This is a genomic window from bacterium (assembly GCA_024226335.1).
GTDB lineage: Bacteria > Myxococcota_A > UBA9160 > SZUA-336 > SZUA-336 > JAAELY01.
In genome coordinates this window covers 1-41,290 of the sequence record JAAELY010000030.1, presented here as the reverse complement: position 1 = coordinate 41,290, position 41,290 = coordinate 1, and the positions used below count along the sequence as shown (strand labels likewise).

The window sequence follows — 41,290 nt, the reverse complement described above, 5'->3', positions numbered from 1 at the left end:
TGCGAAGCGCGATGCATCCGCCTGCGCTGCGTCGCGCGACCCTCTGCAGATCTACGGATCTGCGATCGGATCACGCTTCTTGCTCAGGCGGCGACTCCCGCTTCTCGCTCGAATCCTCCCTGTGCAGAGATTCCCTAGCAGACTTCGGAAACCCATTCCCGGGTCTGGTAGCCTCCGACGTGCATTTCAATCCGCCTGCCGAGCGGGGAGCGAATTTCACCGTCAGAGTTCGAAGGGAGATAGAGTGACTGAAACGACCGAGACTTTCGTCCTTGCCGCAATCGTCGCCGCACCGATCTACTTCGACAAGCAGGCTTCCACGGAGAAGGCCTGCGGGCTGATCTCGGACGCCGGACGCGCCGGAGCGACGCTCGCTTCTTTTGGGGAGACCTGGCTCAGTGGTTACCCCTGGTGGATCCGCACCGAAGGCTTCGCGAACTCACTCCAGATGAAGGCTCGTGCCGAGTACATCTTCAATGCGATCGAGGTTCCCGGTCCCGAGACCGATCAGTTGTGCGAGGCGGCCAGGGAAGCGGGTATCGACGTGACGATTGGCGTCGTCGAACTCGATCCGATTTCCCGAGCTTCGGTCTATTGCACGCTTTTGTTCATCGGCCGGGAAGGAGTTCTTCTCGGGCGCCACCGCAAGCTGAAGCCGACGGACTTTGAGCGGCGAGTTTGGAGCGAAGGCGACGGGTCCAGTCTGTCGGTCTACCAGAGGTCGTACGCGCGGATCAGCGGATTGAACTGCTGGGAACACCGAATGATGCTTCCGGGCTACGCACTCATCGCGCAGGGGACCCAGGTGCACGTCGCCGTCTGGCCGAGTGGGAGCGATGACGTACTTGCGAGAGCTTTTGCGGCTCAGGGTTCGTGCTACGTGATCTCGGTTGGGGGTCTACTCCGCGAGCAGGACATTCCCGATCGCTATCGCGAGATTTTTCCCAAACCGGACGAAGACGCCGGATGCAGCATCATTGCTCCCGGGGGAAACATCATCGCGAGTTCGACCAAGACGGAAGAAACGATCGTGACTGCTGAAGCGAAGATTTCCTGGGTTCTCGGCGCGAAGTCACTCTGTGATATTGGCGGTCACTATTCGCGCCCTGACGTGCTGAAACTCAATATCAACACCGAACCGTCTCGCCGAATCATCAAGGATGCACAATGAGTCGCTACCGGAATGGCCTGCCTCAACTGGGCGACGATCTCTTTCTGGCCGATGGAGGTCTGGAAACTACACTGATCTTCCACGACGGTCTGGAACTCCCGCACTTCGCAGCATTCGATCTCTTGAAGACTCGAGAGGGGAAGGCGACTCTCCGCAAGTACTTCTGCACCTACGCAGAACTGGCCAAGCGTTTCGGCACGGGCCTGATCCTCGAAAGCCCGACCTGGCGGTCTAATCCGGACTGGGCAAGCCTGCTCGGCTACTCGGTGGGCGAATTGGATGAAGCGATCCGCGCTGCGGTCGAGTTGCTCGAAGGAGTTCGCGACGAGTACGCGACCGATCAGACTCCAGCCGTCATCAGCGGTTGCATCGGTCCGCGCGGAGATGGATACGTGGCCGATCGGGCCATGTCCGCCAAAGATGCGCAGGTCTACCACGCTGAACAGATTGCGAGCTTCGCTCGCACGGAAGCGGACATGGTTTGCGCCGTTACCATGAACTACACAGAAGAGGCCGTGGGTATCGCCAACGCAGCTCGTCAGAGTGGAATGCCCGTCGCAGTTTCCTTTACGGTCGAGACCGATGGCAATCTTCCAACGGGCCAATCTCTCGGCTCCGCGATCGAACAGGTCGATGCGGACTGCTCGGGCTATCCGGCCTACTACATGATCAACTGTGCGCATCCCAGCCATTTCGAGAAATCGCTTGGCGGCGGAGAGGACTGGCTCGACCGTATCCGCGGCTTGAGGGCCAATGCCTCGCGCATGAGTCACGCCGAACTCGACGAAGCACCCGAACTCGATGCGGGCAATCCCGTCGAATTCGGTCGCGAGCACGCAGAACTCAAGAACCGACTGCGAAACCTGAGTGTGTTGGGGGGCTGTTGTGGGACCGATCACCGACACGTCGAGCAGATTGCTACGGCGTGCCTGCCGATCTTCCGCACCGCGACCTGACTATCGGGATCTGTCATCAGTTCGGGGATTTCGACCGCAAGGAGAACTCAATGGAGATGAAGGATGCAAACAGTCTTCTCGAACCGGGATACCTCGATCTCGAGACCGGCTACCGGCGTCTGTCCGACGGACAGCTCCACGTCGCAGCATGGACGACGATGCCGGGATGTACGGGCAAGATGTTCGAATGGTGGTTTGGCTACCTGGAAACGACCGAGCAGTACAAGCGGTGGCATCCCAAGGATCATGTCTGGTGTGAATGGGACGGAGAGCGCGGAACGGGACGCTATGTCGGGGGCACGCATCGCGTCCACGAGTACGTCGGTGGCGAACTCCAGAAGCTGAGGATCCATTTCCGCGATCCGGCCGAGTATCTGGACACTTCGCGTTTTGCAAAGGCGGGAGTTTCAGCGGCCGTATGTGCGCGGGTCGGGCTTCTCGACGGCGACGTCTGGGCCGGGCATCTGATCCACCTGAGCCGCGATACGGACTACGGATGCGAGCTGCGCAGCCGCTTCTGGCTGGGCGATTTCGATCCGCCGGCGCTCGCGCCCGATTCCGATGCCCGCATCCAGATTTTTCCCGATCGAAGCGGAGAGGGTCTCATCAAGCACTGCCACGAGGAGATGACCTACCTGTCTGGATTCCTGCCCGATCTCTATGCGAAAGAGGCGTAGGAGGCGACTCGAGTCGCTCGATTTCAGTCGAGCAGACGGGCCTTCAGTTCGCGCTTCAGGAATTTCCCATTCGGGTTGCGCGGCAAGTCCTCGTCCATGAACCAGATGCGCTCGGGGATCTTGAATCCCGCGATGCGTTCACGCGCGAAATCCTGCAAGGTCTCGGCCTCGAGGTTCTCGCCCGGCTTGCAGACCACCGCCACGCCGACGATCTCGCCGAACTTCTGATCGGGTACGGCGAACACCGCACATTCCTTTACGGCGGGGTGAGCGAACAGAGCGGCCTCTACCTCGACGCAGTAGATGTTTTCCCCGCCACGTAACACCATGTCCTTGGCGCGGTCGACGATCGAGATGAAGCCCTCCTCGTCGAGGGTTGCGAGATCGCCGGTGCGAAACCAGCCCTGTGGAAAGGATTCGGCCGTCGCGTCGGGCTTGTTCAGATATCCGCGCACATTGTTTGGCGCGCGCACCACGAGTTCTCCGACTTCCCCACTGGGTAGCGTGTCGAAGTTCTCGTTCACGATCTTTGCCTCGATGACCGGTAGGGCCGGCCCCACAGTCTTGGGTTTGTCGATGAAGAAGTCGCCCGAGTTCACTGAAATCACGCCGCAGGTCTCGGTCAGTCCATAGCCCGTGCCCGGCCGTCCCTTCTCCAAACCCTTTTCGATCTTCTCGACCAGGTCGGGTTGAACTGCGGCACCACCGCCGCCCAGAGATGCCAGGCTTGAAGTATCGTGGGCGTCGAAGTCCGGATGCTCTACCAGTTCGCGCGACATCATCGGCACGCCGGTAAACGCGTCGACGCTCTCGCGCTCGATGATATGCAGCGCCTCTTTGGCATTCCACTTGTACATCAGAATCAGCCGACCGCCGCTGGCCGTCACCGGATGGACGCAGCAATTGCAGCCGGTGACGTGAAATAGCGGGACCGCGAGCAAGGTCGTGGCCTGCTTGTCCTCTTGCGGGGATGGATCATTCGCGCGCTTGGGATTCGGCTGTGCAACCGTCTGTAGTGTGTTCCAGAAGGCCATGTTCAGAAGATTGCTGACCACGCCGCGATGGGTCATGGCGGCCCCCTTAGGGAAGCCGGTCGTGCCCGAGGTGTAGAAGATACAGACATCGTCCTCGGGTTGGATTTCCGCATTTGCGATGCCATTTGCATCGCTCGATATGGCTTCTTGCCACGGAATGACTCCGTCGGGAAGTGGTTTCGTGGCGCGCACGCAGACGATATCGAGCGCTGAATTGGCGCGCACCGCGTCGAGGTGGGGCTGAATCGTTTCGAGGCGCTGCTCATCGCAAATCAGGAATTTCGGAGTCGAATCGGTCAGGCCGTATTCCATCTCGGGTCCCGTCCACCAGGCGTTCATGCCGACGACGGCCGCGCCCAGCTTGACGATGCTCCAATACGACAGGATCCACTCGGGATAATTGCGAATGGCGATGGCGACGCGGTCGCCGTGGCCGACGCCTTTGGAGGCCAGAAATGCGGACAAGGAATCGACGATCTCGTGGGCTTCACCGTAGGTGACACGCTCATCGCCGAAGACGATGTAGTCGCGATCCGCATGGGCTTTCGAGCCTTCCCAAACGGCCAGTAACGATGCAGGCGCCGCATCGTAGGTGCGTGTCGGAATGCCGCGAATATCCTGTACCGACCACGCAAAGGGCGCGCCGGGGGCGGTCAAGGTTTCCCAAGTCTTCTTCAGTGCGGGACCCATCGAATCTCCTCGAAAACAGAGTAGGGCGGCATTATGGCTCAACTGTGTGTCACTTCGGGATCGGCGTTTCCGGCCCCGACGGGATATGCTCGCACGGACAGGCCACGCGAGGAGCGCGGCCGGGGAGTCGAGATGGATCGTTTGCGCGTTGGGACGCTCGCGGACTCCGAGATGTTGAACGCATCGCACGAGCGACGACGCGCCCTCCTGTCTCAGACCGCGGAGTCCGGCCTCGATCACGTATTCGTCGCTGATCACATCAGCTTCCACACCGGGTTCGGCATGGACGGACTGATTCAGGCGGCGACGATCGCGGCGATCGAACCCAGGCTCTCCGTGCATCTGGGCGTGTACCTCCTGGCTTTGCGCCACCCGGTACCCGTAGCCCGCCAGATCGCCACGCTATGCGAATCGGCGCCGGGTCGACTTCTGTTCGGCGTGGGGATCGGCGGCGAAGATCGACACGAGATCGAGATCACCGGTGTAGACCCGCGAACGCGAGGTCGGCGTACGGATGAATGCCTGATCGCTTTGAGAGGATTGCTCTCAGGCGGAGCAATCTCGCATCGCTGCGAGTTCTTCGAGTTCGAAGACGCACTGATCCTGCCAGCACCGGATCCAGCGGTTCCTATCGTGATCGGTGGGCGCTCGAGTGCGGCGTTGAAAAGAGCGGGCCGATACGGCGACGGCTGGCTGGCGGCCTGGTGTTCGGCGCGTCGTTTTCGCGAGGCCGTCACCGAGGTCGACGCCGAGGCCGAACGCGTGGGACGGACGCGCACCACGTGGCAGCACGGATTGCAGGTCTGGACCGGTATCGATGAGGATCGCGGGCGCGCACGAGAGCGGCTGGCCGGAGAGATGCAACGCATGTACCAGATCCCGTTCGAACCTTTCGCGAAATACAGTCCCTGCGGTACACCGAGTGAGATCGCTGACTTCCTGGCTCCCTACGTAGAGGCCGGGTGTAGCGACTTCAATGTGTTGCCCATCGCCGAGTCCAGTGAGGTCGGTATCGAGGCGATTGCCGAGGTGCGCAGGCTCTTGCTCGAAGTGGCCAAGCGTTGATGGATCGGGACCCGCCCTCGGCTCTTCTGCCTATCCTCCCAGCGCCTGGTACACCGAAAGCGCGACGATGCCGCCTCGGCGATCACCAAGTAGATCGGCTTCCATCCGGTTCATGACGTACGCGATGGACACGCGGGCATCCAGGTCGACGATCGCCAGCGACCCACCCCAACCGCCCCAGAAGAAGGAACGCTCATTCGGACTGATGGGCATGATCGGACTGTTCAGCCCGAAGCCCATGCCAAAGCGAATCGGTACCTGAAGCACTTTGTCGGGACCGTTGGTCTGTTCTTCGAGGGCTCGCGCAACTCCGGCTTCCGACAGGATCTTCACGCCGTCCACGCTACCGCCACACGCCAGTGCCGAGTGAACCCGCGCTACCGAGCGGGCATTGCCGATGCCGCCCGCAGCTGGAATTTCGGCGCGTCGCCACTCACTCGTGCGAGGCTCTTCACCGGTGATGTTGCAGCTAGTCATGGTGCGCGTACCGATCGAGTTTGGATCAGTGTTCGCGGCAGACGCCAGGGAATTCGCAGGCGGGACCAGTTCGCCGACGCGCGAATCGTGCTTCGGGTCGAGTCCGATGTGGAAATCGGCACCCAGCGGTTCGGCGATCTCTTCGCGGAAGAAGGTGCCGATGCTCTTGCCCGACACGCGACGCACGATCTCGCCCTGAAGATATCCCTGCGTCACCGCGTGATAGCCCGAAGCCGTTCCCGGTTCCCACCACGGAGTCTGGGCCGCGAGCCTCGTGCAGATTTCGTCCCAGTCGTAGAGTTCGCTCGCATCCTTGACCGCCGGGTCGAAACCCGAAACGCCCGCGCTATGACTCATGACGTGCTTGACCCGTACGCCTTCTTTCCCATTGGCGGCAAACTCGGGCCAGTAATCGGCGACCGGTGCATCGAGATCGATCTGTCCGCGATCGGCCAAGACCAGCACGCAAGTGGATGCCATGGTCTTGGTGGTGGAATACACGTTGACGATCGTGTCTTCTTGCCAGGGGGAGCCATCGGGTGCTGCGTCACCGGCCCAGAGGTCTACGACCGGTTCGCCGTCCTTCGTTACCGCGACACTTGCGCCCAGTTCGAGGCCATTGTCGAAATTCGCGCTGAAAGCTTCGCGCACCGGTTCGAAGTCCGATCTGCAAAATCCCTTTACATCCATGGAGATCACCCCAATTTCAGTTTCGTTTTCGGTTGGCCCGATTATGCCCGAAGTTCTGCGACGGGTGTATCAGACCGAGAAACGGTAACGGACCGGTATATGCTTCAACCCAACGACGAAGCTGGAGCGAATCCACTCGGGCTCGCCGATCAATTCCACCGATTCGATCCGACGCGAGAATTCTCTGAGCAGCGCTCCCTGTGAGCGTCTCGCGAGATGTGCACCGAGGCAAAAGTGTTCGCCGATGCCGAATCCCAGATGCGGGTTCGGATCGCGATCCACGCGGAACTCGAAGGGTGCCTCGAACATACTCTCGTCCCGATTCGCCGATGCATACTGCAGGAGGAGTTCGTCCCCCTCGCGGATCTTCTGGCCGCGTAGTGCGGTGTCCCGCGCGGCGGTGCGTTTCATGTAGTTGACTGGTGTGCTCCAGCGAACGACTTCCTCGACCGCAGAACCGACCAGAGAGGGATTGTTTTTCAACAACTGGAGTTGGTCGGGGTTTTCGAGCAACGCGAGAAGACCACCGGCGAGTGAATTCTTGGTCGTGTCGTGTCCGGCTGTGAACGCGATCAAGAAGTAGCCGAAGGTTTCCATCAGACCCATCGGTTCCGAATTCACTTTCCCGTTGGCAAGCACGCTCGCGAGGTCGTCACTCGGATTCGCTTTCCGATCTTCGATGACGCTTGCGAACATCTGATACAGCTCGAGACCGACCTCTTTGACCGCTTCGTCGCGGTCCATCCCCTTGCGCTGCAATTCCTCGTCGTCTGGGGCGAAGAGCTGATTCGTCAGTCGCAGGATCGCGGGTTCTTGGTCCTGGGACAATCCGAGAATCATCGACAGGATGCGCAGCGGATGCGCTGCGGCCACGTCGGTGGCGAAATCGCATTCACCTTCGCCCGTCTCACCCGCAAGCCTGTCGATGAGCGCCCTTGCACTCTCCTCGATGGCCGGTTCCAGTCGTTTGAGCGATCGTGGCGTGAACCACGGACTGGCGACCTTGCGGTATTCGCGATGCTCCGGAGGATCCATCTCGATGATCGTGCGCATGGCACCGAGGCCTTCGGAGTTATTGCGTACCTGATCGCGGGGCAACATCACGATTCCCGGTTCGCTCTTGAAGAGATCCGGTTTTCCGGAAATTTCCCGGATGTCATCGTGGAGCGTCACGGCCCAGAACGGCTCGTAGTCCGCAGACTCGCAACGCGCCAGCGGTGCTTCGCGCCGCAGTCGCGTCCACACATCGTGAGGCGGTCCCTGCTTCGCGTAGGCAGCGGGATGAATGAGTTCGTAGCCGTCCTCGATCGCGCTCGTGTCGGTCATGCTCTCCTCCATCCTCCCCAAAGCAGCAAACCAATCCCTCGGGAAGCTCCGGTGTCTTTCTCGCTCGGACCATTCTGCCAGAGAGCGGCCCTCGGGAGGGTTCGATCGGCCGCTGGCCAAGACCGCTCGATCTATGAGAAGTTGCCTCGAACCGAGGAGGAGACCCGAAATGGCCAACGACGCTCAGACCCCGTTTCAGATCCAGATACCGGATGTGGAGATTGATGACCTGAAGCGACGTCTGCGAGCGACGCGCTTTCCGGACTCCGAAACTGTCGATGACTGGTCGCAGGGCATTCCGCTCGGATACGTCCGGGAAGTCTGTGAGTACTGGGCCGAGAAGTACGACTGGCGTGCCAGAGAATCTCACCTGAACGAATTCCCGCAGTTCAAGACCGAGATCGACACTTGCGAGATCCACTATATCCACGTTCGTTCGAAGCACGAAAACGCTCTGCCCCTGGTGATCACACACGGCTGGCCGGGGTCGATCGTCGAGTTTCAGAAGGTGATTGCACCCCTGACCGACCCGACCGCGCACGGAGGTTCTGCTGCCGATGCCCTTCACGTCGTTTGTCCGTCGATTCCGGGTTATGGGTTCTCGGGGAGGCCGACGGGTACCGGATGGGGAGTCGAGCGAATCGCAGATGCCTGGGGAAAGCTCATGTTGCGGCTCGGGTATCCGCGTTATGTCGCACAAGGTGGAGACTGGGGTGCGATGATCACCACCTGCATCGGCATGCGCGATCCTGATCACTGCGCCGGAATTCACTTGAACATGCCGATCGTACCGCCAGACCCCGAAACCATGACCGAACTGAGTGAAAGCGAAAAATCGGCACTCGCCGGAATGAAACACTATCAGGATCTGGATTCGGGCTATTCGAAACAGCAGAGTACGCGCCCCCAGACGCTCAGCTACGGACTTGCGGATTCCCCTTCCGGCCAGGCTGCCTGGATCATCGAAAAGTACTGGTCATGGATGGATTGCGATGGACATCCCGAAAACGTACTGACCCGCGATGAGCTACTCGATAATGTGATGATGTACTGGTTGACCAATGCCGGCGGTTCTTCGGCGCGCCTCTACTGGGAGAGCTTCAATACGCCGCCGATTGGCAAGGTCGCCGTGCCTGTCGGCTGCAGCATCTTTCCAAAGGAAATCTTCCGCACTTCCGAGCGCTGGGCTACGAAACATTTCGGCAAGCTCCTGCACTGGAACGAACTCGACAAGGGGGGGCACTTCGCAGCCTTCGAGCAGCCTGCGACCTACGTCGACGAAGTGAGGACATGCTTTCGCAGCCTCCGCTAGACGGCCAGCACGGGTCGTTTTGCCGGCTCTGATTTCGCTTCGAGATCGGCTTCCCATCCTTTAGAATGGCCGCGGAGCGTCGTGGCGTGCAACTGTCCGGCAGTTGTTTCGCCTCAGGGTGCGCGTCTCCGAAGGAACGGGTCGATGTTTGTCGCGCAAAAGGGAATCCCGAGAGCTACTCGGATGGGAAGGGCTTGCGTACTGGTTGCGTTGCTGGTTCCGATGCTCGCCCAACCACTTCGGGCTTCGGGCGCGGTATTCAACGTCGACAGCACCACGGATGCCGTCGATCTCGTGCACGGCGATGGTTTCTGTGCGACTGCCGCCGCCGAATGCACTCTGCGCGCGGCAACCCAGGAGGCGAACGCGCTCGCGGGTAGCGACACGATCGAGATTCCTTCAGGGACTTTTGTTCTTTCGCTTCATGGTGTCGGAGAGAACCTGGGAGCCACAGGTGATCTGGATCTGACCGAAGATGTGACGATCAATGGCGCGGGAGTGGGCCTGACGATCCTGGACGGAAATGCGGATGATCGCGTCCTCGAAGCGCACACTGGAGTCAACGCAGAAATCCTGGGGCTGACGCTGCGAAACGGCCGCTTGAGCAAGCTCGGATCGCTGGGTGGCGGAGGTCTGCGAAATCGCGGAACGCTGACGATTCGCGAATGCCTCCTCAGTGCGAACCACACCGGTGGCCTTCCGGGGGCGGGTATCTACAACGATGGAAACCTGTTCCTGATCGACAGCGCGGTGGACGCGAATATCGGTGAGCAGATATTCGGCGACTTCGGGGCGCCGGGAGGTGGTCTCGCGAATCTCGGCACCGCCAGCCTGACGGGGTCGACGATCAGCAACAACATCGTCGAATCCAGGTTTGGGGGTGCGGGGATCGACAATACGTCGACCGGATTGCTCACCGCGACGGACTGTACGATTAGCGGGAACGATGCACAGGAGTCGACCATCTCATTGACCGGGGGTGACGGTGGTGGGATCCGAAACACTGGAGGCATCGCAACGCTCACTCACGTTACATTGAGTGACAACTCTGGCGACGGTTCTGCTACGACGATTGCCAACACCGGAACCTTGAATATCAAGAACTCGGTTATCGCAAACGGCACAGGCTCGGCGTCAGCGCTGTGTAACGCAGCGCTGGATACGCAAGGCTTCAATCTCGCAGACGATACGAGTTGCGGACTGACGGCCAGCGGAGATCGCGTCGCTGCAGTGGCTGGTCTGGATCTGCTTTCAAACAACGGGGGTCCGACCGATACGCATGCGCTCCTGGCTTCGAGTCCAGCAATCGACGGGGCGGATCCGAATTCCTGCGCGGCCGCGGATCAGCGCGGATCTGCGCGCCCTGTCGATGGAAACTCCAGCGGCTTGGCTGTCTGCGACATCGGAGCCTATGAAGGCGTCGGCGACTTTGATGGAGATGGCGCGGATGATCCCAACGACAACTGCCGCTTCCGATCGAACGCGCCGTTTGCGGACAGTGGTGGTGTCGGTTCGCCAAGCCTTCCCGATGGAATCGGTGACGCTTGCCAGTGCGGCGATCTGACTGACGAAGGAATCGTGGCGACGACCGATGTCGCTTCACTCCGAGCCCATCTCGCAGATCCGGTCGGCACACCGCTGTCTCCCGCGGCCGAAGAGAAGTGCTCGGTGATCGCGCAGGCCAGCCCGTGCAATATTCTCGACGTCGCGGTCCTTATCCGCGCATTGCTCGGTTCCGGCCCCCCTCTGGCGCCGGTCTGTAGTGCTGCAACCTATACGAGCTTGGCGGCGCATTGGACCCTGGACGAAACAAGCGGACCGCTTGCCGACTCCGGTCCGTGGTTCAATACCGGAACGAATACCGGCGCAGTTTACGGAAGCGGCTCCAATGGGAAGATCGCTGGAGCGATGGACTTCTCAGGCAGCGCCCGCGTCGATGTGGCCGACTCGACTTCTCTTCGCCCTACCGGGGTTTCGGTCTCTGCGTGGGTTCGTGCCGATACGCTCGGCGCTGCTCGCGGTCTGATCGCGAAGGAGCAGACGGGCGGAGCCTCGTACCTGCTCGAGCTTCTTTCAGGCGGTCAGTTGCGCTTCCAGGTCAACACGGTCGGTGGTGGGGTGCTCGCGGTCAGTACGACGGGACTCATGAGCGTCGCCACCTGGACGCATGCCGTCGGAACCTACGACGAAACGACCGCGACCGCACGCATCTTCATCGACGGAGTGGATGCCGCTGCACCGGTGAGCGTGATGGCTCCCGATGTCGTCGACCATCAGAATCCAGAGGACTTCCGGATCGGCGCACGCTTCAACACTCCAAAAGATGCAATGGATGGTCTTCTGGACGATATTGCGGTCTTCAAGATCGCACTGAGTGCGGGCGAGGTCGCGGAGTTGTTCGCGAACGGACCTCCGACGCCTTAGCGTTCGCACTCTCGTGCGAACGCTAAGGCGAACGGATTCGAAAACTCGGGTCTACTTCTTGGCTTCGCGGCTGGCGCGGTACTTCTCGACCAGGTCCTTCTGGACTTCGGCCGGGACTGGCGCGTAGCGCGAGAACTCGAGTGTGAACTCGGCCTTGCCCTGACTCGCGGAACGCAGATCCGTCGCGTAGCCGAATGTCTCGGCCAGTGGGATCTCAGCGTCGACAGTGCAGAAACCGTCTTCCTCGACCGTTCCGGCAACCTGACCGCGGCGCTGCATGATCGTCTTGATGTAGGCGCCCTGGAACTCCACCGGGCCCTCGATCGACAGCGTCATGATCGGCTCGAGCACCGTCGGCTTGGCCTTCGGGTAGGTCTCGCGGAATGCGCCACGCGCCGCCAACTGGAAGGCGACGTCCGAAGAGTCGACCGTATGCGCCTGGCCGTCGTTGATCAGGGCGCGCACGCCGTTGACCGGCGCACCGATCAGTGTGCCCTTCTTGACGGCCGCCTTGAAGCCCTTCTCGCACGAGCTGATGAACTCGGTCGGAATGGAGCCACCCTTGATCTTGTCGATGAACTCGAACTCGGTGCCGTCTTCAATCGGCTCCAGATAGCCTGCAACACGGGCGTACTGGCCAGATCCACCGCTCTGCTTCTTGTGGATGAAGTTGAACTCCGCCTTCCGCGCAATGCACTCGCGATAGGCGACGCGCGGCTGACCGGTCTCGACCTCGCACCCGTACTCGCGCTTCATGCGTTCGATGTAGACCTCGAGGTGAAGTTCTCCCATCCCCTGGACGACTGTCTCGGCGCTTTCTTCATCGACAAAAGTGGTGAAAGTCGGATCCTCGCGCACGAAACGTCCGAGGGCCTTCCCCATATTGTCCTGGGCCTTCTGGTCGATAGGCTTGATCGAGAGAGAGATCACCGGATCCGGAACGTGCATAGAGGTTACGGCCACACGTTCACCGCTGGTGAAGGTATCTCCCGACGCGCAGTCGATGCCGAATAGCGCGACGATGTCGCCAGCCATCGCGACTTCGATGTCCTCGGTCTTGTCCGAGTGCATGCGAATCAATCGTCCGACGCGCGTTCTCTTTCCCGTGCGGGTGTTGGTGATCATCTCGCCCTTGCGCAACGTGCCTCGGTAGATCCGCACATAGGTCAGCTGACCGTAGCGTCCGTCGTCGAGCTTGAATGCAAGCGCAACCAACGGCTGTTCCGGATCGGTCTCGACCACGAATTCCTTTTCATCGTCGTCGAGGTCCAGACCGCGATTCTCGATATCGAGCGGGGAGGGCAGGTAGCGCGAGGTGGCATCCAGCAGCAACTGCACACCCTTGTTCTTATAGGCCGACCCCAGAAACACGGGAGTCAGATCCAGCGAGAGCACGCCCGCGCGGATCGCATTGTGAATCATTTCCTCGTTGAGGTTGTCTTCGAGGATGCCTTCCATGAGTTCCTCGGAGAACATCGAGACCGCGTCCAGCATCGTCTCGCGAGCGGCTTCAGCTTCGGCCAGCATGCTCTCGGGGATTGGCTCAGAAACCACCTCATCGCCGAGATCACCACGGAAGTAGACGGCCTTCATCGTGACCAGGTCGATCACGCCCTCGTGATCTGCTTCGAGACCGAGCGGCAACTGCATGAGCACTGCGTTGTGCTTGAGCTTGTCGCGCAACTGGGAGGTCACGCGTTCCGGATTGGCTCCCGCTCGATCGAGCTTGTTGATGAACGCGATGCGCGGAACGTCGTAGCGACGCATCTGCCGATCGACGGTCATCGACTGGGACTGCACGCCGGATACGCCGCACAGGACCAGGATCGCGCCATCCAGCACTCGCAGAGCTCGCTCGACTTCGATCGTGAAGTCCACGTGGCCCGGCGTGTCGATGATGTTGATGCGGTAGTCTCCCCACTGAGCGTAGGTGGCCGCGGACTGGATCGTGATGCCACGCTCCTTCTCGAGATCCATCGAGTCCATCGTCGCGCCCACATCGTCCTTGCCGCGCACCTCGTGCACGGTGTGAATCCGGCCGGTGTAGTACAGGATTCTCTCGGTCAGGGTGGTCTTGCCCGAGTCAATATGGGCACTGATCCCGATGTTGCGGACTTGGCTCAGTTCGGTGGACATCTTCGTTTCCTTTTCGAGAACTCGTTTTCAGCTCAGCCATCTGAGAGCAGCGTCAGCCGTCTCCGGTACACATCCCCTTCGCGGTTTGGCTTCAGGGCTGCAGGCGTCGGCACTGTTCGCAATATCCGTGCCCCCGGTGGGCGTGGCGGATTGCGTCTCTCTTCGTCGTCTGATGCGCCCTCTACCTAAAAGAAGTAAGTCCGACCGGCCGATTTGCCGGCGGGTTGCCGGTCGGGTGTCCAACTTTCCTACGAGTCACTTTGGAGTTCTTTCGAAATGGCTCTAGAAAGGACAGTTCCAGACGCTCGCAGAAGTTCCCGCGCTCACTGAATCCGCCCCCAAACCATCACTCCAGGGCGCAGTCGCCGGGGACACTAACACGGGCGTCGGCAAGTTGCAGGCAATATTTCGGCGAGCAATTCCGAAACCGCCAGAAGGTCTCCGACCGGTCCGTATTGGCACTCCTGAAGTCTGCATAAAAATCCTTGCAATACGCTTAGTTGCATCATTTTTTGCCGACTCCGACCCACCCGGGTGTCGATTGTGCATTCTTGTGACTTGTGAGCCGGAATCACAGTTTGTGACTTCGAGTCATCCCACTTCCGGTCCAGGGAACGACGGACCCGGAATCTGCCTATCGCTCTCTGTTTCCTGCATAAGTGCAACGAATCCGGGGTCCGCCGGTTAGTATGGGATGATGGTCAAACACCGCATTGCTCATCTGGTGAGCTGTACGCTCGTCCTGCTGCTGGCCCTCGCTCTTTCTCCAGATCTCCAGGCGGGTCCGCCGGAAGAGATCGCGGCGGCTGAGTACCTGGTGAAGCAGACCTGGATCGAGGGCCTGCCCTACGATCAGGCTCGCGCTCTCTCGGACGCCGGGATCGCGCGCCTGGCCGAGATCCTGGCCGACCCCGGCGAACTACAGTGGCATGCGAACGCGATTACCGCACTGGGCATGAGCGGTCACCGGGACGCATTTGAAGCACTGGGTGTTTTCGCAAATCGCACCCATTCGCGCGAGGTGGATCGGGATACCTATCGGGCCCTCAATGCGCTGCCCTTCGCCATGGGCCATCTGGCGCGCGTGGAGCCGCGCGCGCTGGCAAGGCTCGAGGCGGCACTCGCCGATTCTGAACTGCCTACATGGCAATACAAGCACCTGTCTGGCAGCCGTCTGCGCGATCAGATTCAGACGTCCTGCATCACCGGACTCGGACTCGCCGGACGTGCCGATCTGGTGCGAGCCCACCGGAGCAAGACAAAGCGAAACGCCACGAAGCGGAACTCGCCACGCGAGCAGAATCTGCTCGAAGCCGAAGCGCTCGCAGAACGCATCGATCGCGAAGGTCCGGACAGCGTTTTTCAGCGCGTTGGACGCGGAATGCCCCGAAAATGAAGCTCGCCTGTTTCGTCGGGATCGCGCTGGTCTTGGCTTTCGCGGGCATGGCCACGGCCGACAACACCGACAGACATGTGGATTCCCAGGTGTACTCCATACATGTGGACGTGGCTTCCCAGGTCGACATGCTCGAACTGCAGCTCTATCTGGAAGAAGCCCAGCGTCTGACCGTGCGATCTCAGGATATGGGAGTCGAAGATGATCCCTGTTGCACGAGCCTGGAAGCCATCTCGCTGGTTACCTTCGGAACAACCGGCGACGGGCTCGACGTTATTGACAATGCCACCGATTGGGCTGCGTTAGGCAGTATCAGAGCGATCGTCATGTCGATCAACTGGTGCGGAAGTGTGGTTGCGGGAATCGCAGGCTGCGCACAGAATCCAGGTTCGCGTATGGCGGTGGCTCTGGATGCAAATCCGACTGTGCTGGGCTTGGTATTTGCGCACGAGCGCGGTCACAACGGCGGGCTCTCGCATCGCGAGAGTGGAACCTGCACTCCGATGATGTCGGCTACGGCCGGTTCGAATCACGGCTGTCTGGACGTCAGTGAGTGCAACGCGCTACGCGCCCAGGGAAGCATCGGTGGGAATTGCGGTTGCCTCACCGGAACCGTCGGTGACCCGCCCGTGGCAAACGGAGCGGCCTGCGTCGAAGATTCGGTGGCAGGTATCTGTCACTCCTACGGCCTCTGCTCTCCGACTCCCGCAAACGATCTCTGTGCCAATGCTTCGGTTATTGCCGATGTGGATGTTTTGCAGACCAACGAACGCGCATCGACCGACGGGAGCGCGACCTGTGGCACCACGAGCACCGATATCTGGTACTCCTATCTGCCGCCCTGTTCCGGGACCGTAGAAGTCAATCTCTGCGACTCGGGGTTCGATACCGTCGTTTCGGTGCACGATGAGTGCACCGGCGAAACCACCAACGAGACGATGTGCGTCGACAGTTGCGCCACGATCTCCGACTGCCGTTCAAATGGAGCGTGTGTGTCGATTCCGGTGGTCTACGGCCAGACCGAACTCTTGCGCGTGGGGCGCGGCCCGGGAGGCCCGGATCCGTTCGTCCTACGCACGGATTGCACGGAGAATCCGCTTCTCGATAGCGACTCCGATCTGCTTACCGACGTGTTCGAATACGGGACTCTCGGCACCGACCCGGGAGATTCCGATAGCGATGACGACGGTCTCAGTGATGGAGAAGAGTATCTGACCGAGGGTACCGATCCACTCGATGCCGATAGTGACGACGATGGGCTCGATGATGGTGCAGAAGTCCTGACGCATAACAGCGATCCGCTCGACTCGGATAGCGACGACGATGGGCTCGATGACGCAACCGAGGTGAATACCTACGGATCGAATCCCAACCTTGCAGACAGCGACGCCGATGGTCTCGACGATGGCGCCGAGCTCCTGCCGGGTTCCGATGGCGATTCCGATCTACTGATCAATATTCTCGACCCGGACTCCGACAATGACACCTTCCTGGACGGTGCCGACAACTGCATTCTGTTTTCGAACGACCAGTCCGACAACGGAGGTGTTGGCAGTCTGATCGATCCCAATGCCTCGACGCCGGACGGCATTGGGGATGCGTGCCAGTGTGGGGATGTAAACAACGACGGTCGGGTCGATTCCCTCGACGCCTACAACATCGCAATCGACCTGATCTTTCCTTCAGCTGTGATCAACCCGACGGGACTCGCGAAGTGCGTGGTGCACTCGGCCTCTTCGAGTTGCGATCTCCTGCAGAAGGCAGTCATTGAACGCACAGTCGGATCGAACGGACTGGCGCCCGGCGTCCAGCAGCTTTGCTCCCCCGCAATCACCCCTTGACGCCTTTGGGTCTGGCGTGAGGAATGACGATGGCCGCGGATTGGTCTAGTTTACCGCCCATGCGGCACCCGACCCCCCACAGCGCGCATTTCGTGGATCGTTCCGTCCGCTCCAGCGGCCTGATCCTCCAGCCCGGTATCCCGATCTGTCAGACGGATCTTCCGCTCGACTGGTACCAGGAGGAGTTCAAGCCGTACGCGGAAGAGTACCTGGCGCTCCCGGATCGCAAGCCCGAAACGGTGCTGCCCTGGATGGATGCTTATGTTCATCCGGCACTCGATCACTTCGGTTCTGAGATCGCGTTGCTCGCTCACTACTACATGGGTGGTGAGATCGTGAAGCTGGTCGAGCGCTACGGCGGACAGATCTCGGACTCGTATCAGCTAGCGCGCCAGACGGTGCTACATCCCGAGAAGAAGATTTTCGTCGAGTCGGCGGTGCACTTCATGGCGGAAGCGATCTCGCTTCTGGCGGCCCCCGATCAACAGGTTTGGATCACGAATCCGAAATCCGGCTGCACAATGGAGATGATGGCCAAGGAATTCATGATCGCACCGGCGCTCGCAAAGCTCGTCGAGCGCTACGGCGATGACGTCATGGTGATCGCGTACATGAACACTTCGGGTCGCGTCAAGGCGATGGCGGGTCGCACCGGCGGAGCCGTGTGCACCAGTTCAAATGCCGCTGCGATCATGCGTTGGGCACTGGAGCGCGGACGTCGCATCCTGTTCGTTCCGGATCAGCACCTCGGGCGTAACGTCGCCGCACAGGTCGGAATCGATCCCGCAACAATCGCGTTGCTCGAAGGCGGACACGAAGGCGGAAACATTCCCGAAGAGCGGCTTCCCGAACTCGATCGCGCCCGGTTGATTCTCTGGGGTTCGTTCTGCGGTGTACACACCGTGTTCACGCCTTCGCAAGTCCAGTATTGGCACGAGCGCGGCTATACGGTCGAGGTGCATCCCGAAAGTCCCCAAGAGGTCGTCGACGCAGCCGACGGGTTCGGATCGACCGCCTATCTGTGGAACCGCGTGATGGAAGCCGAACCGGGTAGCCGTATCGCCGTCGGCACGGAGGCTCATTTCGTGCGCAACGTTGCGGAGCAAGCTGCGCTTCGCGATGTGCAGGTCGTGTCCCTGAGCGACGTGTCCAACGGAGAAGAAGGCGCTTGCGGTTGCGCGACCATGTCTCGAAACGACCCACCACATCTAGTGGCGTTGCTCGACCTGCTTCGTCAGGGCAAGGCACCCGATCTGAACCGGGTCCTACCCGGTGACGTCATCGACGAGGTGACGGGCTGGCGGGAACGACTCGATGCCGAAGGTCAGGCGGAGATTGCAAGCGCCGCGAGGACAGCACTCGAACGCATGATCGAGATCACCGAGTCCGCCGGTTGAATCCCGGTTCGAGCTATCGGGCGATCCTCTTCGATCTGGACGGAACGCTCACCGATCCGAAAGTCGGTATCACACGCTCGATTCAGTACGCGCTTGGAAAACGCGGACTGCAGGTTCCGAACACACTAGAACTCGAGTCCTGGATCGGTCCGCCACTGGAAGCTTCGTTTCACGAGAACGCAGGACTCGACGAGCGAGAGGCGAAACGCGCTGTCGAGGACTATCGTGAGTACTTCGCAGAGACGGGTATCTTCGAGAACCACGTCTATCCCGGGATTGCCGAGTTGCTCGAGGGCCTGGTCAAAGCCGAGCGCCGTCTGATCCTGGCTACATCGAAGCCTACCGTCTATGCACGGAAAATCCTGGAGCATTTCGATCTGGACCGGCACTTCTACGAGTGCGTGGGTAGTTTTCTCGATGGTCGCCGGGTCCACAAGCCAGAAGTCGTGTTTGAAGCTCTGCGACACGTCGGGGAGTGCCCGGTCGATGCATGCGTGATGATCGGGGATCGCGAGCACGACCTGGCCGGGGCGCGGGGCAACGACATCGCGGCGATCTCGGTAGGGTGGGGCTACGGCAGCCGGGCGGAACTCGAACGCGCGCGTCCAGAGCATCACGTGGAGACGGTAGAAGAGCTAGAGTGCTTATTGCTTTTCTAACGCACGCAGCTTCTCGTCGAGTTCCTTCAGCTTCTGTTCGCGAGTCTTCTCGATGCCCTGATTCTCGACGGCGCTCTGCTTGCGCATCTCGGACGTGATCGCTCCCAACGGGTCTGGAACTTCTTCGAGCGCCAGCGGAAACCAGTTTCCATTCCATGCGAACGCGGTGTACCAGCGATTGTAGGCGTAGCGATACCATTGCTCGTCTTTTCCACCGAAGTAGACGCGTGGGTTCAACGAGGGGGCCGCCTTGAAACCCGCAACTGGTGAGGCGACGAGTGCTGGAGCGACTTCGCCTGTGAAGCGCTCCGGGACCGGCGGCTCGGGCGGAGGCTCGGGTGGTTCGGTGATCGTGATTCCGAATCCCGAGGGCAGGCACGCGGCACACGCGAGTGCGCAGACCAGGACCCATCCGCGCAAGCTCACGAGTAGTCTCCGGGGTCGAACGAAATCTCGAGTCCTTTGGGAACCTCGCCCGCTTCGACCTTCTTGGCACTCACATGCGATGCGAGACGGGCTGCGAGAACTGGCGCGAGGCCGCGAATCCGAGCGCACAGATACGCGGACAGAAATACATCGCCCGCACCAACGGGGTGGCGCTGTTCCGCACGCACCGCGGGCACGGCAATGTTCTTCTGCGGGGTAATGACCGAAGCCCCTCGTGCTCCGCGCGTCACGAGCAGTTCGGAGATATCGTACCGCTTCAGAAAGGCATCGACAGGCTCACCGTCGAGCACGAATGGCAGTTCCTCTTCGCTGACCTTGGCGATCGGCACGCCTTCGAGAAACTCTGCCAAGCGGTTGAAAGCACTGAGCCGTGTACCTGCGGGGGTCCGTTCGCGAACCAGACCCTGAAGATCCATTCCCACGAGTCCTTCCAGCGCACAGGCCACGCCCTGTGGGAGATCGCCGCGATGCAGCGGACCCAGGTGGATCAGGTCCGCCGATCGCCATTCCTCTGGAATTTCTTCGATCCGAACCGGGTCGGATATTGCCCGCAACTCATGGGCATCGCGACTTCCGCTGTAGTCATTCTCGTACACGGTGGTGAAGCGGCTGGGTTGGAGCCGTATCTCGACGCCCTCAGCGCGCAAAGGTCCGAGCAACTCATCGGCATCTTCAGGTCGCGCGCTGGTGACCACGCGAGTCTGAACACCCAGGCGCGCGAGTGCGATACCGGCATGGTGCACCACACCACCCGGGACAGTCGGGCCACCGGGTTCGATGTCCGCGCTGATCGCTCCCATCACGAGAGCAGTCACTGGGCCGGTCAACGTCATGGCGGCACTGTACACCTACCTTCGTCACGACTGCACCCCGTGATATACTTCTGCCTGCGGGTGAAGACTCGTCGGGGGTGAGCTGGAGGTTCCGATGTCGCCCCGCAGCCCCCGGCAGCCCATTCTTGCCGCTTTGTTGCCTGTACTCGTTCTGGCACTCTGCTCCTGCACCGTTCTGATCGACGACGATCCTCCTCAGTCGAGACGCGTCGACGTCGTGGGCGTGGATCTCGACCCCACGACTGGCAACCCCATTCTGCGTCTACGGGAACGCGGGGGCCTGCAGCGAGAACTCCCCATATGGATCGGGGAAGCCGAAGCGCTATCGATTGCGCTCGCGACAGAGGGAATTCCGATACCTCGTCCGAACACTCACGATCTGATCGCAAGCCTGCTCGATGGACTCGACGGACAACTCTCGCGCGTGTTGGTTACGGAGCTCAGAGGTAGCACCTACTACGCAACTATCGAGATCACGGTCGACGGACAGCAGATCGAGGTGGACTCCCGACCCAGTGATGCGATCGCCGTCGCGATCCGGGCAGGCACGCCGATCTACGCGAGTGAAGAACTCTTGCGTGCGGACGATCCCATTCCCGACGATGAAGATGCGATCGATGTGCACTGGCGCTCTGCCGGGCCGCCTGCGAAAACTCCGATCCGCCGTTTCGAAAAAACACAGTCACAGCCGACTGCATAATCGCGTTCTTGCGCAGTGTCTGCCTGTGCGAAGCGAGTGCTGCACGTGTGCAGCTTGCGTATCTGCCCGAATCCGCACATGAATTGCCGTTGACGACAGGCCGTCGACGCTGGCATTATCAACTCGCTCCTGGAAGAACGAATCATTTGATTCAATTCCCCCGGGATGCGGAGGGAAGAGGGATGAACGGCCGAGAGATCGCGATCGAGTTCACCGAGATGTGGGAAGACCTCGACATCGCGGATATCAACACAATGCTCGCAAAGAACGTGAGCATGGAACTGCTTGAGTTCTTCTCTTCGTACGCTGACGAGTTTGCGGAAGTCTGCGACCGTCAAGACGCCGATGGCCACCTTCTGCGCAAACGCCTGCCCAATCTGCTCATCATCGGCTACATCATCCGCGTTCTCGAAGAACGAATCGATTAGCCCGGATTTCTTACCAAGGCGCTACTTCGACGCAGTCTCGAAGCGCGAATTCAGTTTCTCGGTAGTCCAATCGTCCAGGTCCGCCACGTAGGCACCGTTCCAGAGGTGATCGCGTACGATGGCCTTGCCCGTGACCGGATCTATCAACTCGAGAAGTGCGATGTAGACCCCGGTATTGGTCGCCCTGGCGAACTGTCCCAGTACGTCCTTGGCGCTGCTGCCATCCTTGATCTCGATCTTCCCGATCTTCTCGCCGCCGCGAATTTCCCCGCTCATGAGAACGTGACGGGTGTCGCTTTTGTGGTTCTCGTTGATCCAGCGACTGAGTTCAGGGAGGCTGCCTTCGAAAGTTCCGCCTTTGAGCTCTGAGCGCATGAAGTCACGACCCCTGAGCTTGCCGGTGTAGTGGGATCCCTCGATGCGGACCAGCCCTTCATCTATCTCCCACGAAAACGCTTCCCGGGTTGGCTGAATCCGCTTCACCATGTCGAGAGCGGCTTCGAGTTCGAATCTCTCTCCGGGATCCTTTCGGGAGGAGTAGTTCAGTCCGCCACGCAGGTCCTGCCAGACCGAGCGATCGAGTACGAGCATGGACGTCGCTGTACGCTTGCGGAGATTGGCGAGTGCGTTCAGCGTGATTCCGGGGCCCACCCTGTCGGGTATGCGGTTCGTCGAAGTCAGGCTACTCCAGGGCATGACCGAGCTGCCTACGAAGGTGGTGTTCTTCTCGGTCTTTTCCTTGACGTAGCCCGCACGCGGCATGTGCCAGCCCTGGCCTGAGTGTTCGGCGTGCCGGAGCATCAATTCCAACGAACTGGTCGTTTCGTCCTGGACTGTGAACTTGGCCTGTTTCATCGGCGCTTTTCCCTTGAGGATGCGCAGAAAGGTCCAGGGGCGCTTGTTCATGATTCGTGTGAGAAGGTCCTCGAGCGTGCCCTCAAACTCGAACGGCGGGCGGATGAACTTCTCGTCGAGAACGGTTTCCGTGCCGATCAGGATTCGCGAGCGCACGTACAGAACCCGGTCGCGGATTTCGAAGGAGAAAGCGTCTTGGGTCTCTTCCTGCAGTATCTCCAGGGCGGTCTGCAATGGGCCCGCCGGAAGATCGATATCGATGCGGTAGAGCAGGAGATCCGGGCTGCCGTCCTTGGGGCGAATCTCATCGAGCACGAGCGGTAGATCGGCATTGGCCGCCACTCTGCGCAGTGCGTAGATCAGGTCGACACCCGCGAAGCGCAACTCGCCCACCGGCCGCAAGGCCGTTTCCGAGAGTTCCGGCTGCTGAGAGCACCCAGGAGCAAGTGGAACGATGATCAGCAGCAACAAGAACAGACAGAAGCGGATTCGGCTCATAGGGTCTTCGGCGCTCCTGTGGATCTCGGAAATGGCGAGTTGCGACACAGCGGTCTCCTGGAAAGTTCTGGGCGAGCCAGTCTAACAGGCACTCCCGGTCAAGCCCAGATCTGGCAGTTCCAAATGGGCGGTGCCTTCTCGGACCCTTTGCAGCGCCTCCAGAGCCCCGTTAAGCTTCGTGTGGCAGGTTTGAAGGAGACGGTTCCCTGAGCGAAAAAGTTCATATGACCCAACGCGGGTTTGAGATGCTGAGCCAGGAGCTCAAGCATCTCAAGGGGAAGGACCGCCCCGCGATAGTCGATGAGATTCGAGTTGCGCGCGAACACGGCGATCTGTCCGAGAACGCCGAATACGATGCCGCAAAGGAAAAACAGGGCATGATCGAGGCCCGGATCCGAACGATCGAAGACCGGATCGCTCGGTCCGAAGTCGTGAAGACGGCGGACGTGGGTCTGGACCGGGTTCGTTTCGGCACCCGAGTCGTGCTCGAAGATCTGGATTCTGGCGACGAAGTCACCTACACGATCGTGGGCGAGGACGAAGCCGATATCTCCAACGGACTGCTCTCGGTCACGAGTCCAGTGGCTCGAGCGCTGATCGGCAAGGCCGTGGACGATATGATCGTAGTAAGCGTCCCAGCGGGTACTCGTGAGTACGAAGTGCGCGGTATTCTCCCGTTCACCTGAACGAGTCATGTCTGAATCCCCCGAACACACCAAGATCCTGATCGTGGGCAGTGGTCCTGCCGGTTACACAGCCGCCATCTACGCCGGGCGCGCTGAACTGGCACCTGTGGTCGTTGCGGGTACCGCGTTCGGTGGCCAGCTCATGCTGACCACCGAAGTGGAGAATTACCCGGGCTTTCCCGAAGGCATCACGGGCCCCGATTTGATGGACTTGTTCCAGAAGCAGGCCGAGCGCTTCGACGCACGCATCGTGTTCGAGGATGCGCTCGAAATCGATTTTGATACCCGGCCTTTTCGCGTGAAGACCGATAGCAAGAGTTTCACCAGCGATGCCCTGATCATCTCGACCGGAGCCACCGCGCGCTGGCTTGGTCTCGAGTCCGAAGAAGCCTTCAAGAACAAGGGTGTGTCCGCGTGTGCGACCTGCGATGGGGCACTCTATCGCGGCAAGGCCATGGTCGTGATCGGGGGCGGCGACACTGCTGTTGAGGAAGCCCTGTTTCTGACTCGCTTTGCGAGTGTCGTGCACGTCATCCACCGGCGCGACTCACTCCGAGCCAGCAAGATCATGCAGGATCGCGCTCTCGCCAATCCGAAGATTGAACTCGTCTGGGACAGTGTGCTCGAGGAAGTGCTCGGCAACGACGACGGGGTGACGGGAGTGCGAATCAAGAACGTGAAAACTGGCGACCTTTCGGAGCTGGCGGTCGAAGCCGTGTTCATTGCAATCGGCCACCAACCCAATACCGAACTGGTGGCCCACCGCCTCGCCACGCATCCCAACGGCTATCTCGCCGTGGAACCGGGCACGAGCCGGACGAACATCGAAGGTATTTTTGCGTGCGGCGATGTGATGGATGCGAACTACCGCCAGGCGATTACCGCAGCCGGAACCGGCTGTGTGGCCGCGCTCGACGCCGAGCGCTGGCTCGCGGAAAACGAGTGAGCGGGCGATCGGATCCGCGTTGAAAGTCGAGTTCGATCACCACAGCGTACTGGTGGATGGACAGCGAAAGCTGATCCGCTCGGGCTCGTTGCACTATTTTCGCTTGCCAGCGCCGGAACTCTGGAGGGATCGGCTGGCGAAGATGCGGGCGGCTGGCCTGAACGCAGTCGACCTTTACTACCCGTGGAACTACCACTCCGAGGTGCGCGGAGACTTCGACTTCAGTGGTCCGCGCGACGTCGACCTCCTGCACGACATGATCGAAGACGAGGGGCTCTATCTGATTGCGCGCCCCGGTCCCTATATCTGTGCTGAGATCGACTTTGGGGGACTGCCCGCGTGGATGTTGCGCGAGCCCTCGATCGTTCCGCGCTGTCGCAATGAACTCGGCTACAGCCATTCAGTGGAGTTCGTCAAGGCGACCAGGGAGTGGTTCGAGCAAATCGTGCCCCGCTTCGCGCATCGCTCCAATCTTCTGCTTGCGCAGATCGAGAACGAGTACTCGGTTCCGAGCGTATTCGCCGGCATCCCCCAGGATCTCTACGACCTGTTGATCCGCTGGTTCGGCTCGAAGCGCTTGGAGCGCATCGCGAACCATCCCGCGGTGCGACGTCGCATCATGGGGCGAAAGGGCGGCGTCGACGAAGTCCGCGGCCAGACCAGTAGCTATATGCGCGAACTCAGAGCGATGATGCTTGATCTGGGCGTCGACGTGCCGATTTTCCACAACGATGTGTCTCCGCGCTCAGGCCGACAAGCCGACGTCGATATTCTCTCACTCGATCGCTACCCGATCGTCGATTTCTCGAGTGATTGGCGGGATCGCAAAGACACTTTCGACGAATTTCTCAGCGATGAAGAGGATCTGGCAGCCCATCGAGAACAGAATCCGGTTTTCTACCCCGAGCTTCAGGGCGGCTGGTATGACGGCTGGGGTGGAACGGGGTACGACTTCTTTCGCGAACGACTCGGCCCCGAGGGGATCTGCAACGCGACCGTGGCCGCGCTCGCGGCACGTGCGACGCTCTGGAACTACTACGTGTTCTGCGGTGGGATCACCTGGGGCTATATGTCGAGTCCGGACGTGTACAGCTCGTACGACTACGCAGCGCCTATCACGGAGTCGGGAGGCACGGGCGTGCGCTACGAGACGGTGCATCGTCTCAACGAGTTTCTCGAGCGCTTCGAACAGGACATCGCACGCACAGACGTGCTTCCCGGACGGGGAAGGGGAGACGATGCGCACTTGATCACCCGCCAGGGTTTCGAGAACCGCTACGTTTTCCTGCGCAATCCGAATCAGACGACTTGCAAAGCTCGGCTTCCAGAGTCCGAGCGCGCGGAACTCGCGCCCTGGGAGACACAAATTCGGGTCTACGATGCAGAAGAGAAGCTCCTGGCCGTCAGCCCCGAGCCGCTTCGCTGGAAGGCTCCGACGCCCCAGTTGCCACCGGCCCTGCCGCGGCTCGAGCGCTGGAGTTTTTCTTGCGCCAGCCCCCAGATCGACCCCGCCTATGACGACGCTTCCTGGGACGAAATCCCTGCCGAAGCCGTGAAGACGGGCACGATGGACATCGACTCACTGGGTCTGCACTACGGCTTTGTCTGGTATCGGGGAGTATTCGAAGGACCGCTCGACAGACTGCGCCTCGACGCACGCCACTGCTGGGCGGTCTGGATCAATGGAGCGCTGATCGCGAGTGGTGACCAGCACCGAAACGCCCTCGGTGTCGGACCGGATGGCGCGCGAATCTCGCGCATCGGGCTGGGCGCGGCCTCTTTCTCGCAGGGCCACAATACGATTGTGATCTGCGTGGAGAGCCTGGGTCACAACAAGGGATTTGCCGACGATGGTGCGAATCCGCGCGGTATCGTGCGCATCGATACCGGACACAATCAGATCCGCTGGCGTTTCCGCGGCGGGCTCGTGCGGGGAGAACGCGGCCTGACGCCGATCGTCGCTTTCGACGGCGTAGAGCGCGTCGGAACCCGGGAAGTGATTCTGCCCCACGGCTGGCCGGGCAACCCCGAAGGTGTGGGTTTGTACGAGACGAGCTTCGAACTCGAGGGCATCGACGCGAAGAGCATGGCGCTCGGCCTCGCCTTCGATCCCGGTCGAGGGAAGGCCAATCTGTATCTGAATTCCTATCTGATCGGGCGCTACTGGCCGGAACTGGGCCCGCAGCGGCGCTTTCTTCTGCCTTGGGGGGTTCTGAGACCCGAGGGGGAGAATCACCTGGCCGTCGCACTCTGGAAGCGCAATGAGCGAGCCGCACTGGGCAAGCTGCGCCTGGAGCCGATGTAGAAGCTTGCTCGCTCAAGGGATAGACTGACGACAATGCCTTTGGACAAGGCGACTCTCGAGCGGTTGATCGAAGCTTCACCCGATATGGTGGTTGCGACGGATGCCGCCGGGAACATCGCGTATTACAACGACGGCGCGCAAAGGAACCTGGGTTTTTCGCGCGAAGAGATCATCGGGCACTTCGTGACCGAACTCTATCCGTCGCCCCAGGAAGCCAAGCGGGTCATGGCGGCCATGCGCGATCCGGGAAACGGCGGCAAGGGCGTTGCGGTCAACTTGCCGACGGTCTTCGTGGCCAAGAACAATCAGAGGATCCCCGTCGCCATCTCCGGAGTCATCCTGCTCAACGATCAGGACGAGGAGCAGGGCACGATCGGCTTTGCCAAGGACCTCACCGAGATGCAGCGCAAAGACCAGCTGGCCGTGCTTGGCGAGGTAGCGATCGGTCTTTCCCATGAGATCAACAACCCGCTCACCGTGATCACGAACCAGATCTCATTGCTAGAGAGCTATCTGCGCGATGCAGGCGGGATCGCGCAACTGGAGCGTTTAGCGAGCATCCGCCAGGAGATCGGGCGAATCGAAGGACACATCGGTCGTCTGCGGGAGATGTCCGAACAGGAAGAATACACCAGCACCGGTTACCTGGGCGGCGCGCGCATGGTCGACCTGTCGAGAGTCGATAAGCCCCTTGGACCGCTGCACGGCTACCATCTGATGGTCGTGGATGACGATACGGCTGTGCGCGAATCCGTGGTCGAGATCCTGATCGACGCAGGCGCAAGTGTGGATTCGGCAACCAATGGGCGCGAAGCGCTCCAACGGCTCGAGAATTCCGTCTACGAGCTGGTGCTCTCGGACGTGGTCATGCCCGAGATGGACGGCTACGAACTCTTGATGGCTGCTCGCAAGCTGTGTCCGAATACACAGGTCGTGTTGATGACGGCCTTCTACTTCGACAAAGACCACATCATCAAGCGAAGTCGTATGGAAGGGCTCGAGCGCGTGCTCTTCAAGAAGCCAATCAAGCCCGATCGTCTGATTCAGACTCTGAGCGAGTTGCTTACGCCGGTTGAGCCTGATCCTTCCTGACGTTGAACAACTGGCCGTCGTCGCTCTTGACGAGCCACGCGTTTTCGAACTCCTCGAGCACGGTCATTTCAGTACCCGCGCTGAAGTCGCTATTACTGACTTCCTCGCCGAGGTTGGCCTGATGGCCGAGGGTGAGATCGCTCGTGAGCTTGACTGAATCCGCCACTGGGGGGCCTCCCGCTACCTGTGAATCGTTGCCGTTATAGCGCACCGGGCACGGGTTCGTCCAAGCGGCCGGTGGGGTTCCGGCCAGAGCCACGGGAATGACCGCCTTCGGTTTGCCGCCCGAGCGAAGCGCGAGTTCTGCCTCCCTCAGAGTCGCTCCGGTGGTCGTCACGTCGTCCAGAAGCAGGATCCGCCGATTCAACCGTTCTGCCGCTTGCGTCGAGAAGCTGCCCGCGATGTTCTGACGTCGCGCACGAGGATCCAGGCCCGTCTGCGGGGCCGTCTGGCGGTTTCGCATCAAGGCCCCATCCCAGAGGGGTCGCCCGCATCGGCGGGCGAGTCTCCTCGCCAGTTCGAAGACTGGGTCACACCCCAGTTCTCTCACGCGTCCCGGATGACGCGGCACCGGGATGATTCCATCGATGGGTAGCTCGCGGACGCGCTCCACCAGCGGCTCGATCAGCACGGCCAGGGCGTCCAGCCGCCGATCGAACTTGAAGCGCCGAACGAGTACAGCGCCGGTACCGCCGTACTCAAGTGCCGTGCGCACGCCTCCGAGTTCGCGCATCGGCCTCAGGTCGGATGCGCAGGTGCCACACAACAGCCTGTCCCCCGGATATCGGGGTAGATCACAAGCCGGGCAGACGCTCGGAACTAGGAGTTCGAGGAGCCCCGATCGTTTCGCAGGAGGCATTTGCCAGTCATTTCGTCCGGGACCGGGAGATCGAGCAGGTGGCAGACGGTCGCAGCCAGATCGGCCAGACCGCCGGGTTCCAGGCGAGCTGACTCGACGTCGCGCGCCAGGTAATACAGGGGTACGGGGTTGGTCGTGTGAGCGGTTTGAGGTTTGCCATCGGCATCGATCAGCTCTTCGATATTCCCGTGGTCGGAAGTGATTAGTAGACAGCCACCCTTGGCCAGGACGGCACTGCTCACGCGATCGAGGCAGGCGGCGACGACTTCGACGGCCTGCACGCACGCAGGGATGACGCCCGTGTGTCCGACCATGTCGGGATTTGCAAAATTGATCAGAACGAACCCGTGGTCGTTTTCTTCGAGTTCCTCCAGTAGCGCGTCGGTCAACTGGACCGCACTCATCTCCGGCTTCAAGTCGTAGGTAGGCACGTCGCGCGGAGAGGGAATCAGCACGCGTTTCTCGCCGGCGAATACCTGCTCGCGGCCGCCACTGAAGAAGTAGGTGACGTGGGCGTACTTCTCGGTCTCGGCGATGCGCAATTGGGAGACACCGGAGTCTGCGATGACTTCACCCAGGCTGCGCGGAACATCGAGTGCTTCGAAGATCGCCGGAAATTCGAAGTCGTCATCGTAAAGAGTCAGGCTGGTGAATGCGCCCAGTGCAAGCGCCGGAAGTTCGAGGATCTCGGGCCCGAGAGCATCGGGCACGGCTCGCGTCAGGGCATTGCTGAGTTCGCGTGCGCGATCTGCTCGAAAGTTGAAGAAGAGCACCGCGTCGCCATCTCCGAGCGCCGGTCCGTTGGCGATCACCGATGGATCGATGAACTCGTCGCCCCGATCGCGTGCATACGCATTTTTCACGGCCTCGACGGCGCTGGCGGCCGGCTCGCCTTCGCGCAAAGTGATCGCGCGGTAGGCGCGCACGACACGCTCCCAGCGCTTGTCCCGATCCATGGCCCAGTAGCGCCCACCAAGCGTCGCGATGCATCCGTTCAACTCCGCGATGCGTGCCTCAATGGGTTCGATCCATCGCAATGCCGATCGCGGCGCTGTATCGCGTCCGTCAGTGAAGGCGTGCAGGATCGGTTGCAGGTCTTTCTGCTCACAAAGGTCGAGCAACCCGTGCAGGTGATCCATTGAACTGTGCACGCCGCCGTCGGAGATCAATCCCATCAGGTGCAGACGCCCACCCGCTTTGCGCGCCGCGTCGATCAATTCCTGCACGACGGGATTGCTGGCGAGTTCACCGGCTGCAATCGACTTCTGGATGCGCACCATGTCCTGGTCCAGGATGCGACCAGCGCCCAGCGTCATATGGCCGACTTCGGAATTCCCCATCTGTCCATCGGGAAGACCGACGGCGGCCCCCGAGGTCCCGATCTGTGTCGAGGGGTAGGCGTCAGCGATGCGTTCGAAAAACGGTGCATGGGCCAGCGCAGTGGCATCGTCAGCACCGCCGGATCCGATTCCAAAGCCGTCCACCACGACCAGGACGACGGGTCGACCCGAACTCATCAGCCGCCCGCAGCCTTCAGTTCGATTGTCTCGGCTTCACCCCAGAGGCGCTCGAGTGAGTAGAACTCACGAGCCTCCTCGCGGAACAAGTGGACCACCACATCCCCGAGGTCCACCAGGACCCAGTTGCCTGTTCGCTCGCCTTCGACGCTGAGAACCTTGGAGCCGCCCTTCTTGCAGGCCACCACCGCCGCGTCGGACAGAGTCTTGACGTGGCGTGGTGAAGTACCTGTCGCAATCACGAAAAAGCTGGTGAATGAGCACACGTCCGCCACGTCGAGAACCTGAACGTCCAGACCCTTCTTGTCAGAGATTGTCTCGGCAATCACAAGCGCCTTTTCTCTCGATTCCAATGAGCCTCCGGGGATCGGGTTTTAGCTCGTTGGGCCGCCGGGGTCCAACGATTCTTCTTCTGAGCTGTACAGGCTGTGTTTCCGCAGATAGTCGATGACTTCGTCTGGGGTCAGATAACGCACCGAGAGTCCGGCCCGGATGCGCCGTCTGATCTCACTCGCGGAAATCTGTAGAGGTGTGAACTCGATCCGGCGCAGTTCGTTTCCGGACTCGTGCATCCAGCCCGTTTCGATCTTGCGAAACGCGCGCGCGAAGCGAGTTGGCATGTGTTCCAGTGGCGACTGTGCAAAGCCCGGGCGCGAGGCGATTGCAAAACTGGCCAGTTCGAACAGGCGCTCGGGTCGATGCCATTTGTCGAGGTCGGGCAGGGTGTCGGCGCCCATCACGAACCAGAGTCGACTATCCGCGTGACGCTCTCGAAGCACCTCGAGAGTGTCGACCGTATAACTGGGTCCGTCGCGGCGCAGTTCCAGGTCGCAGGTTTCGAAGGCTGGATTCGTCCCGATTGCGAGTTCCAGCAACGCCAGTCGATGCCGGCCAGGCGCGATGTTCGAATGTTTCAAAGGCGGGTCGCCGGCAGGAATGAAGAGCAGTCGATCCAGTCCCAGAGCTTCCCGTGCCTCCTCGCCCAGGCGGAGGTGCGCCTGGTGGATCGGATTGAAGGTGCCGCCGAGGATTCCCAGGTTCACTCGCGCACGATTCCTTCGCCGAAGCCGATGAACTTCTGTGTCGTCAGTCCTTCGAGCCCCATCGGTCCGTACCAGTGCATTTTCGTGGTCGACACACCGATTTCTGCACCCAGGCCAAACTCGAAGCCGTCGGCGAAACGCGTGCTCGCATTCACCAGAACTGCCGATGAATTGACGCGGCGCACAAACGCGCGAGCCTGTGAAATGTCCTGTGTGATGATGGACTCGGTGTGATTCGAGCCGTACGTGCGTATGTGGTCGATCGCTTGGTCCATTGAGTCGACGACGCGCACCGACATGATCATGTCCAGGTACTCCGCCGACCAGTCTTCATCGTTGGCCGGTTCTGCCTGCGGGAAGATGGCGCAGGTGCGTTCGCAACCGCGAAGCCGCACGCCTTGTTCGTCGAGTGCGCCCAGCACCTGGGGCATGACCTTTTCGATCAGAGACGAGTGGATCAGGAGTGTTTCGGCCGAGTTGCACACCGATACCCGGTTGCACTTGGAATTCACCGTCACTTCGGCTGCCATCTTCGCATCCGCAAACTCGTCGAGGTATACGTGACACACGCCCTTGTAGTGTTTGATCACCGGGATGCGGGATTTCTCCGAAACGCGGCGGATCAGTGCCTCTCCGCCGCGTGGCACGACCAGGTCGATTTCTTCTTCACGCACCAGAAGCATGTCGACGATCTCGCGATCGGTCTTGGGAACCAGCTGGATCGCATCTTCGGGCACGCCACAGCTCACGGCCGCCTCGCGCAGCAGGCCTGCAATTGCGCTGTTTGAATGGATGGCTTCCGAGCCACCGCGCAAGAGCGTCGCGTTGCCGCTCTTCAAACACAGACCGGCCACATCGGCTGTCACATTGGGCCGCGATTCGTAGATCACCAGAATGACGCCCAGCGGAATGCGCATTCGACCGACCTGAAGGCCACTGGGTCGGTTCCACATTCCCGTGACTTCGCCGACCGGATCGGGAAGTGCGGCGACGTCGCGCAGACCATTGGCGATGCCCGCAATGCGTTTCGGGTCAAGCGTCAGGCGTTCGAGCAGGGGCGCCGCCAGGCCGCGTTCACGGCTGGCTTCCAGGTCCTTCTGGTTGGCCTCCAGGAGTGAGTCCACGCCCGCTTCCAGGGCGTCGGCCCCGGCGCGCAGGGCGGCGTTTTTCACGTCACTCGACAATTCCGCAACCTGGTCGGCAGCCCGGCGGGCGCGGCGACTCAGATCGTTGACCAGGGCCTCATTCATGGCTTCATGGTAGCAGGACCACCCCTTCAACCCACAGGGAATCCAGCCTCGATCAGAGCACGATCAGGTCGTTGCGGTGGATGATGGCGTTGCCATTGCAATAGCCCAAAACCGTTGAAATCCGCGAGGTTCGCTGTCCCATTATCATCTCGACTTCCGCCGATTCGTAGGCGATCAGGCCGCGGGCTACCTCCCGGCCAGCGGCTGTTACGCAGCGCACCAGGTCGCCCACGCGGAACTTTCCGGCGACTCCGACCACCCCGGCCGGGAGCAGGCTCGCGCGGCGTTCGCACAGGGCCCGGATGGCTCCGGAATCCAGCGTCAGTGTGCCCCGGGGCTTCTGCGAGAAGGCGATCCAGTGTTTGCGCGAGGAAAGCTGATTTTCGGCCGGGTGAACGAGTGTGCCGAGATCTTCACCGTCGACGATCCCGGCCAGCACGTCTGCCGCCTGTCCGTCCGCGATCACGGTCGGCACGCCAAAGCGCGCGGCGGTGCGCGCGGCTTCCAGTTTCGAGCGCATGCCACCGGTACCGAACTCGCTACCGGGTCCGCCGCTCAGCTTCAGGATCTTCGCCGTGACCTCTGAAACTTCGGCAATCCGCTCGGCGCCGTCCTTTTCTGGATGTCGATCGTGCAGGCCGTCGGTGTCGGTCAGGAGTATCAACAGATTCGCACTGCAGGTATTGACGACCAGGGCCGACAGCATGTCGTTGTCGCCAAAACGCAGTTCTTCCGTCGAAACAGTGTCGTTTTCGTTGATCAGCGGCACGATGCCGCCCGCGAGCAACTCTTCCAGTGTGTGCCGGGCATTCAGGAAACGCACCCGGTCCGCAAGTCCCACATGAGTGAGCAGGATCTGACCGATCACGTGATGCTCGCGCGCGAAGGCGCGTCCGAAGCGCCGACACAGATCGATCTGCCCGACCGCGGCGGCGGCTTGCTTCGCCGGAATTGACTTCGGTCGTTCCGCCAGACCGAGTCGCTGGGCGCCCAGGCCGACGGCGCCCGAGGCAACCAACACGACTTCGTGCCCCCGATCCATGAGCCCGACGATCTGATGCGCCAGGTCGAAGAAACGCGGCGCGTAGATCTTCCCCCTCGGCGGAGTCAGCAGGGATGTTCCTACTTTCACGACGATCCGTTTGCAGCGTTTGAGCCCGGAGCGCTTCATTGCCTTCCCACGTCGTTTGCGAGGCGCTGCATCAACACGTCGACGCCCTCACCGGTAGCGGCTGAGATCCACTGGACTTCCAGCCCGGCGGCGAGTAGATCCGCTGCGATTTCCGCGCGATCTTCCGGGTCGGGGACCAGATCCGCCTTGGTCAGGCATACGATCTCCGAGCGCTGCGCGAGTTCACTCGCGTACGCCTCGAGTTCATTGCGCAGCGCATGGTAGTCGGCAAGCGGCGAACGCTCCGCGTCGCTGCCCATCACTCCCGGCTCGGGATCCAGAAGGTGTACGAGCATGCGAGTGCGCTCGACGTGGCGTAGGAAACGATGCCCGAGTCCCGCACCTTCGTGTGCCCCGGGGATCAAGCCCGGAATATCGGCGATCACGAAGCGCGCGTCGCCGACTTCCACCATGCCCAGGTGTGGTTGCAAGGTGGTGAACGGATAGCTCGCAATACGTGGTTTTGCCTGCGAAACACGGGATACCAGGGTCGACTTCCCGGCGTTGGGAAAGCCGAGCAGGCCAACGTCGGCGAGCACCTTCAGTTCCAGTCGCAACCAGCCTTCCTGGCCGGGTTCTCCCGGTTCGGTTTTGTGGGGTGCCTGGTTGGTCGAGGTGGCAAAGCAGGCATTGCCGCGCCCGCCGTTTCCGCCGCGCGCAGCCATCCAGGTCTGCCCTTCGCTCACGAGTTCGACCAGTACTTCGCCGCGGACTTCGTCTTTTACGACGGTACCCAGCGGTAGCCGTACGATCAGGTCTTCTCCGCCGCGTCCGTTCTTGCGCGCCCCGGCTCCGTGCTTGCCGTTGTCGGCGCGGTGGAACTTTCGGTGACGCGTGTCGAGCAGCGTCGACAATCCGCCGTCGGCGGTGAACACGACCGAACCCCCGCGCCCGCCGTTTCCGCCGTCGGGTCCTCCGCGCGGAACGAACTTCTCCCGCCGAAAGGAAAGACACCCGCGTCCGCCGTCCCCAGCGCTAACGAAGACGCGGCACTCGTCAATGAAATCGGTGCCCGCCACAGTCCGATACTCCCCACCCGAACGCGCCAACAAGCGCAAGCCAGGCCGAAGGCCAAGGCCCGAAACGAACAGCGAGCCAAAGGCGAGCGACGAACCGCTGTTCGCAGCCGGCCTCCCTACGACTGGATGGTTGCGAACTTCTTCCTGCGGCTGTCGAAGTACTTGACGGTGCCGTTCTTCAGCGCGAACAGCGTGTAGTCGCGACCCATGCCCACGCCTCGGCTGGGATGGATCCTAGTACCGAGCTGGCGAACGAGGATGGAACCGGCAGATACTTCTTGACCGCCGTATACCTTCACGCCACGGCGCTGACCGTTGCTGTCCCGCCCGTTTCTCGTGCTGCCCTGACCCTTTTTGTGCGACATACTTCAGCCCTCGATCGAGTCGATCTTGATTCGTGTGTAGTGCTGGCGGTGGCCCTTGTGCAGCCGGTAGCGCTTGCGGCGCCGGAACTTGAAGATCCTGATCTTCGGTCCCTTTTCCTCGCCCTGCACGGTCGCGAGCACGCGAGCTCCTTCGACGCGCGGATTGCCGATCTTGAGGCTATCGCCTCCGACCAAGAGCACCTCGGATAGCTCGATCTGGTCGCCCGGATCGCCCTTGAGCAGTTCTACGTCGACCACGTCTCCGGGGCTGACTCGAAGCTGCTTTCCACCTGTTTTTACAACCGCATACATGGGGGGGCGGATTCTACGGGAATCGCGCGCCCGGTCAAGCCACTCCGGCTCCGGCTGGCTTTGTTCAGCCCGGGCAGAGGAACTCAGATAGGAATCCGGGGGCTTTTCGCTGCGCCAATTGGCCTCCCGCTTCCGCCGGGATCCTCAGTTTGCGCCCAGAAACCATTCGATGATGCGGCCATTCTCTTCCCGGGGATAGGTGTGGGAGAGGTTCTCGATCTCGCGGTAGACCAGCTGCGCACCGGCCTTCTCGAGTTCGTCACGCGCCATCTGGGCCACCTGGACCGGGAACATCCAGTCGAGCGCGCCGTGGGTCAGGTAGATCGATCTATTCACGGCCCTCGTCAGGTTTCCGTTGGAGAGATTCGCGGGGTGCAGGACCCCGGAAACCGGCGCCAGATTCGTGAAAATCGAGCCCTCGGCCAGCCCAGAGAAGAGCGAATAGGTGGCACCGTCGGACAGGCCGGTCAGCAAGATGCGGGTGCGGTCGATTCGCCAGGTCTCTCCGATGTGCTCGACGATCGACTTGAGGGCGGAGCCGTCGACGTCCGGGCCGTTGAACGACCACGTCGAACCGAGAGAAGTCGGTGCCAGCAATAGAAACTTGCGACTGCGAGCCTCGCGCAACCAGGTCCAGATGAAATCGCGGCCGTTTCCCGAGCCTCCGTGCAAGGCGACCACCAGCGGCCAGTCTCTCGTGCCGTCGTAGGTTTCCGGCACGTAGAACGAGAAGCCCCCGCGCTCCGAATCATCACCCGAGCCGCTGGCGTGCAGACCCACACTGATCCCTTGCCGAGGCTCCGGATCGAGTTGTTCGATCTGCTCGTGCACGTGCTTCTCCGCGAAGAAGTGCGCAAACGGCGGCGCCGCGTTGCGAAGTGGGTAAAGCGCCTCCTGGGCTCTCGCGTGCTGTCTCATCGCTTCGAGGATCCGCAGGGTGGCGTCGGGTCCGGCGGAATCGTCGCAAAACAGGTGACAGGCGCGCCCCGTACACTCGACGCAGCGGCTGAGCTGGGTGTGTACCTCGGCGATTTCGGGCGGCGGCTCGATCTGCTCGAACTCCGCTTGCGCGGCGTCGAACTGCTCGAGCACCGGGGCCATGGATTCGCGGAGCTTTGCGATGACCGGCGGATGCAGGAAGCGCATGGCTGTTTCCATGCTGGTCAGCACAGAGAGTATGGCGGGTCCGATCTTGCCCAGCACCTGACCGTATTGCTCGGGTGTCATGCTCGGATCATACGCGTTCGCTCTCTCCGACGCCGTGTTCGCGTAGTGTCAGTGCCGCACTCCTGGGCAACCCGACGACAGTAAGGCCCGCGTTCGCCAGCCCGCCGCGACAGACTCTCTTTGCAAGCGAGCGAAGACTATAGTTTAGGCCGTGAGTTGCCGACCAATTAAGCGGCAAATCCCCGGCGCGCCTCGCGCGTCTATTCATCATTCATCGAGACTCGATCGTTAGGAGTGCCATGCAGCGCACGGTCGCTTTTCTGGCTCTGATTCTCGGATTCAGCAGTACATGGGTCGTGAGCGCCCAGGATATGGGCCGCATCACTCACGTGCGTGCGGGTGGGCACCCCACTTACGACCGTCTGGTCCTGCAACTCGATCGCTCCGCGGAAGTCGTCTGGGGAGTCGAGCGGGATCCCCACGCACCGGTCATCGAAGTGGCGGCCCGCCCGGGGCGATCCAAGACATACGACACCGGATTGAGACGCATGGGCAAGTTCAACATCCGGCCGATTCCCTCGGGCACGCGAATTCGATTCGATTCGAAGCGTCGCCGTATCCGTGTGTTTACTCTCACGAATCCAGATCGCATCGTGCTCGACTTCGCGGATCCGGGCGCGCAGCCGTTCCTGGCACCCAAGGGCACAAATGTGATCGAGCCCCAGGGGCTGCCATCGCTGAGCAAACCCCCGACGCCCTCGAACCAGGCTCCACCCGCTCCGACGGCGACGCGCACAGCGCCCGTTCCGGAAGAGCCCAAGGCCAAAGCCGTCCCGAAGGTCGCGAAGCAGGCTGCTCCGGCCCCGCGAACCGCGCGGCGCTCACCCTTCGAGATGCCCTCGCGCAGTCAGATCAAGCGGGCGATCGAAGTGAAAGAGACTCAGCCGAAACCCGCCTCGCAAGCGCCCTCACCGCCTGCCTCGCCTGCTGCAAAGCCGAGTGCGAGCGCCTCGGCGGAGACGCAACCCACCTCGTCGGCAGCGAAAAAGACGTCTGCCAGCGGAACTCCCGTCGCGATCTGGTGGGGGATCGGAGCTCTCGCTCTGCTCGCCCTGCTTACGGGGGGTTATATGCTGCGCCGTGCCACAATCGAAGAGCGCACTTCACTGCCGCCAGAATTGCGTCCAGGAGAATCCATGCCGCCCGAGACGATTTCCCAGGAAGAGCTCTTCCGCTCCAATACCGGTGTCGATCTGCTCGACAAACGACTCGACGAAGAGGTTCGAGCGCGCATGCAGCTCGAGGAGCGCATGGCCAACACGAACGAAGAACTCAAAGTGCTGCGCGAGCGTCTCGCGCGGCTCGAGCGCCGGCGCGGCGCCTGATAGGGCGGTGTTCCCGCCCAGATCAGCCCGCCTCCGGGGCGAAGGCTCCGCCGGTCGCCGCGGCGCCGACCGCGCCACAGAAGCGGCCGTTTGGCAGGAATTCCGCCGGAACTGCGTACATGGCACTCACCTCTGCGATGATCTGCCGCAGGACGGGGTTTTCCCAGAGGGTGGATCCGCAGTAGAAGATCTCGCTGAAACCCTGACTGTTCGCGATCGTCCCGCAGATCAGCGCGATGTTCTCGCCGATCAACCCCATGAGTGCCGCGGCCAGGTCTTCGGGTTCCCGGGAATCGAGCTTGCCGAAGCTGGCCGCATTCAGTTCACCCGGCAGAGGGGTTTCGAGTCCGCGGTAGATGTCGCCGACCAGCAGGTCGACCTTGCGACGATCTCCTCTGCGGGCGAGTTCGGTCATCTCGGCGAAGCTCTCGACTCCCAGCAGAAGCCGGCCGAGTCCGAGCAGGGTGCCGCCGCCGAGGGCGCTGCCGCCCACACGCTGTGCGCCCGCCGGGGTGAGTCCGAGGACCGAGGTCCCGGTGCCCAGGCTGACCAGCAGATAGCGCTCGGGCAGTTGGAGCTGAGCGGCATCGGCCAGGATCGGCGCGCCCCGTGCCCAGGCTTCGAATTCGGGGACTGTCTGGACGCTTACACCCGCGATTTCGCCCAGCCGGGCCGCCCCACCTCCGGTTGCCGAGATCCGCTGGGGCTTCCAGCTCTCAATGCAGCTCCGGACGGCATCCAGATCCTGGGCCGGGAACAGCGCCGTACGCATTTCTCCGCCATTGGGAAGAACCAGCTTGCACAGGCTGGCGCCCGCATCGACACCGACCGTAGCTGTCTGGCTGGGAGTAGAATTGGACATACGCGGCGCAGAGTATCACCCTGCGGGACCGCGAGGCGAGACGGCGGATCACTGGTGAAACTGCAGCAGCGAGAACGATAGATGTACACAGGGTTCTACGGGCTGACCGAGAAGCCTTTCGCGCTCGCGCCCGACCCCCATTATCTGTTCATGGGTCAGTCGCAACGCGATGCGCTGGCTACTCTCATGTATGGGATCGAGGAGGGCTCCGGCTTCATCGAGGTGATCGGTGAGGTGGGCGCGGGCAAGACGACCCTGTGTCGCACCCTGCTGGAACGCATCGGCTCCGATGCCGAAGTCGCCTATATCTTCAATCCGAGCCCGACCGAGGTCGAGTTGCTGACCGCGATCAATCGGGAGTTCGGCCTGCACGCCGGAGCGCGCACGCGCACCGAGTTGATCGAAGAACTCAATCGCTTCCTGCTGCACAAGAACAGTCAGGGGCGACGCGTGCTGCTGGTGATCGACGAAGCCCAGAACCTGGATGCGACCGTACTCGAACAGATCCGGCTTCTGTCCAATCTGGAAACTGAGCGCGAGAAGCTGATCCAGATCATCCTGATCGGCCAGCCCGAGCTCGAGGAGAATCTGCGTCGCAGCGACCTGCGTCAGTTGCGCCAGCGCATTACCGTGCGCTGGAGCCTGCGGCCGTTGACGCGCGATGAAGTCAAACAGTACGTGGAACACCGCCTGCGCGTGGCCGGTGCGCGCGACACACACCTTTTCTCCGGTTCTGCCCTGCGCACGATGTCGCGTCTGTCTCGCGGAATTCCACGCCTGATCAATGCAATCGCCGATCGATCCCTACTGGCCGGCTACGCCAAGGAACTCGCCGTGATCGACGCGCGTACCGTGCGCAAAGTCGCGGCCGAGCTACCGGCCTCGGAGTCCATGCCCTGGCTCGCGGTTCACGGTCGCAGTCTCGTGGCGAAGGCGGCCCTGGTCTTACTGGGTCTGTTCGCCGGATGGGGTGCGTCCGTGCTCTGGGTCGGGAGCCAGGCGCCGGATCAGCGCGTTGACGCACTCCGCACCGAACCGCTGCCGGGTGCGGCGCCGGAGGTTTCGGCGAGCGAGGACAACAGCGCGAAGTCGCTTACGGAGCAGCTCCTGGCCATGAGCGTCGACGACAGTGCAGCCAGGGCGCTCGACACCCTGCTCGATGTCTGGGGTCACGAGGAGCCGGTGTCTGGCACCGTGGCGCCCAATCGCTTCCCGGAGGCGGTTCGGGAGTATTCCTCCTTGCTGGTCCACTCGACGAGATCGCGGCGCAAGCAGCTCATACAACTCGACATGCCCGCAATTCTCGAACTCGCACCGGCCGAAGGCGAGCTGCGCTACGCGGCGCTGATGGGTCTTTACGAAGACGGTTATGCGGTCATGGCGATCGGCGATAGCTGGTTCGTACTACCAGATGAAGGACTCGATCGGGTCTGGACGGGACGCACGTTCTTCCTCTGGAACAACTTCGAGTCGCTGCCATCGATGCAGCGCGGTATGCGCGGAACAGCTGTTCGCTGGATCCAGGCCCGCCTCACCGATCTGGGATACATGAGCCCGGGTGATGCTTCGGGGCGCTTCGACGAGCAAACCGAATCCGCGATCCGACGTTTCCAGATGGCGCACGCCTTGAAGACGACCGGCCAGGTTGGCACTGACACGCTGATCGGCCTGTACCAGGAACTCGACTACGACACGCCTCGTTTGATCGTGCGTGGAGGAACATCATGAGCACAATCCTGGACGCCCTGCGCAAACTGCAGACGGAGCGAGAATCGACGCTCGGTGAGCGCCAGCCCAGCTACGAGCCCATGCCGCGGCGCCAGCGCCGGAAGACGGCCCCGTTTCTCCTGGCCATCGGGCTCGGGCTCGCGGTCTTCGCGGGTGGCGGGGCCTTCTGGTTGATGCGCACCGAGGACGATTCCGGAGGTGCGGAATTCGCGCAACGCGAAAGTCTCTCCGCCGCGCTGTCTCCCAAGACTTCCGAGGGCTCGGCCCGGGTGGGATCCGCAGCGATCGAGGAACTGGATCGGGTGCTCGAGCAGAAACAGAATGCGCAGCGCGAAACGGCGGAGAGGGTCGGCCCCGGCCGCATCGCCGCCGGATCAAAGCCGGAACGGTCCGCCGAAGCTTCGCAGGTTCCCCCCGCGGTCCAGCCCGCGGTGGTGGCGAAGCGCGAGACTCCGCCGCCCGCCCCTGCGGTGGTGGCGAAGCGCAAGACTCCGCCGCCTGCACCTGCGGTGGTGGCGAAGCGCAAGACTCCGCCGCCTGCACCTGCGGTGGTGGCGAAGCGCAAGACTGC

At 61.5% G+C, this 41,290-nt stretch carries 37 protein-coding genes; 19 read left to right on the top strand and 18 right to left on the bottom strand.

Going from position 1 to position 41,290, the window contains the following annotated elements:
- The first annotated feature begins 244 nt into the window (after window positions 1-244).
- From GY725_01555 to GY725_01545, 3 genes are read left to right on the top strand one after another with little or no spacing between them, the layout of a single operon-like run.
- Window positions 245-1,171, top strand: a complete 927-nt coding sequence (locus GY725_01555; protein ID MCP4002858.1) for a carbon-nitrogen hydrolase family protein — start codon at window positions 245-247, stop codon at window positions 1,169-1,171.
- Window positions 1,168-2,127, top strand: coding sequence for a homocysteine S-methyltransferase family protein (locus GY725_01550; protein ID MCP4002857.1), 960 nt, complete (start codon window positions 1,168-1,170; stop codon window positions 2,125-2,127). The genes GY725_01555 and GY725_01550 overlap by 4 nt, the downstream gene beginning before the upstream one ends.
- A 50-nt stretch (window positions 2,128-2,177) precedes the next feature.
- Window positions 2,178-2,804 (top strand): hypothetical protein, encoded by a 627-nt coding sequence (locus GY725_01545; GenBank protein MCP4002856.1) that lies wholly within the window; start codon window positions 2,178-2,180, stop codon window positions 2,802-2,804.
- Between the two features lie 23 nt (window positions 2,805-2,827).
- On the opposite strand, the gene GY725_01540 is transcribed toward GY725_01545, so the two are convergent.
- Entirely contained in the window at window positions 2,828-4,528 is a 1,701-nt protein-coding gene (locus tag GY725_01540) for an acyl--CoA ligase (GenBank protein MCP4002855.1), read from the bottom strand.
- A gap of 171 nt (window positions 4,529-4,699) precedes the next feature.
- Here GY725_01540 and GY725_01535 point away from each other — a divergent pair, with 171 nt between their 5' ends.
- The gene (locus GY725_01535) at window positions 4,700-5,593 is read left to right on the top strand and encodes an LLM class flavin-dependent oxidoreductase (GenBank protein ID MCP4002854.1); all 894 of its coding nucleotides are present in this window, start codon (window positions 4,700-4,702) and stop codon (window positions 5,591-5,593) included.
- A 30-nt stretch (window positions 5,594-5,623) separates the two neighbouring features.
- Here GY725_01535 and GY725_01530 read toward each other — a convergent pair whose 3' ends face one another.
- Window positions 5,624-6,760, bottom strand: a complete 1,137-nt coding sequence (locus GY725_01530; GenBank protein ID MCP4002853.1) for a beta-lactamase family protein — start codon at window positions 6,758-6,760, stop codon at window positions 5,624-5,626.
- A 69-nt stretch (window positions 6,761-6,829) separates the two neighbouring features.
- Window positions 6,830-8,086, bottom strand: coding sequence for a cytochrome P450 (locus GY725_01525; GenBank protein MCP4002852.1), 1,257 nt, complete (start codon window positions 8,084-8,086; stop codon window positions 6,830-6,832).
- Window positions 8,087-8,255: 169 nt separating this feature from the next.
- Here GY725_01525 and GY725_01520 point away from each other — a divergent pair, with 169 nt between their 5' ends.
- Together GY725_01520 and GY725_01515 are read left to right on the top strand one after the other, a co-directional pair.
- Window positions 8,256-9,398, top strand: a complete 1,143-nt coding sequence (locus tag GY725_01520) for an epoxide hydrolase 1 (GenBank protein ID MCP4002851.1) — start codon at window positions 8,256-8,258, stop codon at window positions 9,396-9,398.
- Window positions 9,399-9,581: 183 nt separating this feature from the next.
- On the top strand, window positions 9,582-11,822 hold the full coding sequence (locus GY725_01515) for a LamG domain-containing protein (protein ID MCP4002850.1): 2,241 nt from the start codon (window positions 9,582-9,584) through the stop codon (window positions 11,820-11,822).
- Window positions 11,823-11,873: 51 nt separating this feature from the next.
- On the opposite strand, the gene GY725_01510 is transcribed toward GY725_01515, so the two are convergent.
- Window positions 11,874-13,958 carry an elongation factor G gene (locus GY725_01510; protein MCP4002849.1) on the bottom strand — a complete coding sequence of 695 codons (2,085 nt, stop codon included), beginning with the start codon at window positions 13,956-13,958 and terminating at the stop codon, window positions 11,874-11,876.
- 697 nt (window positions 13,959-14,655) lie between these two features.
- On the opposite strand from GY725_01510, the gene GY725_01505 reads away from it, so the two are divergent.
- Genes GY725_01505 through GY725_01490 form a run of 4 tightly spaced genes read left to right on the top strand, consistent with a single transcriptional unit; the run spans window position 14,656 to window position 19,251 of the window.
- Window positions 14,656-15,354, top strand: coding sequence for a hypothetical protein (locus GY725_01505; protein MCP4002848.1), 699 nt, complete (start codon window positions 14,656-14,658; stop codon window positions 15,352-15,354).
- Window positions 15,351-17,195 (top strand): hypothetical protein, encoded by a 1,845-nt coding sequence (locus GY725_01500; protein MCP4002847.1) that lies wholly within the window; start codon window positions 15,351-15,353, stop codon window positions 17,193-17,195. Before GY725_01505 ends, GY725_01500 begins: the two co-directional genes overlap by 4 nt.
- A 59-nt stretch (window positions 17,196-17,254) precedes the next feature.
- The gene (locus GY725_01495; GenBank protein ID MCP4002846.1) at window positions 17,255-18,592 is read left to right on the top strand and encodes a quinolinate synthase NadA; all 1,338 of its coding nucleotides are present in this window, start codon (window positions 17,255-17,257) and stop codon (window positions 18,590-18,592) included.
- On the top strand, window positions 18,589-19,251 hold the full coding sequence (locus GY725_01490; GenBank protein ID MCP4002845.1) for an HAD family hydrolase: 663 nt from the start codon (window positions 18,589-18,591) through the stop codon (window positions 19,249-19,251). Before GY725_01495 ends, GY725_01490 begins: the two co-directional genes overlap by 4 nt.
- On the opposite strand, the gene GY725_01485 is transcribed toward GY725_01490, so the two are convergent.
- Window positions 19,237-19,677 (bottom strand): hypothetical protein, encoded by a 441-nt coding sequence (locus GY725_01485; protein MCP4002844.1) that lies wholly within the window; start codon window positions 19,675-19,677, stop codon window positions 19,237-19,239. The two genes, GY725_01490 and GY725_01485, sit on opposite strands and share 15 nt — an antisense overlap.
- Window positions 19,674-20,546 (bottom strand): hypothetical protein, encoded by an 873-nt coding sequence (locus GY725_01480; protein ID MCP4002843.1) that lies wholly within the window; start codon window positions 20,544-20,546, stop codon window positions 19,674-19,676. Before GY725_01480 ends, GY725_01485 begins: the two co-directional genes overlap by 4 nt.
- 79 nt (window positions 20,547-20,625) lie before the next feature.
- Here GY725_01480 and GY725_01475 point away from each other — a divergent pair, with 79 nt between their 5' ends.
- Both GY725_01475 and GY725_01470 read left to right on the top strand, forming a co-directional pair.
- Window positions 20,626-21,231, top strand: a complete 606-nt coding sequence (locus GY725_01475) for a bifunctional nuclease family protein (GenBank protein ID MCP4002842.1) — start codon at window positions 20,626-20,628, stop codon at window positions 21,229-21,231.
- A 182-nt stretch (window positions 21,232-21,413) separates the two neighbouring features.
- On the top strand, window positions 21,414-21,659 hold the full coding sequence (locus tag GY725_01470) for a hypothetical protein (GenBank protein MCP4002841.1): 246 nt from the start codon (window positions 21,414-21,416) through the stop codon (window positions 21,657-21,659).
- Between the two features lie 21 nt (window positions 21,660-21,680).
- Here GY725_01470 and GY725_01465 read toward each other — a convergent pair whose 3' ends face one another.
- The gene (locus GY725_01465) at window positions 21,681-23,012 is read right to left on the bottom strand and encodes a hypothetical protein (protein ID MCP4002840.1); all 1,332 of its coding nucleotides are present in this window, start codon (window positions 23,010-23,012) and stop codon (window positions 21,681-21,683) included.
- Window positions 23,013-23,236: 224 nt separating this feature from the next.
- Here GY725_01465 and greA point away from each other — a divergent pair, with 224 nt between their 5' ends.
- From greA to GY725_01445, 4 genes are read left to right on the top strand one after another with little or no spacing between them, the layout of a single operon-like run.
- On the top strand, window positions 23,237-23,698 hold the full coding sequence (gene greA / locus GY725_01460; GenBank protein ID MCP4002839.1) for a transcription elongation factor GreA: 462 nt from the start codon (window positions 23,237-23,239) through the stop codon (window positions 23,696-23,698).
- A 7-nt stretch (window positions 23,699-23,705) separates the two neighbouring features.
- Window positions 23,706-24,644, top strand: a complete 939-nt coding sequence (gene trxB, locus GY725_01455; GenBank protein MCP4002838.1) for a thioredoxin-disulfide reductase — start codon at window positions 23,706-23,708, stop codon at window positions 24,642-24,644.
- A gap of 19 nt (window positions 24,645-24,663) precedes the next feature.
- On the top strand, window positions 24,664-26,949 hold the full coding sequence (locus GY725_01450) for a hypothetical protein (protein MCP4002837.1): 2,286 nt from the start codon (window positions 24,664-24,666) through the stop codon (window positions 26,947-26,949).
- Between the two features lie 33 nt (window positions 26,950-26,982).
- Window positions 26,983-28,041, top strand: a complete 1,059-nt coding sequence (locus tag GY725_01445) for a response regulator (protein MCP4002836.1) — start codon at window positions 26,983-26,985, stop codon at window positions 28,039-28,041.
- Here the strand turns inward: GY725_01445 and GY725_01440 are convergent.
- The 10 genes from GY725_01440 to GY725_01395 form a co-directional block, all read right to left on the bottom strand.
- Window positions 28,013-28,774: a ComF family protein gene (locus GY725_01440; GenBank protein MCP4002835.1), complete on the bottom strand. Its 762-nt coding sequence runs from the start codon at window positions 28,772-28,774 to the stop codon at window positions 28,013-28,015. The genes GY725_01445 and GY725_01440 overlap by 29 nt on opposite strands.
- A gap of 86 nt (window positions 28,775-28,860) precedes the next feature.
- Window positions 28,861-30,417 (bottom strand): 2,3-bisphosphoglycerate-independent phosphoglycerate mutase, encoded by a 1,557-nt coding sequence (locus GY725_01435; protein MCP4002834.1) that lies wholly within the window; start codon window positions 30,415-30,417, stop codon window positions 28,861-28,863.
- Window positions 30,417-30,770, bottom strand: a complete 354-nt coding sequence (rsfS, locus tag GY725_01430; GenBank protein ID MCP4002833.1) for a ribosome silencing factor — start codon at window positions 30,768-30,770, stop codon at window positions 30,417-30,419. The genes GY725_01435 and rsfS overlap by 1 nt, the downstream gene beginning before the upstream one ends.
- A 21-nt stretch (window positions 30,771-30,791) precedes the next feature.
- Entirely contained in the window at window positions 30,792-31,460 is a 669-nt protein-coding gene (nadD, locus tag GY725_01425; protein ID MCP4002832.1) for a nicotinate (nicotinamide) nucleotide adenylyltransferase, read from the bottom strand.
- A complete protein-coding gene (locus GY725_01420) occupies window positions 31,457-32,710 on the bottom strand; it encodes a glutamate-5-semialdehyde dehydrogenase (GenBank protein ID MCP4002831.1) in 1,254 nt (417 codons plus the stop codon). The genes nadD and GY725_01420 overlap by 4 nt, the downstream gene beginning before the upstream one ends.
- A gap of 52 nt (window positions 32,711-32,762) precedes the next feature.
- A complete protein-coding gene (gene proB / locus GY725_01415) occupies window positions 32,763-33,881 on the bottom strand; it encodes a glutamate 5-kinase (protein MCP4002830.1) in 1,119 nt (372 codons plus the stop codon).
- Window positions 33,878-34,900: a GTPase ObgE gene (gene obgE / locus GY725_01410; GenBank protein MCP4002829.1), complete on the bottom strand. Its 1,023-nt coding sequence runs from the start codon at window positions 34,898-34,900 to the stop codon at window positions 33,878-33,880. Before obgE ends, proB begins: the two co-directional genes overlap by 4 nt.
- Before the next feature lie 116 nt (window positions 34,901-35,016).
- Window positions 35,017-35,265, bottom strand: coding sequence for a 50S ribosomal protein L27 (rpmA, locus tag GY725_01405; GenBank protein MCP4002828.1), 249 nt, complete (start codon window positions 35,263-35,265; stop codon window positions 35,017-35,019).
- Window positions 35,266-35,268: 3 nt separating this feature from the next.
- On the bottom strand, window positions 35,269-35,577 hold the full coding sequence (gene rplU / locus GY725_01400; GenBank protein MCP4002827.1) for a 50S ribosomal protein L21: 309 nt from the start codon (window positions 35,575-35,577) through the stop codon (window positions 35,269-35,271).
- Between the two features lie 144 nt (window positions 35,578-35,721).
- Window positions 35,722-36,804, bottom strand: coding sequence for a phospholipase (locus GY725_01395; protein ID MCP4002826.1), 1,083 nt, complete (start codon window positions 36,802-36,804; stop codon window positions 35,722-35,724).
- A gap of 239 nt (window positions 36,805-37,043) precedes the next feature.
- Between GY725_01395 and GY725_01390 the strand changes: the two genes are divergently transcribed.
- Window positions 37,044-38,129: an AMIN domain-containing protein gene (locus GY725_01390; GenBank protein ID MCP4002825.1), complete on the top strand. Its 1,086-nt coding sequence runs from the start codon at window positions 37,044-37,046 to the stop codon at window positions 38,127-38,129.
- Window positions 38,130-38,151: 22 nt separating this feature from the next.
- On the opposite strand, the gene GY725_01385 is transcribed toward GY725_01390, so the two are convergent.
- Window positions 38,152-38,991 (bottom strand): hypothetical protein, encoded by an 840-nt coding sequence (locus GY725_01385; GenBank protein MCP4002824.1) that lies wholly within the window; start codon window positions 38,989-38,991, stop codon window positions 38,152-38,154.
- 81 nt (window positions 38,992-39,072) lie between these two features.
- Here GY725_01385 and GY725_01380 point away from each other — a divergent pair, with 81 nt between their 5' ends.
- Both GY725_01380 and GY725_01375 read left to right on the top strand, forming a co-directional pair.
- Window positions 39,073-40,719, top strand: a complete 1,647-nt coding sequence (locus GY725_01380; protein ID MCP4002823.1) for an AAA family ATPase — start codon at window positions 39,073-39,075, stop codon at window positions 40,717-40,719.
- On the top strand, window positions 40,716-41,290 hold a 575-nt coding region (locus tag GY725_01375), incomplete at its 3' end, for a hypothetical protein (GenBank protein ID MCP4002822.1). The genes GY725_01380 and GY725_01375, both read left to right, overlap by 4 nt.

Coding starts and splice junctions, on each gene's coding strand:
- GY725_01550 (MCP4002857.1), top strand. CDS start 1,168: ATGAGTCGCTACCGGAATGGCCTGCCTCAACTGGGCGACGATCTCTTT.
- GY725_01545 (MCP4002856.1), top strand. CDS start 2,178: ATGGAGATGAAGGATGCAAACAGTCTTCTCGAACCGGGATACCTCGAT.
- GY725_01540 (MCP4002855.1), bottom strand. CDS start 4,528: ATGGGTCCCGCACTGAAGAAGACTTGGGAAACCTTGACCGCCCCCGGC.
- GY725_01535 (MCP4002854.1), top strand. CDS start 4,700: ATGTTGAACGCATCGCACGAGCGACGACGCGCCCTCCTGTCTCAGACC.
- GY725_01530 (MCP4002853.1), bottom strand. CDS start 6,760: ATGGATGTAAAGGGATTTTGCAGATCGGACTTCGAACCGGTGCGCGAA.
- GY725_01525 (MCP4002852.1), bottom strand. CDS start 8,086: ATGACCGACACGAGCGCGATCGAGGACGGCTACGAACTCATTCATCCC.
- GY725_01520 (MCP4002851.1), top strand. CDS start 8,256: ATGGCCAACGACGCTCAGACCCCGTTTCAGATCCAGATACCGGATGTG.
- GY725_01515 (MCP4002850.1), top strand. CDS start 9,582: ATGGGAAGGGCTTGCGTACTGGTTGCGTTGCTGGTTCCGATGCTCGCC.
- GY725_01510 (MCP4002849.1), bottom strand. CDS start 13,958: ATGTCCACCGAACTGAGCCAAGTCCGCAACATCGGGATCAGTGCCCAT.
- GY725_01505 (MCP4002848.1), top strand. CDS start 14,656: ATGGTCAAACACCGCATTGCTCATCTGGTGAGCTGTACGCTCGTCCTG.
- GY725_01500 (MCP4002847.1), top strand. CDS start 15,351: ATGAAGCTCGCCTGTTTCGTCGGGATCGCGCTGGTCTTGGCTTTCGCG.
- GY725_01495 (MCP4002846.1), top strand. CDS start 17,255: ATGCGGCACCCGACCCCCCACAGCGCGCATTTCGTGGATCGTTCCGTC.
- GY725_01475 (MCP4002842.1), top strand. CDS start 20,626: ATGTCGCCCCGCAGCCCCCGGCAGCCCATTCTTGCCGCTTTGTTGCCT.
- GY725_01470 (MCP4002841.1), top strand. CDS start 21,414: ATGAACGGCCGAGAGATCGCGATCGAGTTCACCGAGATGTGGGAAGAC.
- GY725_01465 (MCP4002840.1), bottom strand. CDS start 23,012: ATGAGCCGAATCCGCTTCTGTCTGTTCTTGTTGCTGCTGATCATCGTT.
- greA (MCP4002839.1), top strand. CDS start 23,237: ATGACCCAACGCGGGTTTGAGATGCTGAGCCAGGAGCTCAAGCATCTC.
- trxB (MCP4002838.1), top strand. CDS start 23,706: ATGTCTGAATCCCCCGAACACACCAAGATCCTGATCGTGGGCAGTGGT.
- GY725_01445 (MCP4002836.1), top strand. CDS start 26,983: ATGCCTTTGGACAAGGCGACTCTCGAGCGGTTGATCGAAGCTTCACCC.
- GY725_01440 (MCP4002835.1), bottom strand. CDS start 28,774: ATGCGCGAACTCGGAGGCGTGCGCACGGCACTTGAGTACGGCGGTACC.
- GY725_01435 (MCP4002834.1), bottom strand. CDS start 30,417: ATGAGTTCGGGTCGACCCGTCGTCCTGGTCGTGGTGGACGGCTTTGGA.
- GY725_01420 (MCP4002831.1), bottom strand. CDS start 32,710: ATGAATGAGGCCCTGGTCAACGATCTGAGTCGCCGCGCCCGCCGGGCT.
- proB (MCP4002830.1), bottom strand. CDS start 33,881: ATGAAGCGCTCCGGGCTCAAACGCTGCAAACGGATCGTCGTGAAAGTA.
- rpmA (MCP4002828.1), bottom strand. CDS start 35,265: ATGTCGCACAAAAAGGGTCAGGGCAGCACGAGAAACGGGCGGGACAGC.
- rplU (MCP4002827.1), bottom strand. CDS start 35,577: ATGTATGCGGTTGTAAAAACAGGTGGAAAGCAGCTTCGAGTCAGCCCC.
- GY725_01395 (MCP4002826.1), bottom strand. CDS start 36,804: ATGACACCCGAGCAATACGGTCAGGTGCTGGGCAAGATCGGACCCGCC.
- GY725_01390 (MCP4002825.1), top strand. CDS start 37,044: ATGCAGCGCACGGTCGCTTTTCTGGCTCTGATTCTCGGATTCAGCAGT.
- GY725_01385 (MCP4002824.1), bottom strand. CDS start 38,991: ATGTCCAATTCTACTCCCAGCCAGACAGCTACGGTCGGTGTCGATGCG.
- GY725_01380 (MCP4002823.1), top strand. CDS start 39,073: ATGTACACAGGGTTCTACGGGCTGACCGAGAAGCCTTTCGCGCTCGCG.